56 protein-coding genes, 2 pseudogenes and 2 riboswitches (2 of these 60 running past the window's edge) are annotated in these 56,232 nt (G+C 65.7%); of the genes and pseudogenes, 25 read left to right on the top strand and 33 right to left on the bottom strand.

The window, feature by feature from the left end:
- The 6 genes from F462_RS10125 to F462_RS10100 form a co-directional block, all read left to right on the top strand.
- Positions 1–1,729, top strand: the 3' portion of a protein-coding gene (locus tag F462_RS10125) for a TRAP transporter permease (RefSeq protein ID WP_038053853.1). Its footprint begins 1,055 nt before the window's first position; the window shows 1,729 of its 2,784 coding nt (coding positions 1,056–2,784); its start codon lies off the left edge, out of view; its stop codon occupies positions 1,727–1,729.
- A gap of 22 nt (positions 1,730–1,751) precedes the next feature.
- Positions 1,752–2,156, top strand: a complete 405-nt coding sequence (locus F462_RS10120) for a DUF302 domain-containing protein (RefSeq protein ID WP_038053851.1) — start codon at positions 1,752–1,754, stop codon at positions 2,154–2,156.
- A gap of 21 nt (positions 2,157–2,177) precedes the next feature.
- Complete coding sequence (glcE, locus tag F462_RS10115) at positions 2,178–3,287, top strand: glycolate oxidase subunit GlcE (RefSeq protein WP_038053848.1); 1,110 nt, start codon at positions 2,178–2,180, stop codon at positions 3,285–3,287.
- A 4-nt stretch (positions 3,288–3,291) separates the two neighbouring features.
- Entirely contained in the window at positions 3,292–4,557 is a 1,266-nt protein-coding gene (glcF, locus tag F462_RS10110; protein WP_038053845.1) for a glycolate oxidase subunit GlcF, read from the top strand.
- Between the two features lie 64 nt (positions 4,558–4,621).
- Positions 4,622–5,806 (top strand): pyridoxal-phosphate-dependent aminotransferase family protein, encoded by a 1,185-nt coding sequence (locus F462_RS10105; protein ID WP_038053842.1) that lies wholly within the window; start codon positions 4,622–4,624, stop codon positions 5,804–5,806.
- Positions 5,807–5,878: 72 nt separating this feature from the next.
- Positions 5,879–6,208, top strand: coding sequence for a hypothetical protein (locus F462_RS10100; protein WP_018140699.1), 330 nt, complete (start codon positions 5,879–5,881; stop codon positions 6,206–6,208).
- 178 nt (positions 6,209–6,386) lie between these two features.
- Here the strand turns inward: F462_RS10100 and F462_RS10095 are convergent, their stop codons facing one another.
- The 6 genes from F462_RS10095 to F462_RS10070 all read right to left on the bottom strand — a co-directional run bounded on the left by F462_RS10095 (position 6,387) and on the right by F462_RS10070 (position 12,485).
- Positions 6,387–6,917, bottom strand: a complete 531-nt coding sequence (locus F462_RS10095) for a phosphatase PAP2 family protein (RefSeq protein ID WP_208854136.1) — start codon at positions 6,915–6,917, stop codon at positions 6,387–6,389.
- On the bottom strand, positions 6,892–8,133 hold the full coding sequence (locus tag F462_RS10090; protein ID WP_038053839.1) for a glycosyltransferase family 4 protein: 1,242 nt from the start codon (positions 8,131–8,133) through the stop codon (positions 6,892–6,894). Before F462_RS10090 ends, F462_RS10095 begins: the two co-directional genes overlap by 26 nt.
- 23 nt (positions 8,134–8,156) lie before the next feature.
- Positions 8,157–8,897, bottom strand: coding sequence for a lysophospholipid acyltransferase family protein (locus F462_RS10085; protein ID WP_018140696.1), 741 nt, complete (start codon positions 8,895–8,897; stop codon positions 8,157–8,159).
- A 4-nt stretch (positions 8,898–8,901) separates the two neighbouring features.
- Positions 8,902–9,717 carry a GNAT family N-acetyltransferase gene (locus F462_RS10080; protein ID WP_018140695.1) on the bottom strand — a complete coding sequence of 272 codons (816 nt, stop codon included), beginning with the start codon at positions 9,715–9,717 and terminating at the stop codon, positions 8,902–8,904.
- 164 nt (positions 9,718–9,881) lie between these two features.
- Positions 9,882–10,295: a rhodanese-like domain-containing protein gene (locus F462_RS10075; protein WP_018140694.1), complete on the bottom strand. Its 414-nt coding sequence runs from the start codon at positions 10,293–10,295 to the stop codon at positions 9,882–9,884.
- A gap of 153 nt (positions 10,296–10,448) precedes the next feature.
- The gene (locus tag F462_RS10070; RefSeq protein ID WP_038053835.1) at positions 10,449–12,485 is read right to left on the bottom strand and encodes a thioredoxin domain-containing protein; all 2,037 of its coding nucleotides are present in this window, start codon (positions 12,483–12,485) and stop codon (positions 10,449–10,451) included.
- 101 nt (positions 12,486–12,586) lie between these two features.
- On the opposite strand from F462_RS10070, the gene lgt reads away from it, so the two are divergent.
- The 3 genes from lgt to F462_RS10055 are packed head-to-tail and all read left to right on the top strand — an operon-like array spanning position 12,587 to position 14,728.
- Positions 12,587–13,402 (top strand): prolipoprotein diacylglyceryl transferase, encoded by an 816-nt coding sequence (gene lgt, locus F462_RS10065; protein ID WP_018874884.1) that lies wholly within the window; start codon positions 12,587–12,589, stop codon positions 13,400–13,402.
- A 1-nt stretch (position 13,403) separates the two neighbouring features.
- On the top strand, positions 13,404–14,222 hold the full coding sequence (locus tag F462_RS10060) for a thymidylate synthase (RefSeq protein ID WP_038053831.1): 819 nt from the start codon (positions 13,404–13,406) through the stop codon (positions 14,220–14,222).
- An 11-nt stretch (positions 14,223–14,233) separates the two neighbouring features.
- Complete coding sequence (locus tag F462_RS10055; protein WP_038053828.1) at positions 14,234–14,728, top strand: dihydrofolate reductase; 495 nt, start codon at positions 14,234–14,236, stop codon at positions 14,726–14,728.
- A gap of 282 nt (positions 14,729–15,010) precedes the next feature.
- Here F462_RS10055 and znuB read toward each other — a convergent pair whose 3' ends face one another.
- On the bottom strand, positions 15,011–15,832 hold the full coding sequence (gene znuB, locus F462_RS10050; RefSeq protein ID WP_018140689.1) for a zinc ABC transporter permease subunit ZnuB: 822 nt from the start codon (positions 15,830–15,832) through the stop codon (positions 15,011–15,013).
- Positions 15,829–16,638 (bottom strand): zinc ABC transporter ATP-binding protein ZnuC, encoded by an 810-nt coding sequence (znuC, locus tag F462_RS10045; protein ID WP_038053825.1) that lies wholly within the window; start codon positions 16,636–16,638, stop codon positions 15,829–15,831. The genes znuB and znuC overlap by 4 nt, the downstream gene beginning before the upstream one ends.
- Before the next feature lie 79 nt (positions 16,639–16,717).
- Between znuC and F462_RS10040 the strand changes: the two genes are divergently transcribed.
- Complete coding sequence (locus F462_RS10040; protein WP_038053810.1) at positions 16,718–17,806, top strand: zinc ABC transporter substrate-binding protein; 1,089 nt, start codon at positions 16,718–16,720, stop codon at positions 17,804–17,806.
- A gap of 41 nt (positions 17,807–17,847) precedes the next feature.
- Here F462_RS10040 and F462_RS10035 read toward each other — a convergent pair whose 3' ends face one another.
- From F462_RS10035 to F462_RS10000, 8 genes and pseudogenes are all read right to left on the bottom strand, one after another.
- Positions 17,848–18,207, bottom strand: a complete 360-nt coding sequence (locus F462_RS10035; protein WP_018140686.1) for a diacylglycerol kinase — start codon at positions 18,205–18,207, stop codon at positions 17,848–17,850.
- Between the two features lie 24 nt (positions 18,208–18,231).
- Positions 18,232–18,987, bottom strand: a pseudogene (locus tag F462_RS10030) (GGDEF domain-containing protein); the annotation flags it as partial.
- 426 nt (positions 18,988–19,413) lie between these two features.
- Complete coding sequence (gene gcvPB / locus F462_RS10025) at positions 19,414–20,922, bottom strand: aminomethyl-transferring glycine dehydrogenase subunit GcvPB (protein WP_018140683.1); 1,509 nt, start codon at positions 20,920–20,922, stop codon at positions 19,414–19,416.
- A gap of 81 nt (positions 20,923–21,003) precedes the next feature.
- The gene (gene tpx / locus F462_RS10020) at positions 21,004–21,531 is read right to left on the bottom strand and encodes a thiol peroxidase (protein WP_018140682.1); all 528 of its coding nucleotides are present in this window, start codon (positions 21,529–21,531) and stop codon (positions 21,004–21,006) included.
- 64 nt (positions 21,532–21,595) lie between these two features.
- A complete protein-coding gene (gene gcvPA, locus F462_RS10015; protein WP_038053801.1) occupies positions 21,596–22,954 on the bottom strand; it encodes an aminomethyl-transferring glycine dehydrogenase subunit GcvPA in 1,359 nt (452 codons plus the stop codon).
- Between the two features lie 84 nt (positions 22,955–23,038).
- Positions 23,039–23,431, bottom strand: coding sequence for a glycine cleavage system protein GcvH (gcvH, locus tag F462_RS10010; RefSeq protein ID WP_018140680.1), 393 nt, complete (start codon positions 23,429–23,431; stop codon positions 23,039–23,041).
- Positions 23,432–23,504: 73 nt separating this feature from the next.
- Entirely contained in the window at positions 23,505–24,605 is a 1,101-nt protein-coding gene (gcvT, locus tag F462_RS10005; RefSeq protein ID WP_026181518.1) for a glycine cleavage system aminomethyltransferase GcvT, read from the bottom strand.
- Between the two features lie 120 nt (positions 24,606–24,725).
- Positions 24,726–24,836: riboswitch (glycine riboswitch) on the bottom strand.
- Position 24,837: 1 nt separating this feature from the next.
- Positions 24,838–24,939: riboswitch (glycine riboswitch) on the bottom strand.
- A 286-nt stretch (positions 24,940–25,225) separates the two neighbouring features.
- A complete protein-coding gene (locus tag F462_RS10000; protein ID WP_038053796.1) occupies positions 25,226–26,146 on the bottom strand; it encodes a ZIP family metal transporter in 921 nt (306 codons plus the stop codon).
- Positions 26,147–26,337: 191 nt separating this feature from the next.
- On the opposite strand from F462_RS10000, the gene F462_RS09995 reads away from it, so the two are divergent.
- Both F462_RS09995 and nadC read left to right on the top strand, forming a co-directional pair.
- Complete coding sequence (locus tag F462_RS09995; protein WP_038053793.1) at positions 26,338–27,729, top strand: alanine/glycine:cation symporter family protein; 1,392 nt, start codon at positions 26,338–26,340, stop codon at positions 27,727–27,729.
- On the top strand, positions 27,719–28,627 hold the full coding sequence (gene nadC, locus F462_RS09990) for a carboxylating nicotinate-nucleotide diphosphorylase (protein ID WP_038053791.1): 909 nt from the start codon (positions 27,719–27,721) through the stop codon (positions 28,625–28,627). The genes F462_RS09995 and nadC overlap by 11 nt, the downstream gene beginning before the upstream one ends.
- Before the next feature lie 212 nt (positions 28,628–28,839).
- Here nadC and ruvA read toward each other — a convergent pair whose 3' ends face one another.
- The 7 genes from ruvA to F462_RS09955 form a co-directional block, all read right to left on the bottom strand.
- Positions 28,840–29,448 carry a Holliday junction branch migration protein RuvA gene (gene ruvA, locus F462_RS09985; protein WP_038053784.1) on the bottom strand — a complete coding sequence of 203 codons (609 nt, stop codon included), beginning with the start codon at positions 29,446–29,448 and terminating at the stop codon, positions 28,840–28,842.
- A complete protein-coding gene (gene ruvC / locus F462_RS09980) occupies positions 29,445–29,960 on the bottom strand; it encodes a crossover junction endodeoxyribonuclease RuvC (protein WP_018140674.1) in 516 nt (171 codons plus the stop codon). The genes ruvA and ruvC overlap by 4 nt, the downstream gene beginning before the upstream one ends.
- A 31-nt stretch (positions 29,961–29,991) precedes the next feature.
- A complete protein-coding gene (locus tag F462_RS09975; protein ID WP_018140673.1) occupies positions 29,992–30,732 on the bottom strand; it encodes a YebC/PmpR family DNA-binding transcriptional regulator in 741 nt (246 codons plus the stop codon).
- Positions 30,733–30,894: 162 nt separating this feature from the next.
- Positions 30,895–31,524 carry an esterase/lipase family protein gene (locus tag F462_RS09970; protein ID WP_038053781.1) on the bottom strand — a complete coding sequence of 210 codons (630 nt, stop codon included), beginning with the start codon at positions 31,522–31,524 and terminating at the stop codon, positions 30,895–30,897.
- Between the two features lie 21 nt (positions 31,525–31,545).
- Positions 31,546–33,330, bottom strand: a complete 1,785-nt coding sequence (aspS, locus tag F462_RS09965) for an aspartate--tRNA ligase (protein WP_038053778.1) — start codon at positions 33,328–33,330, stop codon at positions 31,546–31,548.
- Positions 33,331–33,433: 103 nt separating this feature from the next.
- Entirely contained in the window at positions 33,434–34,084 is a 651-nt protein-coding gene (locus tag F462_RS09960; RefSeq protein ID WP_038053776.1) for a DUF502 domain-containing protein, read from the bottom strand.
- Positions 34,085–34,087: 3 nt separating this feature from the next.
- Positions 34,088–34,408, bottom strand: coding sequence for an FmdB family zinc ribbon protein (locus tag F462_RS09955; protein ID WP_038053772.1), 321 nt, complete (start codon positions 34,406–34,408; stop codon positions 34,088–34,090).
- A 155-nt stretch (positions 34,409–34,563) separates the two neighbouring features.
- Between F462_RS09955 and F462_RS09950 the strand changes: the two genes are divergently transcribed.
- Genes F462_RS09950 through F462_RS09940 form a run of 3 tightly spaced genes read left to right on the top strand, consistent with a single transcriptional unit; the run spans position 34,564 to position 37,208 of the window.
- Positions 34,564–34,941, top strand: a complete 378-nt coding sequence (locus F462_RS09950) for a DsrE family protein (RefSeq protein ID WP_018140668.1) — start codon at positions 34,564–34,566, stop codon at positions 34,939–34,941.
- Between the two features lie 10 nt (positions 34,942–34,951).
- Positions 34,952–35,806: an SDR family oxidoreductase gene (locus F462_RS09945; RefSeq protein ID WP_038053769.1), complete on the top strand. Its 855-nt coding sequence runs from the start codon at positions 34,952–34,954 to the stop codon at positions 35,804–35,806.
- 19 nt (positions 35,807–35,825) lie between these two features.
- Positions 35,826–37,208, top strand: a complete 1,383-nt coding sequence (locus F462_RS09940; RefSeq protein WP_038053767.1) for a nucleoside recognition domain-containing protein — start codon at positions 35,826–35,828, stop codon at positions 37,206–37,208.
- 34 nt (positions 37,209–37,242) lie between these two features.
- Here the strand turns inward: F462_RS09940 and F462_RS09935 are convergent.
- The 5 genes and pseudogenes from F462_RS09935 to F462_RS09915 form a co-directional block, all read right to left on the bottom strand.
- A pseudogene (locus F462_RS09935) lies at positions 37,243–37,740 on the bottom strand (response regulator); the annotation flags it as partial.
- A 132-nt stretch (positions 37,741–37,872) separates the two neighbouring features.
- On the bottom strand, positions 37,873–38,079 hold the full coding sequence (locus F462_RS09930; protein WP_038053761.1) for a hypothetical protein: 207 nt from the start codon (positions 38,077–38,079) through the stop codon (positions 37,873–37,875).
- Positions 38,080–38,106: 27 nt separating this feature from the next.
- Positions 38,107–38,325, bottom strand: coding sequence for a hypothetical protein (locus F462_RS09925; protein ID WP_012981920.1), 219 nt, complete (start codon positions 38,323–38,325; stop codon positions 38,107–38,109).
- A gap of 582 nt (positions 38,326–38,907) precedes the next feature.
- Complete coding sequence (locus F462_RS09920) at positions 38,908–42,219, bottom strand: efflux RND transporter permease subunit (RefSeq protein WP_038053758.1); 3,312 nt, start codon at positions 42,217–42,219, stop codon at positions 38,908–38,910.
- A complete protein-coding gene (locus tag F462_RS09915) occupies positions 42,216–43,241 on the bottom strand; it encodes an efflux RND transporter periplasmic adaptor subunit (RefSeq protein WP_156100420.1) in 1,026 nt (341 codons plus the stop codon). The genes F462_RS09920 and F462_RS09915 overlap by 4 nt, the downstream gene beginning before the upstream one ends.
- Before the next feature lie 287 nt (positions 43,242–43,528).
- On the opposite strand from F462_RS09915, the gene F462_RS09910 reads away from it, so the two are divergent.
- The 4 genes from F462_RS09910 (at position 43,529) to F462_RS09895 (ending at position 48,200) form a co-directional block, all read left to right on the top strand.
- A complete protein-coding gene (locus F462_RS09910; RefSeq protein ID WP_018140661.1) occupies positions 43,529–43,870 on the top strand; it encodes a phenylpyruvate tautomerase MIF-related protein in 342 nt (113 codons plus the stop codon).
- Positions 43,871–43,925: 55 nt separating this feature from the next.
- A complete protein-coding gene (locus F462_RS09905; RefSeq protein ID WP_038053754.1) occupies positions 43,926–45,638 on the top strand; it encodes a proline--tRNA ligase in 1,713 nt (570 codons plus the stop codon).
- A 14-nt stretch (positions 45,639–45,652) separates the two neighbouring features.
- On the top strand, positions 45,653–47,515 hold the full coding sequence (locus F462_RS09900) for an SLC13 family permease (protein WP_038053752.1): 1,863 nt from the start codon (positions 45,653–45,655) through the stop codon (positions 47,513–47,515).
- A gap of 70 nt (positions 47,516–47,585) precedes the next feature.
- Positions 47,586–48,200, top strand: coding sequence for a hypothetical protein (locus F462_RS09895; RefSeq protein ID WP_038053749.1), 615 nt, complete (start codon positions 47,586–47,588; stop codon positions 48,198–48,200).
- A 302-nt stretch (positions 48,201–48,502) separates the two neighbouring features.
- Here the strand turns inward: F462_RS09895 and F462_RS09890 are convergent, their stop codons facing one another.
- Positions 48,503–48,793 (bottom strand): acylphosphatase, encoded by a 291-nt coding sequence (locus tag F462_RS09890; protein ID WP_018140657.1) that lies wholly within the window; start codon positions 48,791–48,793, stop codon positions 48,503–48,505.
- A 22-nt stretch (positions 48,794–48,815) separates the two neighbouring features.
- Here F462_RS09890 and arsC point away from each other — a divergent pair, with 22 nt between their 5' ends.
- From arsC to F462_RS09875, 3 genes are read left to right on the top strand one after another with little or no spacing between them, the layout of a single operon-like run.
- Positions 48,816–49,172 carry an arsenate reductase (glutaredoxin) gene (arsC, locus tag F462_RS09885; protein ID WP_018140656.1) on the top strand — a complete coding sequence of 119 codons (357 nt, stop codon included), beginning with the start codon at positions 48,816–48,818 and terminating at the stop codon, positions 49,170–49,172.
- Positions 49,169–49,780, top strand: a complete 612-nt coding sequence (gene wrbA / locus F462_RS09880) for an NAD(P)H:quinone oxidoreductase (protein ID WP_018140655.1) — start codon at positions 49,169–49,171, stop codon at positions 49,778–49,780. The genes arsC and wrbA overlap by 4 nt, the downstream gene beginning before the upstream one ends.
- The gene (locus F462_RS09875) at positions 49,777–50,133 is read left to right on the top strand and encodes a DUF2069 domain-containing protein (RefSeq protein WP_038053748.1); all 357 of its coding nucleotides are present in this window, start codon (positions 49,777–49,779) and stop codon (positions 50,131–50,133) included. The genes wrbA and F462_RS09875 overlap by 4 nt, the downstream gene beginning before the upstream one ends.
- 279 nt (positions 50,134–50,412) lie before the next feature.
- On the opposite strand, the gene hda is transcribed toward F462_RS09875, so the two are convergent.
- From hda to F462_RS09855, 4 genes are read right to left on the bottom strand one after another with little or no spacing between them, the layout of a single operon-like run.
- Positions 50,413–51,147: a DnaA regulatory inactivator Hda gene (hda, locus tag F462_RS09870; RefSeq protein ID WP_018140653.1), complete on the bottom strand. Its 735-nt coding sequence runs from the start codon at positions 51,145–51,147 to the stop codon at positions 50,413–50,415.
- Positions 51,144–52,256 (bottom strand): AI-2E family transporter, encoded by a 1,113-nt coding sequence (locus F462_RS09865; RefSeq protein ID WP_038053746.1) that lies wholly within the window; start codon positions 52,254–52,256, stop codon positions 51,144–51,146. Before F462_RS09865 ends, hda begins: the two co-directional genes overlap by 4 nt.
- On the bottom strand, positions 52,253–52,843 hold the full coding sequence (locus F462_RS09860) for a CDP-alcohol phosphatidyltransferase family protein (RefSeq protein WP_038053744.1): 591 nt from the start codon (positions 52,841–52,843) through the stop codon (positions 52,253–52,255). The genes F462_RS09865 and F462_RS09860 overlap by 4 nt, the downstream gene beginning before the upstream one ends.
- A 20-nt stretch (positions 52,844–52,863) precedes the next feature.
- A complete protein-coding gene (locus tag F462_RS09855; RefSeq protein ID WP_018874433.1) occupies positions 52,864–53,895 on the bottom strand; it encodes a DUF2066 domain-containing protein in 1,032 nt (343 codons plus the stop codon).
- A gap of 184 nt (positions 53,896–54,079) precedes the next feature.
- Here F462_RS09855 and purM point away from each other — a divergent pair, with 184 nt between their 5' ends.
- The 3 genes in view from purM to F462_RS09840 are tightly spaced (at most 7 nt apart) and all read left to right on the top strand, a layout consistent with a single transcriptional unit that may run on beyond the window.
- The gene (purM, locus tag F462_RS09850) at positions 54,080–55,138 is read left to right on the top strand and encodes a phosphoribosylformylglycinamidine cyclo-ligase (RefSeq protein ID WP_038053742.1); all 1,059 of its coding nucleotides are present in this window, start codon (positions 54,080–54,082) and stop codon (positions 55,136–55,138) included.
- Positions 55,135–55,845, top strand: coding sequence for a phosphoribosylglycinamide formyltransferase (gene purN / locus F462_RS09845; protein WP_038053739.1), 711 nt, complete (start codon positions 55,135–55,137; stop codon positions 55,843–55,845). Before purM ends, purN begins: the two co-directional genes overlap by 4 nt.
- Positions 55,846–55,852: 7 nt before the next feature.
- Positions 55,853–56,232: the 5' portion of a DUF3108 domain-containing protein gene (locus tag F462_RS09840; RefSeq protein WP_038053734.1), read on the top strand. The gene runs 379 nt beyond the window's last position; only the first 380 of its 759 coding nucleotides appear in the window; it begins with the start codon at positions 55,853–55,855; its stop codon lies off the right edge, out of view.

Raw genomic sequence — 56,232 nt, 5'->3', positions numbered from 1 at the left:
CGGCCAGCTGATGCCGCCGGTGATGGGCGCCGCCGCCTTCCTGATGGTCGAATACGTCGGCATCCCCTATGTCGAGGTGCTCAAGCACGCGATCCTGCCGGCACTGATCGCCTATATCGCACTGATCTACATCGTGCACCTGGAGGCCTGCAAGAACGGCATGGAAGGCCTGAAGCGCGCCACCGTCACCACCTGGCGCGGGCGCCTGATCAGCTTCGGTCTGACCGTCTCCAGCCTGATCATCCTGGCCGGAGCAGTGTACTGGGGACTGGGCTGGATCAAGACCGTCGCCGGAGATGCCGCCGCGTGGATCATCGCCGCGCTGCTGCTGTTCACCTACCTAGTCCTGGTCTGGATCGTGGCCCGGGAACCGGAACCCGAGGCGCTGGATACTGAGCAACCGTTGCCGCGTGTCGCTCCCACGGTTCTGAGCGGCCTGCACTACCTGCTGCCGCTGGTGGTGCTGGTCTGGGCGCTGGTCGTGGAACGCCTGTCGCCGGGGTTGGCGGCGTTCTGGGCGGTGGCCTTCATGATCTTCATCGTGCTGACCCAGCGCCCGCTGGTGGCACTGTTTCGGCGTCAGGGCCGTCTGCTCCAGGCGACCTGGGCCGGGGTCTGGGAGCTGTTCCAGGGGTTCGAGACCGGGGCACGCAACATGATCGGGATCGGCCTGGCCACCGCCGCGGCCGGGATCATCGTCGGGACGGTTGCGATGACCGGAGTCGGGCTGGTCCTGACCGATCTGGTGGACACCCTCTCCGGCGGCAACCTGCTGCTCGTGCTGGTGCTGACCGCGCTGATCAGCCTGGTGCTCGGGCTCGGTCTGCCAACCACCGCGAACTACATCATCGTGGCCACCCTGATGGCGCCGATCATCGTCGATCTGGGCGCCCAGCACGACATCCTGATCCCGCTGATCGCGGCCCACCTGTTCGTGTTCTATTTCGGGATCATGGCCGACGTCACGCCACCGGTGGGGCTGGCCTCATTCGCCGGCGCCGCGATCGCCAAGGCCGACCCAATCCGTACCGGGATCCAGGCCTTCGCCTACAGCCTGCGCACCATTGCGCTGCCGTTCTTCTTCATCTTCAACAGCCAGCTGCTGTTGATCGGCGTGGACAACGTATTCCAGCTGGCACTGGTGTTCTTCGCCTCGCTAGCCGGCATCCTCGCCTTTACCGCGGCCACCCAGGGCTGGTTCCTGACTCGCAGCCGCTACTGGGAGTCCGCCGCGCTACTGGTGGTCGCCTTCGTGCTACTAGTCCCCACGGTCCTGATGGACCGCATCGCCGCGCCCTATCAACACCAGCCGCCGGAGACCCTGCTGGAGGTTGTGGAGACCATCCCGGATCGTGACTCGCTGCGCGTGGAGGCCACCGGCATCGACCTGGAAGGGCGCGAGATTACCCGCACCGTTATGTTCCCGCTGGGCGATCCCGACCTCGCCCCACGCGAACGCCTGGCGGATGCCGGACTGGATGTGCGCTTCGACCCCGACGCACAGAAAGCGCAGATTCAGACGGTTGCTTTCGGCAGCCCGGCCGGCCGCGTAGGCTTGGAGGGTGGCTGGTCCATCACCGGCGTGCTGGTGCCGACCGACCGTCCGAGCCCCTACTGGTTCTATCTACCGGCTCTGGCCCTCGGACTGCTCGTGGCCTGGAACCAGCGGCGGCGGGCGCCGCCGTCGGGGCCGGGGCCCAGCGCGGATGCGCCCGCCCTGTCGGCATGACCGCAACGCGGAGGAGCAAGATATGGAACAACCCATCTACGGCTTCAATGTGATCGTGAAGGGCGATATCGACCGCGTGATCGAGCGCACCACGGCCGCCCTCGGCGAGGAAGGCTTCGGCATCCTCAGCGATATCGACGTAGCCGCGGCCTTCAAGAAGAAACTGGACCTCGATCATAGGGCCTACCGCATCCTCGGCGCCTGCAACCCGAATCTGGCCCGCCAGGCGATCGAGGCGGATCCGAACATCGGGCTGCTGCTGCCCTGCAACGTGCTGGTGCAGGACAACGAGAACGGCAGCTGCACGGTCGGGTTTATGGACCCCGTTGCGGTGATGGGCCTGGTCGACAAGCCCGGCGTCGAGGACCTGGCCAACGATGTGCGCCATCGCCTTGAGCGCGTCCGCCTGACCCTGGAGACCGGCTAACCCCGGCCACGATTCCACGCGATGCCATCCGATCACGACCAGTCCGCAACGCTGGCCGAGCGTATCCGCTCGGCCGCCATCGCCGGGCATCGACTCGCTCTCGTCGGGGGCGGCAGCCAGCGTGACCTGTCCTTCCCCGAAGGCTTCGAGGCGGATGTGCAACGTCTGGAGATCAGCGGCCACCATGGCATCGTCCATCTCGCCCCCAGCGAACTGGTCGTCACCGTTCGAGCGGGGACTCCCGTCAGCGAGTTACAGGCCGCACTCGACGCGGTCGACATGATGCTCCCCTTCGAGCCCGCCATGCCCACCCCCTCGAGCACCGTGGGGGGCATGGTAGCGCTTGGACTATCCGGCCCACGGCGGCCCTGGACGGCCTCATTGCGCGATGCTCTGCTCGGCATCCGCATCGTCAACGGACAGGGCGAGATCCTGCGCTTTGGTGGTGAGGTCATGAAGAACGTTGCCGGCTTCGATGTCTCGCGCCTGATGGCCGGCAGCCTGGGGGGACTGGGCCTGATCCTGGAGGCCAGCTTCAAGCTCCTCCCCGCCCCGCCCTATCAGGCATGGCTGCGTCAGACGACCCCCGCCGACGCATTCATTGAGCAGGCCCGCGACTGGGGCCGAACCGTCCTGCCATTCTCCGGGCTGGCCTGGGCCGAGGGGGTCACGCACATCCGGCTGGGCGGCGGTCAAGAGGCCGTGCAGGAGGCCGCCGAGCGCCTGGGCGCAGAACCGGATACGGAAGGCCCCGCGTTCTGGGCCGGGCTGCGCGACCGGCACCTGCCCTTTTTCACCAGCACCCTGGTTCCGGGAAAACGCCTGTGGCGGCTGAGCCTGCCACCGGCCACCCCACCCCTGGGCCTGCGCGGCGAGTGGCTGTTGAACTGGGGTGGCGGCGAACGCTGGCTGCGCTCCGACGCCACCCCGGAGGCCGTCCGTGCGGCCGTCGAGGCAGCGGGCGGGCACGCACGGCTATGGGCCGGCAATCCATCCGGCGCGGCCTGGCTACACCCCCGCCCCGCGGCCCATGCACGGCTGGAGGGCCAGGTCCGCGCGGCACTGGATCCGGACGGCGTGTTCTATGCCCCGCTGGTCACGCCGCCCACGCTCACCGACCGGGCAGGCTGATCGAATGGAAACCCGCCTCCACGAACGCTTCAAGGACGACCCCGCCGCCCGCATCGCGGAAGATGCCCTGCGTGCCTGCGTCCACTGCGGCTTCTGCAACGCGACCTGCCCCACTTACCAGGAACAGGGCGACGAGCTGGATGGCCCGCGCGGACGTATCTACCAGATCAAGCAGGTCCTGGAGAACGGCGAGGCGGATGTCACCACGCGTACCCATCTGGATCGCTGCCTGACCTGCCTTAACTGCATGACCACCTGCCCCTCTGGCGTGGACTACAACCACCTGGTCGCGTTTGGCCGCGAGGTCATCGAGGAAGACCTCCAGCGCCCCTGGCGCGAACGCCTGCTGCGCAGCCTGCTGGTGCGGACCCTGCCCGCACGCTGGCCGTTCCGTATGGCCCTCGGGCTGGGGCGTCTCGCGCGGCCGGCCCTCCCCCGAGCGCTGCGTCGCCGCGTACCCGAGCGACACCGGCCACGAGAGACCAATCCGGATGCCGGAGCACACAGACCCAAGGGCTTCCCCCACGGGCGCGTCCTGCTGCTGGGTGGCTGCGTGCACGATGTGATCGACGCCCGCATCAATGCCGCGCTCCGCCAGTTGCTGGGGCGCCTCGGCATCGAGGTAGTCGAGGCCGGCGCGGCCCGCTGCTGCGGCGCGGTGGAACACCACCTGGCGTTCGAGGAGCGCACCCGCCAACGGGTCCGAGCCAATCTGGATGCCTGGGAACCGCTGCTCGAGGATGGCGTGGACGCCGTCGTCAGCACCGCCAGCGGCTGCGGCGTGATGCTGCGCGACTATGGACATCTGCTGGCCGAAGACCCTGCGTATGCCGAACCCGCCACCCGCCTTGCGGCACTGGTGCGGGACCCGGTTGAACTGTTCGACACCGAGACCATCCGCCGCCTCGGCATCCAGGCGCCCGACGACCACCCATCCATCGTCTGGCACGCCCCTTGTACCCTGCAACATGGCCAGGGGCTTGCGGGTCGCGTGGAACCCCTGTTGCAGGCCGCCGGCTTCCATCTGCTTCCGGTCTCCGAACCGCACCTTTGTTGCGGCTCGGCCGGCACCTATTCGATCCTCCAGCCGGAAATGGCGGGCCGGCTGCGCCAGCGCAAACTGGACCACCTCGAGTCCGCGCGCCCTGCACGCATCGTCACCGCGAACATCGGCTGCCAGACGCATCTGCAGTCCGGGACCGAGACGCCGGTCGAGCACTGGCTCACACTGTTCGAACGTCACTGCCCCGCAACTCCCGCCAGTGCGTAGGGGCGCTTGCCCGCGCCCGGACGGCGATCTAGATTCCCTCTTTTCCAATCCGGTAGACGCATCCATGCAGGCAAAATCCTTTCTCCCCCCGCAGCGCACCCTGATGGGCCCTGGCCCCTCCGATGTGAACCCGCGTGTTCTGAGCGCGATGAGCCGCCCGATCATCGGCCACCTGGACCCGGTGTTTGTCGGCATGATGGAGGAGATGAAGGGCCTGCTGCAGTACGCCTTTCAGACCAACAACGCGCTGACCCTGCCGGTCTCCGCCCCCGGCTCCGCCGGCATGGAAACCTGTTTCGTCAACCTGGTCGAACCGGGTGACAAGGTCATCGTCTGCATCAACGGCGTGTTCGGCACGCGCATGAAGGAGAACGTCGAGCGCTGTGGCGCCACTGCCGTGGTCGTGGAGGACGACTGGGGCGCGCCGGTCTCCCCGCAAAAGGTCGAGGACGCGCTGAAGGGCAACCCGGATGCGAAGGTCCTGGCCTTCGTCCACGCCGAGACCTCCACCGGCGCACGCTCGGATGTCGAGACCCTCTGCAAGCTCGCACAGGACCACGACTGCCTGACCATCGTCGACTCCGTGACCGGCCTCGCCGGTAGCCCGCTGTACGTGGATAACTGGGGCGTGGACGCGATCTACTCCGGCTCGCAGAAGTGCCTCTCCTGCACCCCGGGCCTGTCCCCGGTCAGCTTTAGCGACCGAGCGGTGGAGCGCATCCAGGCCCGCAGCCATAAGGTGCAGAGCTGGTTCCTCGACCTGAACCTGGTCATGGGCTACTGGGGCGGCGGCGGCAAGCGCGCCTACCACCACACCGCGCCGATCAATGCCCTGTATGCCCTGCACGAATCGCTGGTGATCCTGGCCGAGGAAGGCCTGGAGAACAGCTGGTCACGCCACAACCAGCACCACGACGCACTGCGTGCCGGCCTCGAGGCGATGGGCCTCAGTTTCCTGGTGGATGCCGAGCATCGTCTGCCACAGCTGAACGCGGTGCACGTGCCGGAAGGCGTGGACGAGGCCGCAGTGCGCGGCGAACTCCTGCAGCGCTACGGCCTGGAGATCGGCGCGGGTCTTGGCCCGTACGCCGGCAAGGTCTGGCGCATCGGCCTGATGGGCTATGGCGCGAACGAGAAAAACGTACTGCTGTGTCTGTCCGCACTGGAGGCCGTGCTGGCCGACATGGGGGCCGTCACCCCCGGCCGCGCGATGCCCGCCGCCCGGGCCGCCTACGCGCAGCAGGGCTGAATCCACCGATCACCGGTAGTCGCCACGCCTGTGGGCGCTGGCGGCTCCTCGAGACCCAACGAGAGGCGCACCATGACGCTAAGTGAACTGCTGCAGTACCTGGACGAACACATGGACGGCGTGTTCCTGGACGGCGACCCCGCCGCGTCACTGGAAAAGGCGCGCAGCGGCGAACACCGCAACCCCATTGCGGCCGAGGTCCTGGTCGCCCTGATGGACGGCGCAGGTTCCGACAGCCCAGACGCCACCATGGAACGAGCCGAAGCGGTGAAGTCCATCGGCCCAACCCGACTGAAGTACATGGGCGACGACGCCCCGGTCGAGGGCTTCCGCCTGGTGGAAAAAACCATTGTCACCATCGACGCCGCCTACAACGAAGAGGCCCTCGCCTCGCGCGGCTAACCCCCGCATCTTCAATGAATGTCCTCCCGGAAACCGCGTAGCGGTCGTCCGGGATCGGGTCGCTTGTATCCCGGGTGTTCACGGAGATCCCGGCTCTTCGCTGCGCGGCGGCCGGGATGGCTGCATGAAGGCGGTTGCGCTCCGGCCGAGCTGACGTCGAGACCGATGGCGGTTTGGCTCAGAGCAGGCTGACCACTCCCAGGACAGTGGCGGCCATCGAGGCCCCGATCAGGGCACCCATTGCAACGTCGCTCGGATAATGCAGCGCCAGGACCAGCCGCGAGGCGGCGACCAGTAGCGCGAACGGCACGACCAGCCAGCCCCAGACTGGCAACCAGGCCACCAGGATCACGCTAAAGCCCACCGCATGCATGGTGTGTCCGGAGGGGAAGCTGAACTCGTCCAGGGGCGCAACTGTACGCGCGAAGGGCCGATCACGGTGGCAGGGGCGGCGGCGGCTGGTGCGCCGCTTGAGCCATTTGTACACCGGCAGCGAGGCCAGCCCCACTACCGCCATCTGCAGGCTCACCCAGGCCGCCTCCGGTCCGTGGATCATGGGCAGCGCGAGCATCAACGCGTACCACAATACCCCGTCGCCCAGGCGACTGACCGCACCGAAGAACCGGCTGATGGCCCGGCGGCGGTTGTAATGATTGAACTGCTGGCAGACCGCCAGCTCCAGCTCATCCATCCATTGCAGGACTCGCATCGGGCGCCTCCTTGAGGATGTCCATACAAACCGTTTCGAACTGCGCGACCACCTCGACCCAGTCGAGACCCCGGGCACGGGTCCGGGCATACCGCCCCATCTCGTCCCAAGCCTCCGGGGCCTGGGCGAGTTCCGCCGCGGCGGTCACGAACGCGGCCGCGTCGGTATTGGGATCTCCGGTGTAGGGGACGCGCGCGCCACTGACACCACTGAGGACATGCTCATGCGCCGCCGCAGTGTCAAAGGCCAGCACCGGGAGCCCGCTGGCCATGGCTTCAATCACCACGTTGCCAAAGGTCTCCGAGGTAGACGGAAACAGGAACAGATCCGCGCTGGCGTAATGTTGGGCCAGGGCCTGCCCAACCTGTTGCCCGGTAAAGATCAGGTCCGGATGGGCGCGCTGCAGTGCCACCCGCGACGGACCGTCGCCCACGAGCACCAGGCGGGCATCCGGCAGGCGGTCCTGCAACGAACGGAAGGCCTCCACCACCAAATCCAGATTCTTCTCCGGCGCGAGGCGGCCCACGTACAGCACGATCGGCCCCGCACCCCCTGCACGCCATTGCTTGTGCAGACGCGAGGAACGTCGTGCCGGGCTGAAGCGCCGGGTATCCACACCCCTTGCCATCACCCGAACCCGTTCGAACCCGTGCTCCGCAAGATGGGTCGCCAGCGCCTGCGTGGGCGCCAGGGTGACATCACAGCGATTATGGAAGCGCCGCAGAACGGCCCGCACCAGAGGCGTCAGCCAACCCACGCCGTAGTAGCGGGCATACCCGTCAAAATGGGTGTGAAATCCCGAGGCGACCGGAATCCCGAGTCGGCGCGCGACCCGCAAGGCCGAATGGCCAAGAGGGCCTTCGGTTGCGATATACACCGCATCGGGCCGGTCCTCGGTCCACCACGCCTTCAGGCGCCGCCCGGCCGGAAGCCCCAGACGCAACCCGCTGTAGCCCGGAAGCGGCAGACCCGGGAGGGCCCGCTCATCCATGGGCGCGTCCAGCTCCGCTGGATCCACGACAATGACTTGCGGGTTGCCCGGCTGGTGCGGCCGCAGCACCTGCACATGGTGACCGCGGCCGCGCATACCCTCGACGAGACGTGCGAGGGTATGCGCAACACCGTTCACCTCCGGCGGCCAGGTTTCGGTCACCAGAGCGACTTTGAGGTAAATGCGGGAGGGGCGGCGGGATTCCGTGTTCGGCTGTGACGACATGATGATCCCCGCCCCGGTCGCCGCTACGAGGCGCGGCGCGTTTGGCGTCCTGAAGGCGGGTCGACCGGAAGGCCCAACGTACCGACGATGGCATTGCGGGCCCCTTCAGCAAGGTCGCGCCGCTCCTGATCAGCGGTTTCCATCGGCGCCAGGAAGTGCAGTGTCACCGGCGTCTCACGGCGGCACAGCAGCTTCCAGACGCTCACCACCAGACGATCATCATCGGCATAGGATGCAGGCACCTGACCGCTGGGCGCGCGCTCGTAGTCCAGCGCCACCGGCTGCACTGGATGTCCACTTCCCGTGACCGCTGCAAACAGACGGGGGTGAAAGCGGCGCACGAACTCCCCACGACTGGTCGTCCCTTCGGGAAACACGACGAAATGGCGCCCATCATCGAGCCCCTGGCGCATGGCCTCGACATGGGCTGAGGCCTGATGAGCGCCACGCTCGATGAAACGGGTATCGTGCTGACGCGCCAACCAGCCGATGATCGGCCAGCGCGCGATCTCGGCCTTCGACAGGAAGCACGGGTCGACGGTAGACCCGATCAGCGGGATATCCAGCCAAGAGACATGGTTGGCCACCACCAGCGATGGGCGGGGCGGCAATTCGCCCTCGACGCGCACGCGGACTCCGGCGATCCACAGGGCGCGGTCATACCAGGCCCGACGCACCCGGCTGCGCTGCTCGAAGTCGTCGCCCCGGCGCGCCATTCGCCAGGTCAACCAGATCGCACTCAGCATGTGCAACGCGATACGCATCAGCCTAGCCAGTGCCCGCAGTGTTCCGATCATGCTCCGTTCCTCGGCTTACCGGCGCCGTAGCGCCCATGAAGTGCCGATGGTAACGGTCCGGCATGGTGCGCACATCCAGCAGAATGAGCACGTCGGCCACATTAAAGTCAGGATCAAAGCACGCCTCCCCGCACACGCGGGCCCCGAGACGCAGATAGGCCTTCAGCAATGGCGGCATGCCGGTGCGGCTGGGTGTGCCATGGCAGATGGTCAGGGAATTGGGCAGCGGTCGACGCGGTGTTACCCGCAGGCGTGACGGGGCCCGGTGAAACAGGCGCAACCAAGCCAGCTGAGACGGCGTCTGCTCGCTCAGTGGCAGACTCGCGCACCCGATCAAGTAGTCGTAGCGATGAGCGTTCATGAAGCGCGCCAACCCGGCCCACAGGGCATTGATCGCGGCGCCCTGGCGATGGCTCGACGCCACGCAGGTACGACCGATCTCGAGTGTCCGCCCCGGCAGATTCATCAGCGGTCCCAACTCGAACTCGGAGAGCGAGTAGAAGCCGCCAGCGGTGCTGGCGCTCTCTTCGGTCAGCAGGCGCGTGCAGGCCACGACATCGCCGGAATGGCGGTCGCGCACCAGGAGGTGATGGCAAAACGGGTCCAGCGGATCGCGATCCAGCCCCGTTTCGCCATCCGGGAGATTCGCACCCATCTCACCGGCAAAGACCTCGTGGCGCAGACGCTGGGCGGCTTCCAGGTCTGCGGGGCTGGAGGCCAGGTGGACACGGTAGGCACTTTCGGTGCCCGCGTCCGGGATCGGCGGGGCGAGATGCGGTGCGGTCATGGGGCGACCTCCGATTGAACTGTCCCGGAGACTACGCCGCCCGTTTGACCACCCCATGTAGAAATGATGACGACCGGATGAATCCTTCGTCCGATCGATGCCTGATGATCTTCACAACCAACGGCGGCACGGGCGCACTCATCGTCCCCGTGCCGCCGACAACACTATGGCAGCGGACCCGTATAGGCGCCGGACTCGACCGGCAGGTCTTCGCCTTCCCAGCTCTTGATGCCGCCCGCGATGTTGAACACCTGGGTGAAACCCATATCCTGCAAGCGCTGCACCGACATTGCCGCACGGCCACCGGTGGCGCACATCACGGCGACCGGCTTTTCGCGCGCATTCACCAGCGCGTCGATGCGGTGCGGGGTATTCGGATCGGCCGCGCCCTCGAGCAGACCACGCGGGACTAGGATGGAGTTCGGCACATGCATCTTTTCGTACTCGTAGGGCTCGCGCACGTCGACTACCAGCCAGTCCTCGCCGTGCTCCATCTTCTCGGCGAGGTCGTCCGGGGCGATCTCCTTCACGTTCTTCCGCGCCTCGGCGACGAAATCCATCAACTTCTTCTCGCTCATTCGAACCTTCCCTTCTGCAATAATCTGGATGTTTTTGTGGGAGCCTGCTTGCAGGCGAAGCCCCTGCCAGAGCCGGACATGGGCAGGAGCATTCGCCTGCAAGCAGGCTCCTACCACCCGACTCATTCTACCGTGGGTATGCGACCAGGCGTTTCAACCCTGTAAGAGCGCGCTGTCCAGCGCCGAAGGGTCAGTCACGGGCGCCTCGCATTGCAGGCCGCGGCAGAGATAGGCACGCACACCCGTCTCCGGGGCGGCCTTCTCCGCCAGCGCGGCGGGCAGGTTGCCGGCATCGGTCGGGATCGCGAACGCCCAGACCGGGGCAGCCTGCGCCCGCAGGCGCTGCTGCCACCCGGGCAGGTCACCAGTCGCCCCGCGCAGCACGACCAGGGCCGGCGGCTGGTAGTGGATGTCCAGCGCCATCAGCAGGCTCATGTGACCCACCGGGGCCTGTTCGATCATCGGGCCGGCATTGGCCAGGGTGCGCTCGGCCGCCTCGAGGTACCGTGGCTCGGCCAGCAGGAACCCGAGCTTCTGCAAGGCCTGCGCCGCGATACCGTTGCCGTTGGCCATGGCATCGTCGGCATACACCTTCGGTCGCTGGATCAGGGCCTCGTGATCGCGGGCGGTAAAGAAGAAACCGCCGTGGTCGCGGTCCTCGAATTCCGCCAGCAGGGTATCGGCCAGGGTGACGGCCCAGCCCAGCAGGTCGCTGTCCCATTCGGTCTCCAGCAACGCCAGTGTGGCCTCCAGCAACAGGGCGTGATCGTCGAGATAGGCGCGCGGCATCGCGCCGGTCGCCCCCTCGCGCACACTGGCGTACAGCCGCCCCCCGTCGCGCCACAGCTGCTCGCGCACGGCGGACATCGCATCACGCGCCAGGTGCAGCCATTCCGGTCGCTCCAGGGCGCGCGCCGCGCGCGCCAGACCGGTGATCATCAGGGCGTTCCAGGCGCCCAGGATCTTCTCGTCACGGTGCGGCCGCACGCGGCTCTCGCGCGCCACCAGCAACCGCGCCCGCGCACGGTCCAGACGCCGATCCGCCTCCACCTCGTCGATCCCCAGGGCATCGGCGACCGTTGCCAATGGCACCACTTCGTGCAGGTGCCAGCGCCCTTCGAAATTGGCCGGGCCGTTCAGGCCCCAAACCCGGCTGGCGACCCCCCACTCGTCCGCCGGCAACAGGCCTTCGACGGTCTCCGGATCCCAGACGTAGAACCGCCCTTCCTCACCTTCGGAATCTGCATCCAGGCTCGAATAGAAGGCACCGGAGGCGTCGCGCATCTCGCGCCCCAGCCAGCCAACCGTCTGCTCGACCACCCGCCGCGAGCGATCGTCGCCCCCAGCCGCGCGTTCAGCGTAAAGCCCCAGCAGCGGGCCGTTGTCGTAGAGCATCTTCTCGAAGTGCGGGATCATCCAGCGGGCGTCCACTGAATAGCGGCAGAAACCACCACCCACCTGATCGAAGATGCCCCCGGCCGCCATCGCGTCCAGGGTTCGATGCAACATGCGTTGCGCTTCGGTGTCGCCATGGCGCGCGCCATGCCAGGCCAGCCATTCAAGCGAGGCCGGGTGCGGGAACTTTGGGGCATCGCCGAATCCGCCGAAAGACTCATCAAAGGTCTGCGCGAGTTCGGCTCGCCCCTTGTCAACGACACTGAGCGCCGGGATCTCGCCACCCGCAGGGCGATAAATTCGCCCCAGGGCTTGTTGCAGTGAGTCGTTCTGGCGCTGGATTTCCTCCGGATGCTCCGTCAGGAAGTCCGAGATCCGGGTCATCAGATCCACGAACGACGGCAGCCCGTGGCGCGGCGTGCTGGGGAAATAGGTGCCCGCAAAAAACGGCACCTGGTCCGGAGTAAGAAAGACCGTCAGCGGCCAGCCCCCAGGGCGCTGCGACAACAGCATGTGCGCGTTCTGGTAGATGCGGTCGAGATCCGGGCGCTCCTCGCGGTCCACCTTGATGTTGATGAAGCGCGCGTTCATCACCTCGGCGGTGGCCGGGTCCTCGAAGGACTCGTGCGCCATCACGTGGCACCAGTGGCAGGCGGAATAGCCGATCGACAGCAGGATCGGCTTGTCCTCGCGGCGGGCACGCTCCAATGCCGCCTCGCCCCAGGGATACCAGTCCACGGGGTTGTCGGCGTGCTGCAGCAGATAGGGGCTGCTGGCCCCGGCCAGTCGGTTCATCGCGCGGCCTCCTTGCAAGTGAATCCGGCGAACAACATGCAGGTGCACAAGGTCGCCAGGCCGAGTAGCATGTGCAGCCGGTTTTTCATCCGCAAGCGCCCATGCCCACGCACCCGTTTATCGATCCGGTCGCCCTGTCCGTTGGCCCGCTGACGCTCTACTGGTATGGGCTGATGTACCTGGTCGGCTTCGCCGCGTTCTGGGGCCTCGGCGTATGGCGCACGCGCACCCGCAACTGGGACCCGCTACACCCCTGGCAGGTCGGCGATTTGCTCTTCTGGGGCGTGCTTGGGGTCATCATCGGCGGACGACTCGGCTACGCGCTGTTCTATAACCTGGATACCACCCTCGCCGACCCCTTGAGCCTGTTCCGCGTATGGGAAGGTGGCATGGCCTTCCACGGTGGACTCGCTGGGGTGCTGGTCACCTGTTGGCTGTATGCGCACAAGATCGGCCAGCCCTTCTTCCGGCTGACCGACTTCATCGCCCCACTAATCCCGATCGGCCTCGGGGCCGGACGCATCGGCAACTGGATCAACGGCGAACTTTGGGGCAAGCCCACCGAGTTGCCCTGGGCCATGGTCTTCCCGGCCGCGGACTACGTCCCGCGCCACCCCTCGCAGCTCTATCAGGCCTTCCTTGAGGGCCTGGTGCTGTTCGTGGTGCTGTGGTTGGTCTCGCGCCAGCCGCGCCGCACCGGCCTGATCTCGGGCCTGTTCCTGACGTTGTACGGCAGCTTCCGCTTCCTGGTCGAGTTCGTCCGAGTACCGGATGCGCATATCGGCTACCTCGCATTCGACTGGCTGACCATGGGGCAAGTCCTGAGCCTGCCAGTCATCCTGTTCGGCGTGATCCTGATCGTCTGGTCGCGGCGCAACCCGCTGCCGGCCGCGCGCCCTGCTCCGGAGACCCCCTGAGATGCAGCAATACCTGGACCTGGTGCGCCACATCCGCGACCACGGCTCGGATCGCCCGGACCGCACCGGAACCGGCACGCGCTCGGTGTTTGGCTACCAGATGCGCTTCGACCTGGCCGACGGCTTCCCGCTGGTCACCACCAAGCGCACTCACCTGCGCTCGGTAATCCATGAACTGCTGTGGTTCATCGCCGGCGACACCAACATCGACTACCTGCGCGAGCACAAGGTCCGCATCTGGGACGAGTGGGCCACCGACTCTGGGGACCTGGGTCCGATCTACGGCGCGCAATGGCGCAACTGGGCCGGCCATGACCAGCTGGTCGAACTGATCGACAATCTTAAAAACCGGCCGCATTCCCGGCGCCACATCATTAGTGCCTGGAACGTGGCGGACCTGCCCGACGAATCGGTTTCGCCCCAGGAAAACGCCCAGGCCGGGCGCATGGCGCTCGCGCCCTGCCACACCCTGTTCCAGTTCTACGTGGCGGACGACCGCCTGTCCTGCCAGCTCTACCAGCGCAGCGCGGATGTGTTCCTCGGGGTGCCGTTCAACATTGCCAGCTATGCCTTGCTGACCCACATGATTGCCCAGGTGGTCGGCCTGAAGCCTGGCGAGTTCGTGCACACCTTTGGCGATGCGCACCTCTACCGAAACCACCAGGAACAAGTGGAAGAGCTGCTCGGGCGCGAGCCCCTGCCCCTCCCCAGCCTGCACCTGAATCCGGACGTGACCGACCTGTTCGCCTTCACCTTCGACGACATCGAGGTCCGCGACTACCAGTCGCACCCCCCAATCAAGGCGCCCATCGCCATTTAAGGAGTCCCGCCTTGGCTCAACCCGAGATCCACCTGATGGTCGCGCTTGATCCGGATCATGTGATCGGGCGCGACAACGACCTGCCCTGGCATCTGCCGAAGGACCTGCAGCACTTCAAGCGCGTGACCGACGGCCACCCGATGATCATGGGACGGCGCACCTTCGAGTCCATCGGGCGGCCGCTACCGAAGCGGCGCAACCTGGTCCTGACCCGCCAGGCCGGCTGGCAGGCCGACGGGGTCGAGGTCTACAACGACCTGGACGCCGCCCTGGCCACCATCGAGACAGGCCCGGCCTTCGTGATCGGCGGCGCGGGTCTGTTCGAGGAGGCCCTGTCCCGGGCCGACGTGCTGCACCTGACGCGCGTGCACGAGTGCCACGCCGGGGATACGTACTTCCCCGCGATAGACCCCGCGGAATGGGACGTCGTCTGGTCCGAACACCACGAAGCCGACGACCGCCATGCCTGCCCCTTCACCTTCGAACGCCTCGAACGCCGCCGCTGACACAGTGTCCCGGCACCCTTTTTGTTCACCACGAAGCGCACGCAGGCACGAAGAAAACCAAGGTCAAAAGCAAAAAGCTTGGACAGGAAGAAAGGAAGTCAGGAAGGATTCTGAAATGGGTCTGTGCCTCCGGCACAGATTTTTGCACGCCGGTTCGCCCAGATTCATATCATCCTTCAAATCTTCTCATCTTCCTGTTAAGGAGACGCTGATTGAATCGCACGTCCGCGTCTCCCTAGCTTTTCTTCGTGCCTTCGTGTGCTTCGTGGTGAATAAGGGGTTTCAGCGTCCGCCAAACGGGGCGAAGAGGCGGCCGGGCAACAGGTGGATCAGGATGAAGCCAAGCATGGCGGCCACCACGATGGACGGCCCCGTCGGCGTGTCGTAGACAAACGAACCCCATAGTCCGGCTCCCACGGCCAGCATCCCAAGGACCGCCGCGAGTACAGCCATCTGCTCGGGGGTGGCCGCGAAGCGACGCGCACTAGCCGCCGGGATGATCATCAGCGCGGTAATCAGCAGCACCCCCACCACCTGCATCGCTGCCGCAATCACCAATGCGATCAGGAGCATCAAACCCAGACGCACGGCCACTACGGGAACCCCTTCGACGCGCGCCAGTTCTTCATGAACCGTCAGCGCGAGCAAGGGACGCCACAACAGCATCAGCATCACCAGCGCAATGCCTCCACCGATTGCAATCGCCAACAGGTCGTTCGTACCCACCGCGAGGATATCCCCGAACAAATAGGCCATCAGATCGACCCGCAAACCCTCGATGAACGTGACCGCAACAATCCCTAGCGACAGAGCGCTATGCGCCAGGATGCCGAGCAGGGTGTCCGAGGCCAGCTCCTGGCGCCGCTGAAGGAACACCAGCAATACCGCGATCAAGACGCAGACCAGCGTGACCATCAGGTTCAGGTTCAACCCGAGCAGGAAGCCAAGCGCCACGCCCAGTAAGGCGGAATGCGAGATCGTGTCACCAAAGTAGGCCATGCGCCGCCAGACCACGAACGCACCCAGCGGCCCGGCCACAGCAGCCACCATCAGCCCCGCCAGCACGGCGCGCACCAGGAAGTCGTCCAGCCACCCCTCGATCATCGTTTGGTTGTTCCATGTTCGTGATGGCAATCGTCCGTGCCATGTCCATGCAGGTCATGCACCTCGCCATGGAGGTCGTGGACATGGTTGTGCTCGTGCCTGTAGATCCCAATGCCCTGCACATCGCCCGTCGGGAAAAGGCGCTGGTACTCGGGATGGCGCGAAACTTCCTCCGGTCGCCCGGTACAGCAGACATGCTGGTTCAAGCAGATCACGGCATCGGCGCCGGCCATTACCAGGTGCAGGTCGTGCGAGACCATCAGGACCCCGCAGCCGGTCTCTCTGCGGATGTCATCAATCAGGCGGAAGACCTCCCCCTGGCCAACAACATCGACCCCTTGAGCCGGCTCGTCCAGCACCAACAGATTCGGTCGATTCAGCAGGGCGCGCGCCAGCAGAACTCGCTGCATTTCGCCACCGGAGAGCGATTGCACCGCCTTGCCTAACAGATGCGGGACGCCCACCTGCTCCAGGCGTGCAAGCAGCTCCTCCTTCGCGGCCCGCTGGCGCAGGGTTAAAAAGCGATGCACGGACAGTGGCAATACCGGCTCGATCTGCAAGCGCTGGGGCATATAGCCAATACGCAAACCGGATCGTCGCTGGACGCGACCCCGCGTCGGCGACCAGAGCCCCAGCAAGACGCGCAACAGCGAAGTCTTGCCCGCGCCGTTGGGACCAATCACCACCGCGACTTCGGCAGGCTGAATCTGCACCGAAACCCGGTCAAGGATCAGCTTGCCACCGAATTCCAGGGAGATATCGCGGGCGTCCAGCAGCGGCTTTTGGTCGAGTCCGGGCTTGGGCATGGTGACGGGGCTTCCCTTCTGCAAATTGATATACTATAACGTTCGGAACGTTGCTTCAGACACCCTTGGAGACCACACCATGCCATCGCGCCACCGCCGCCCCTTTGGGCTCGCGTTCCTGACCAGTCTGGTTACCGTGCTCGCCCTTACGGTCCCGGCCAGTGCCCTTGCGGACAAGCCGCGCATCGTGGCGACCATTCTACCGATTCACAGTATCGTTGCCGCGCTGGCCGGGGATGCCTACGAGGTCGAGCTGCTGGTCCCGGCCAACGCATCCCCCCATGGCTATTCCATGCGCCCCTCGGAGGCGCGCCGCCTGCAAAACGCGGACATGGTGGTCTGGGTTGGGCCGGACATGGAAACCTTCCTCGAACGCCCGTTACGTCGATCCGGGAACCGCGAGATCGTCAGCCTGATGGACGACCTCGATCTAGAACTCAAGCCCACCCGCGAAGGCGGTGTCTGGGAACATGATCACCATGATCACGGCCATGATGACGATCATGGGCACGAGGATGGCCATGGGCATGACCACAACGACCATGGATACGAGCACGACCACGGGCATGACCACAGCGACCATGGACACGAGCACGACCACGGGCATGACCACAGCGACCATGGACACGAGCACGACCATCATCACGGTCATTACGATGCTCACATTTGGCTGTCACCGGTGTTGGTGCGCTCGATTACGGAGCAACTCGCCGACCGCATGATGGGATGGGACCCGGAACGCGCAGACACTATCGCGTCCAACCGGGATGCCCTGCTTGAACGCATCAATGACCTGGATGATCAACTGGCTCAACAGCTCGAGCCGATACGCGATCGGGCCTTTATCGTCTTCCACGACGCCTACCAATACTTCGAACAACACTACGGGCTGACCGCCGCCGGCTCGATCAGTATCGACCCCTCGCGCAGCCCCGGCGCACGGCGCATTAGCGAGTTGCGCGAACGGGTCGCCGATGGCGACGTCGTTTGCCTGTTTACCGAACCTCAGTTCCGTCCGGCCCTGGCGGAGACCGTAGCCGAAGGCACCGATACGCGCCTGGGCATACTGGACCCCGTCGGCTCCGACCTGGAACCCGGCCCGGACGCCTGGTTCGAACTGATGCGTGGGATGGCCGATAGCCTTGAGGAATGCCTGACCGCCAACTGAGGTGTAAGTACGCCCCTGGTGGCCCGCCGGCCGCCGGGGGATCACCAAAGCACGAGCAACCAGACCACGCCGGCATTCACGAAACTGAGCAGCACCGCCGCCGAGGCCATGTCCTTGGCGCGGGCGGATAGCGGGTGGCGTTCGTCGCCGAAACGGTCAACCGCCGCCTCCACCGCAGAGTTCAGCAGCTCCACCACCAGAATCAACAACAGGCTCCCCACCAACAACGCCCGCTCCACCCCTGTCTCGCCCTGCCAAACGGCGACGGGCACCAGTACCGCCACCAACGCGAGCTCCTGACGGAACGCGGACTCATGACGGAAGGCCTCGCAAAGACCCCGCCAGGAATAGCCAAACGCATGCCACACGCGGCTGAACCCGCGCCGCCCGCTATCCGCCATACGGGTACTCCCGGGATCGCCGGCTCATGACGCGGGAGGCGCCGCCACCGCCACTCGGTTTCGGCCCTCGCGCTTGGCGCGGTACATGGCTTCGTCGAGCCTTCGGAGCAGTTCACTGCGCGGCTCTTCGGCATAAAACTCCGCCACGCCGAGACTGACGGTGACCTCACCCACACGAGGGAAGGCATGCCCGGCCACCCGCGCTCGGATTGCCTCGGCCACCCGAGCACCGGTCTCCGCCCCGTCACCTGGAAGCAGAACCATAAACTCCTCGCCGCCCCAGCGTCCGAGCACATCCGAGCTGCGCAGGCGCTCGCCTGCGACCCGCGTAACGTCCTGCAAAACGGCATCCCCTATGGCGTGTCCGTAGGTATCGTTCACGTCCTTGAAATGATCCAGATCGAACATTACCAGCGAAAAAACCTGGCCGTAGCGCTCGGCACGCTGGACCTCCCGATCCAGCAGGCTTTCGAAGTAGCGCCGGTTGGCGACCCCCGTCAGTCGGTCGTAGAAGGCCTGACGCTCGAGCTCGGCCTGGTTACGCTCCAGTGCCTGCTGGGTCGCCTTCAGTTCGGTGATATCGACCGCCGTCCCCGCCACACGCGTCACCTGCCCGTCGGCATCCGTGATCGGGTAGCGGCGGACCCGGACCCAGCGTTCTTCGCCGTCCGGCCGACGGATCCGGAAGGTCTCGTCGGCCGTGCCATCCCCGAAATCGGCAGACAGGAAAACCGCCTCCACCCGCGGTCGGTCGTCCGGGTGCACGGCCTCCAGCATCGCGGTCGTCCGGACAGACGTGCGCTTCCAGGGTGGCGCCGGCCAGATCCGCCGGATCACAGGCCAGCAGGGCCCCAAGGCAGGGATTAGCGCGCAGGATGCGCCCGTCGGTATCCATCTCGGCCAGCCCCACCGGCGCATGTTCGAACAGCGCCGCATAGCCGTGGATGGAACAAAGCTCACTCATTGTTTTCCTTGCCCGTCTTGCTGCCCCTCTATGTGGAGGCTTTGCCGGAAACGTAATGAGCGTTTCCCTTGCCCTCGGACCTGGCAATGGATTGGTAGAATGTATCCAGAAAATACCAGATAATCCGTTGGGTTGGGGCTTTTCCCTACAGAAACGCGCTTACTCCCCCTCAAAACGAAAACGCCCCCGATCTACGGGGGCGTTTTACCGGGCATATGCCCGGGATGTAGACAGACGTACCTCTAACCGTGGGTACCGGTCCGCGGGGCGTTGTCGTCCCCCTCGTCTACCGGCTGGAAGACCACATCCAGCGCCTTGGCCGCGGCCACTTCGTTGAAGCGGCGGTTCGGCAGGTTATGCGGCGCACTCTTGATGGTTTCCATGTCGTTCTCCGACTCGGCCAGGATGCAGGCCATCGCCTCGACGAAGCCGTCCAGCGTCTCCTTCGACTCGGTCTCGGTCGGCTCCACCAACAGGCACTCCGGGACCAGCAGCGGGAAGTAGGTGGTCGGCGCGTGGTAGCCGTGGTCGAGTAGCCGCTTGGCCACGTCCCCGGCCGTCAGGCCGCGCTCCTTGGCCTGTTTTTTCATCGTCACGATGAACTCGTGAGTGGCGCGGCGCTTGGGATAGGCCAGATCGAACCCGGCCGCCGCCAGTTCTCGCGCCAGGTAGTTGGCGTTCAGGGTCGAGAATTCAGAGACCCGCACCATGCCCTCGCGCCCCAGCATGCGCATGTAGACGTAGGCGCGCAGCAGCACGCCGGCGTTCCCGCCGAAGGCCGACAAGCGCCCGATGCTCTGCGGACGATCAGACTCCTCGGCGAGGCGATAACCACCCTGCTCCGCCTCGATCACGTGCGGGATCGGCATGAACGGCAGCAGACGCTCGGAGACGCCCACGGCACCAGAACCCGGCCCACCGCCGCCGTGCGGCGTGGAGAAGGTCTTGTGCAGGTTCATATGGATCACGTCGAAGCCCATGTCGCCCGGGCGCACCTTGCCGAGGATCGCGTTCAGGTTCGCGCCGTCGTAGTACAGCAGGCCGCCGGCGTCATGGACGATCTTCGCGATCTCGGAGATCCGCCGCTCGAACACGCCCACGGTTGACGGATTGGTCAGCATGATCCCAGCCGTCTGCGGGCCCACCGCGGCCTTCAGGGCCTCGATATCCACGTCGCCGGTCTCGTCGGTGGGGATCTCGCGCACCTCGTAGCCGCACATGATCGCGGTCGCCGGATTGGTGCCATGTGCGGCATCCGGGACGATGATCTCGCGGCGCTCGGTATCGCCGCGGGCGTCGTGGTAAGCCCGGATCATGGCCACGCCGGTGTACTCGCCCTGCGCACCTGCCATCGGCGCCAGCGACACGGCCTTCATGCCCGTCACTTCCTTCAGCATCTCCTGCAGCTCGAACATGGTCTGTAGGAAGCCCTGGCTGTGGCTGGCCGGGGCGTGTGGATGCCGGTTCAGGAATCCGGGCAGCATCGCCAGGCTGTTACAGGCGCGCGGGTTGTACTTCATCGTGCACGAGCCCAGCGGGTAGAACTCGGTGTCGATGGAGAAGTTCTTCTGCGACAACCGCGTGTAATGCCGCACCACGTCCAGTTCCGAGGCAGCCGGAAGACCCGGGGCTGACTTGCGCTGCAGGTTCGCGGGGATGCGGGTCGCCGCGTGGTCGCGCGGGGCCTGGGCCACGGCCGAGCGGCCGGCGCGGGAACGTTCGAAGATCAGATTGGCATCAGTGGTGCTCATAGCGGTTTCTCGCTTGCGTATTCGGGTAACGGTGACCGGGCACAAACCCGGGCACCGGCGGCGCGGATCCGGTCCGGCCGATTACTGGGTCGGACTCAGGTTGGCCCGGTCATCCAGGGCCGCGAACGCGGCGTCGTAGTCCGGCTCGTCGCCGATCTCGGAGACCAGCTCGGCGTGCATCACCAGGTTGTCTGTGTCCAGCACGACGACGCCACGCGCGGTGATCCCGGCCAGCGGGCCGTCCTGGATCAGCACGCCGTAGTCCTTGGCGAAATTGCGATCGCGCATCATCGACAGCACGGTCACGCGCTCCAGGCTCTCGGCGGCGCAGAAGCGGCTCATCGCGAACGGCAGGTCGGCGGAGACGATCAGGATCTCCAGGTCCGGACGGCTGGCCACCATCTCGTTGAACTTCTTGGTCGAGTCGGCACAGACCGGGGTGTCCAGGCTGGGTACGATGGAGATCAGCTTGCGCTTGTCACCAAAATCGCCCAGCGAGACGTCCTGCAGATCCTTGTTGGTCAGCTTGAAGTCCGGGGCCGGCGAGCCCACATGCGGCAGGTCGCCGTTGGTGTTGATCGGATTACCTTGCAGCTTGATTTCGGCCATGATTGCCTCCTAGGCGTTGTGTATATGGCACGTCAGGTCGGTGACCCTGGGGTTATGTATAGACTCAGGCGGCCTTCGCCTGCTCCCAGGTCGTCACGTACTGCTCCAGGTCGGATTCGGTCTTGGTCTCGGTGGCACAGGCCAGCACGCAGCCTTCCAGCTGGGCGTAGTCGCGACCCAGCTCGAAGCCCGGCAGTACGCCGGCGTCGGCCATGGCCTGCACCCGGGTTGCGGCATCGCCGCCGAAGTCCAGCGCAACCTCGTGGAAGTACTCGCCGGTAAAGCGCGGCTTGATCCCCTTCGCGGCCAGCTTCTCCACCAGGGCGTGAGTGTTCGCATAGCAGGCCTCGGCGACGCGGGTCAGGCCCTCGTCACCCAGCAACGACATGTGAATCGTCGCGGCCGTGACCACCAGGCCCTGGTTGGTGCAGATGTTCGAAGTCGCCTTGGAACGGCGGATATGCTGCTCACGCGCCTGCAAGGTCAGCACGAAGCCGGGCTTGCCGTCGGCATCCTCGGCACGACCAACGATACGCCCCGGCATCTGCCGGATGTGCTTCTTCAACGTGGTCATGAAGCCGAAGTACGGCCCGCCGGAGGACAGTGGTGCGCCCAGCGGCTGGCCCTCGCCGACCACGATATCCACGCCGTTGGTGCCCCACTCGCCCGGCGGCTTCAGCAGCGCCAGCGAGACCGGGTTCACCACGGCGATCACAGGGATGCCGCGTTCCTCGGCCCAGCCGGTGAGGGCATCCACGTCTTCCAGGATGCCGAAGAAGTTCGGCTGACTGATGACCATGGCGGTGACGTCCTCGTCCGCATGTGGCGCCAGAGCGTCCACCGGGGTCTGGCCAGTGGTCTCGTCGAACGGCAGTTCCACCAGATCGATGCCCTGGTTGCCGATCAGTGTCTTCACCACCTTGCGGTAATCCGGGTGCAGCGCCCCTGGCAGCAACACGCGCTTGGCCTTGGAACGGCGATTCACGCGCACCGCCATCAGCACGGCCTCGGCCAAAGCGGAGGCACCGTCATACAGCGAGGCATTGGAGACCTCCATCCCGGTCAGGCGGCTAATCATCGTCTGGTATTCGTAGATCAGCTGCAGCGTGCCCTGGCTGGCCTCCGCCTGGTACGGCGTGTAGGCGCTGTAGAACTCGCCGCGGGTGGCGATCTGCCACACGGCGGCCGGGATGTGGTGCTCGTATGCACCGGCCCCGATGAAATTCGATGGCATGCCGTCCAGCGCGGCCCGCTCCTGCATCAGGCGAGCAATGCCCATCTCGTTCTCGCCCTCGGGAATCCCGGTGAGCGGTGGCGAGCTCAGATCGGCCGGGATCTCGTCGAACAGGTCTTCGACGGAATCGGCACCGATGCGATCGAGCATGGCGCGGATGTCTTCTTCGGTATGCGGGATAAACGGCATGTCAGGTCTCGCTTTTGCCGGTTACGGCAACGTTCGGTTGGGTCCCGGCCGGACGCGGCCGGGACCGGTGATACGCGGCTACGCTCAGGATTCCGCCTCGACGTGCGCGGCATACGCATCCGCGTCCATCAGGGCATCCAGCTCGCCGGCATCGGACGGCTGCACCTTGAACAGCCAGCCGTCCTCGAAGGGCGACTCATTGACCTTCTCGGGGCTGTCGGCCAGCTCCTCGTTGATCTCGGTCACCTCGCCAGAGATCGGCGCATAGATATCGGAGGCGGCCTTGACCGATTCCACGGTCGCACAGGCGCTGCCGGCCTCGATGCTGCTGCCAGCCTCCGGGGCTTCGACAAACACCAGATCACCCAGCAGTTCCTGCGCGTGATCGGTAATCCCCACGGTCACGCTGCCATCCGCCTCGCTGCGCACCCACTCGTGGCTTTTGGTGTACTTCAGGTCCTTCGGTGCTTCGCTCATGACGTCTTCCTTTTGCTTGTTGGATCCCGCCTGCGCAGTGTAGTCCGGCGCAGGCGGGATGAGGCAATTCTAGTTAGCTCTTGAGTTCGATCTGCGGCTCGCCATTTCGGACAAACACCGGCTTCACCACCCGCACCGGCAGCTTGCGTCCGCGGATGTCCGCGTGCAGCTCCTCGGCCTCGACCCCGGCCGGGATTCGCGCAAAGGCGACCGACACACCGAGACTGGGGGAGAAACTACCGGAGGTCACCACGCCATCGCCGGCCTCGGTCTCGATGCGGGTGCCACCACGCAGCACCCCGCGACCGTCCAGCACCAGCCCAACCATGTGTTCCTTCACACCCTCGGCCTTTGACTGCTCGATCGGCTTGCGACCAATGAAATCGCGATCGGCATCCTTCAGGGCGATGGTCCAGCCAAGGTTGGCCGTCAGCGGATTGGTCTGGTCGTCCATATCCGTGCCGTAGAGATTCATGCCGGCCTCCAGGCGCAGGGTGTCGCGGGCGCCGAGGCCGATGGGGTGCACGCCAGCGTCCTTGAGCTTCTCCCAGAGACCGTCGGCCTCCTCCGCCGGCAGCATCACCTCGAAGCCATCTTCGCCGGTGTACCCGGTGCGGGCGACGAACCACTTGTCATTCCAGACCGCGGAAAAGGGCTTGAGATCCCCGGCCGAGCGCAGATCGGGTGGCAACAACGGCAGGGTCTTCTCCACTGCCTGCGGGCCCTGGATCGCGATCAACGCAAACTCCGGACGCGGCGCGACCGTGGCGTCGAAGTCCTGCGCCACCTTCTGCATGTGCGCGATATCACCCTCGGCGGTCGCCGCATTCACCACGGCGCGGTAGCTGGCGCCACCGGTCCAATAGATGATCAGGTCATCAATCACGCCGCCGGACTCATTCAGCATGCAGCTGTACAGGGCGCGGCCTTCGGTCTTCAACTTGGCCACGTCGTTCGCCAGCAGGTAACGCAGAAACGCCTGAGCCTGCGGGCCGTGGATATCCACGACCTGCATGTGCGAGACATCGAACATGCCAGCGGATTCGCGTACGCGCTTGTGCTCTTCCATCTGGGAGCCGTAGTGCAGAGGCATCTCCCAGCCGGCGAAATCGACCAGCTTGGCCCCCGCGCGCTGATGCGCGGCATGGAGCGGAGTTGTCTTCAACGTCGTCATCACATTCTCGCCTTGCGTCCGTATGGTGGTCAGTTCGCCGGCATCCGCCAGTGGAACCACGAGGCCCGGCCGCCGTGCTCCGGGCATAAAAAAAGGGGCGGCCGGCAGAGTGAATCTGCCAGCCGCCCCTCTGTCCTGAAACCTGAGAGTTTGCGCCGTGTCAGCTGCATCTGCGCTGCACGGCCGCCCCCTTCGGTGGACCGTTTCCGGCCGCTCTCCAGAGTGTGTCTCCTGCACCGTTCCGGTCCTGTAGCCTGAGCGATTCCGGGCGGATGTTGCGCCTTCGGCGTCTGCCAATCGACTCGCGATCGCAGATCTCTTCCAGAACGGTGTGCGGGCATTGTCGAGCACCCGCAGACGAAACTAATTGTAGACCAAAATACCCTCGCTGCGAAAGCCCGGACGGGCCGCGCCACTATTCCGCCGCCGCGGCCTGCCCCGTTACCTACCCCCTCATGCATCCAAAAAGCACCGTCATTGCGAGGAGCCGAAGGCGACGCGGCAACCTCCGTCCGAAACCACCGGATGCTGATCGTGACGCTCCGCCAGCTTTCGGAGGTTGCTTCGTCGCCTTCGGCTCCTCGCAATGACGGTGCCAGTGGCGACACTCTGCGCGCGCCCTACAACGCCATGTCGATCGCAAGCAGGACGACGAAGCCGACCAGGACCCCCACCGTGGCCTGGGCCTCATGCCCTTTCCGGTGCGACTCGGGAATGATTTCGTGGCTGATCACGAACAGCATCGCGCCGGCCGCAAACGCCAGTCCCCAGGGCAACAGGAACTCCATCAGCGTAACGGCACCCGCCCCGATCAGCCCCCCAATCGGCTGAACCAGTCCTGTCAGCAGCGTCACGCCGAAGGCCGCCCACTTGCTGTAGCCCAGCGACAAGAGGGCGATTGCCACCACCAGACCTTCGGGCATGTTCTGCAGACCAATCGCGATCGCCAGGGTGATCCCATCGCTGACATCATCCCCGCCGAAGCCCACACCCACGGCCAGACCCTCTGGCAGGTTGTGCAGGGCAATGGCAAAGATGAACAGCCAGACCCGGCGAATCTTCGCGGGGTCCGCCCCACTTTGCGGGCCAATGTGAAAATGCTCGTGCGGGACGCACTTGTGCAACGCGAGCAACGCACCACCGCCAAGGGCCATGCCCACTGACAGTACAACGATCGCCATGCCCACCCCACCGTACTGAAGCTCCGCCTGCTCCACCGATGGCAGGACCAGCTCGAAGGCCGTGGCGGAGAGCATTACACCCGCGCCAAAGCCCATCATTGCGTCCTCCACCGACTGACTGATGCGGCGCAGGAAGAAGATCGGGATGGCGCCCACCGCCGTCATCAGGCCGGCGACAAAACTCGCCAGAAGCCCAATTTGCAGCGTACTCATGTCCGCGGCCCGGTCTTCCAGCGTGGGCCAGACCAGGCTGATCAGCCAGATAAAGGCCGCCAGCGCGACCAGCGAGCCGACCAGGAAGATCCGGGGCACCGGCTTGGTGTGATCGTCCTCAGGCAAAGAATGGGGGGCGTCGCTCATGCTCGATCCTTGAACGTTGGCGTGGTGGGAGAGTACCCATCGACTTACTTCATGGAGCCCCGCCAGCCCATGGTGTTCCACAGCAAATTACTATCACTGAGGTACGCATAACCTATCGTAAACACGGGCGACGCGCGGTAGAGTTTTCAGACCATGCTGCAGCGGCACCAACGGACCACAAGGACCTCGTGATGCTCGACACCATCGACCAGTTCCTCGGCGACACCGCCGGCCTGCTCTGGGGCAACCCGATCACCCTGATCCTGCTTCTGGGCACCGGGCTCTATCTCACCATTCGCCTGGGTCTGGTCCAGGTGGTGGCATTCCGCGAAGGCTGGCGCGCCCTGCGCGGCACCGACGGGCGTGCCGGTGGCACCGGCCAGATATCGCCCTTCCAGGCGCTGTCGACCGCGCTGTCTGGCACTATCGGCACCGGGAACATCGCGGGCGTGGCCACAGCGATCGCCCTCGGCGGCCCCGGGGCCCTATTCTGGATGTGGGTGACCGCATTCTTCGGCATGGCAACCAAGTTCGCCGAAACCACCCTGGCGGTGCGCTACCGCGAGATTGCCCCGGACGGGAGCATCGCCGGCGGGCCGATGTTCACCCTGCTCCACGGACTCAAGATGAAGAAGCTGGCGATCCTGTTCGCCGCCTTCACCCTGATCGCCTCCTTCGGCATCGGCAACATGGTGCAGGCCAACTCGGTCGTCGACGGCCTGACCTTCATCGTGCCGGACCTGCGCGCCGACGACGACATCATGGGCTGGATGGCCCTGATCATCGGCCTCACCATGGCGGTGCTGGTGGCGTTGGTCATCATTGGTGGCGTCAAGCGCATCGCGATGATCGCCTCCACCATCGTCCCGTTCATGGCCGTGATCTACATGCTGGGCGCCTTCGTGGTGATCGTCGCCAACATCGAGGCCGTCCCGGCCGCGATTGGTACCATCTTGAACCTCGCGCTCAACCCCTGGGCTGCAGGCGGTGGCGCGATTGGTCTCGCCATCCAGTATGGGGTCGCGCGCGGCATGTTCTCCAACGAGGCGGGTCTGGGTTCGTCGGCCATGGCGCACGCCGCGGCCAAGAACGGTGATCCGCCGCGCGAGGGTTCGGTGGCCATGCTCGAGCCGTTCATCGACACCATCGTGGTCTGCACCCTGACCGGTCTGGCCATCGTCGTCACCGGCGCCTATATCGACCGTGCCGACGACGTCGTCGGGGCCTCGCTGACCGCGACCGCCTTTAGCTCCACGTTGGGTCCGTTTGGCGCCATGGTGGTCGGGATCAGTCTGATGCTATTCGCCTTTTCCACCATGATCGCCTGGTCCTACTATGGCGACCGCTCGGCCTACTTCCTGTTCGGCGAGAACGCGGTGATGCCATATCGCATCGTATTCGTCATCCTGATCGTGATCGGCGCGACCATCCCGCTGGGCGTAGTCTGGAACTTCTCCGACATCGCCAACATCGCGATGGCCGCCCCCAACCTGATTGCGCTCATCCTGTTGGCCGGCCTCGTCAAGAAACTGCGTGACGACTACGTGGCGCATCGCCCGATGCCGGATCGCCATGACGGATAGGGGGAACGGCACGGCCGCTGCCACCGATCCGTTCGCGCAAGGCCCTGCACGCCCGGATGCGGCAACGCTGGTGCGCGAGGTTGAGGCCGCCCTGAGCGAGGACCTGGGCCCTAATGGAATGGAGGGCGACCTCACCGCCGCTCTGGTCCCGGCCGACCACATGGCCCGTGCGACCCTGCTGCTCAAGGAGCCCACCATCGTCTGCGGCCAGGCCTGGTTCGAGCGCGCGTTCACCAGTCTCGCCCCGGAAACCCGGATCGCCTGGCTGGTCGCCGAGGGCAGCCACGTGGACATCCCCCATGGCCCGCAGACTATCGCGACTTTGGAAGGCCCGGCCCGCGCGGTGCTCGCTGCGGAACGCGCCGCACTGAACCTACTACAGACCTTGTCCGGAACGGCCACCGAGACCGCTCGCTGGGTCGCGCGCCTGGACGGCACGGGAAGTCGCATCCTCGATACCCGCAAGACCCTGCCCGGGCTGCGGCACGGACAGAAATACGCGGTGCGCTGCGGCGGCGGCTACAACCACCGCCTCGCCCTGTGGGATGCCGTCTTGATCAAGGAAAACCACATCGCCGCCTGCGGCTCCATCGCCGCAGCGGTCGAACGGGCACGCACACGGGGTGCCGGGCGCTGGGTGGAGGTGGAGACGGAGAATCTCGACGAGGTCGAGCAGGCCCTGGCGGCCGGGGCCGACGTGATCATGCTTGACGAGCTGTCCCCGGAAGACCTGGCCACCGCCGTGCAACACATCCGCGGCCGTGCGATCTCCGAGGCCTCCGGTGGGGTCACACCGGACACCCTGACGGCGATCGCGGCCACCGGCGTGGACTACATCTCGGTCGGCGCCCTGACCAAGCATCTCCACGCCATCGACTACTCCCTCCGCCTCGACTAACCCGCCCCTGCCCCCTCTCAGCGCCAGACGCCCCGGTGAGAAGGCCGCCGCGGCGCATCCAGTACTTGCGTGGCCTCGTCTAACGGCCTACCACTGGTGGCCAGGTTGGGTCCGATGTCCGTGTTTACGGTGTCTCCTCCGGTCCAGCTTACCGGTGGTCGTGGCTGGCACCCAGGACCAACGACCTCCAGATGTCCGCGTGGAAACGCGTGTTAGCGCTTGACGGTAGCTCGCAGGGCGAGACGGACCAGCGTCTCAACGGAGTCGGCCTCGCCGCGCACGGCGGCCACCATCTTCTCAGCGCTGGCGCGCGCGTAGCCAAGCGTTTCCAGGGCCGCCAGGGCCTCGCCCTCCATCGCGGCGGCGGGCGTCGGCTCGCTGCCGGGCACACCGCCGACGGGGCTACCGGTAAACCCCATCTCGGCGAGGCGTTCGCCGAGCTCCAGCACGATGCGTTCGGCGGTGCGCTTGCCGATGCCCGGCACCTTGGCCAGGCCGGTAACATCGCCCCCGCTAATGAGGCCCGCCAGCTCGTCGCCGGCGTAGGTGGACAGCATGGCCAGCGCCAGCTTCGCACCGATCCCGTTCACGCGAATCAGACGTCGGAACAGATCGCGGTCGCGCTTGTTCATGAACCCGAACAGCTGATGAGCGTCCTCACGCACAACCAGATGAGTGGCCAGCACCACGGTCTCGCCCGGCTCTGGCAGGGCCGCCAGCGTGGACAGTGAGACATCCACCTCGTAGCCCACACCACCAGCGTCAATCACGACGCCATTCACCTCACGGCTGATCAGCCGTCCCTCCAGCCGCGCGATCATGGGCGCCCTCCGATCATGGCAGAGGCCGCGCCCAGCAGGCGGGCCTCGTTTTGCTGGGTATGGGCGTGGCAAAGCGCGACCGCCAGGGCGTCGGCGGCATCGCTGCTGGCCGGTTCGGCCAGGCGTAACAGTTGCTGCATCATATGCTGGACCTGTTCCTTGTCCGCGCCACCGACACCAACCACGGCCAGCTTGATCGCGCGCGGGGCATATTCATGTACCGGGAGCCCGGCCTGAGTGGCCGCGCAGATGGCCGCTCCTCGGGCATGCCCCAGCTTGATCGCGGATTGGGCGTTGCGCGCCACGAACACCGATTCGATTGCCAGGACGTCGGGCTTCAACTCGTCGATCACCTCGACCACCCCGGCAAAGATCTCGCCCAGACGCTCGGGAAAGCCCTTGGCTTTGGGCCGGATGACGCCATGCCCGCAGGATCGGCCGCGGCTGCGATCGAACTCGATCACCGCAAAACCGGTGACCCGGGAGCCGGGATCAATCCCGAGGATTCGCATACTCGGCTACCGACCCGCGCGCAGAAGGCGATCAGTCACTACTGACCTCTTCGGGGAAATCGGCGTTGGTAAAGACGTTCTGCACGTCGTCGAGATCGTCCAGCATTTCCAGTAGCTTGAGGACCGACTCGGCGGTCTCCGCATCCAGCGGTGCCAGAGTGTCCGGTCGCCAGGTAACTTCGGCGTTCTCCGGTTCCATCCCGCGATCCAGCAGGGCCTGGCGCACGTCCTGATAGGTATCTGGTTCGGTGATCACCTCGATCGCGCCGTCATCCTCGACCTGCACATCCTCGGCACCACCCTCCAGGGCCGCCTCCATCACGGTCTCTTCGTCCAGCCCGGGGGCGAAACGAATCACGCCCTTGTTCTGGAACAGGTAGGCAACCGAGCCGTCGGTCCCCAGGTTGCCGCCCATCTTGGAGAAGGCATGACGCACCTCGGCAACCGTACGGTTGCGGTTGTCGGTCATGCAGTCGACCAGGACCGCTGCCCCGCCCGGACCATAGCCCTCGTAGCGGATCTCTTCGACGTTGTCGCCGTCGGATTCACCGGCGCCGCGCTTAGCCGCGCGTTCGATCGTGTCGCGGGTCATGTTGGCGCCCAGCGCCTTGTCGGTCGCCAGACGCAGGCGCGGGTTGGTCTCCGGGTCCGAGCCGCCCTGACGCGCCGCGACGGTGATCTCGCGGATCAACTTGGTAAAGAGTTTGCCGCGCTTGGCGTCCTGGGCGTTCTTGCGATGCTGGATGTTCGCCCACTTGCTGTGGCCTGCCATTCGGTCACGACTCCTTGGATTGGATTGAAGGCCCTGATGCACGCCAGGACCCATGAGATTCATACAGTCTAATCGCTGGGCCGGCGCTAATCACGGATGGGAGTGGCGCCGGCGTCGTTCGTCTCCACGCTCGGCGCGATAACGCGGCCACGCAGACCCCAATTACGGCAGGAACTCGCCTGTCTCCAGGAAATGCAGGGTCTCCTGCGCAACGGCGCGGTCGACCAGCATCCCCATGTGGGATTCCGGCAGGGTCAGATGGCGGAAGACATCCGGCCCCTGGGTCTCCTCCACCGCGACCATGCCGTCATGCGGATGCGGGAGGCGCGTGAACAGCGGACCCGGGCCCCGTGCGCGACTGCCGGCAATCATGCCGATATCGCGCCCACGCAGGATGGGGCTGCCACCCAGGAGACCGCGATCCAGGGCCGCGCCCAGCCACGAGCGACCAATCCGGTTCTGCGCCAGGCGCGCGGCCACCCGGCTGCCCTGAAGCGGCGACCCCAGCATTACGATACGGCCGGGGCGCTGCACTGGGGCGACCTCGAACAGGTGGCGGACGATCACTCCGCCCAGGCTGTGCGCGACCAGGTGCACCAGGTCCCCGGGGACGTCGTCAAGAAACGCGGCCAGGGCGCGGGCAGCCTGCTCCGGCGTCTGCCGGCGGGAGGCATAGCGAAACGGGTACACCTCGTGGCCACCTGCGCGCAGGCGGCGGCGCAGCAGGGCCATCTCCAGCCCCGTCATGTGCCAACCGTGGACGGTGACGACGCTGGTGCGCATACCGGCCATCGCGTGCGACCGGGCGCGGACTTACTCGGCCTGTTGCGTGGCGCTGGGGCGCAAGCGGATACCCAGCTCCCGCAACTGCTTCTCGCCCACCGGCGCCGGGGCGTCGGTCAGCAGGCAGGCTGCGGTCTGGGTCTTTGGGAAAGCCATGACGTCGCGGATGGAATGGGCGCCGCTCATCAGCATCACCAGGCGATCAAGACCAAAGGCCAGCCCGCCATGCGGCGGGGCGCCGAAGTTCAATGCATCCAACAGGAAGCCGAACTTCTCGCGCGCTTCCTCTTCACCGATGCCCAGGGCCTCGAACGCGGCCTGCTGCATCTCGGGGTTGTGGATACGGATGGAGCCGCCGCCCACCTCGGTGCCGTTGAGCACCATGTCGTAGGCACGCGAAAGCGCCTCGCGCGGATTGGCGCGCAGGGCCTCCGGGCTGTCCACCGCCGGGGCGGTGAACGGGTGATGCAGGGCGTACAGGCGCTTGTCGCCATCGTCGTACTCGAACATCGGGAAGTCGACCACCCACAGGGGCTGCCAGCCGGCTTCGACCAACTCCAGGTCATGCCCGATCTTCACGCGCAGCGCACCGATCGCCTCGTTGACCACCGAGGCCTTATCCGCGCCGAAGAAGATCAGGTCGCCGGCGGCGGCCGCGGTCTTCTCGAGGATCTGCCGGGTGACGTCCTCCGGCAGGAATTTCAGGATCGGCGACTGCAGGCCACCCTCGAGGTCGGTGGGGTCGTTGACCTTGATGTAGGCCAGGCCCTTCGCGCCGTAGCGGCCGACGTACTCGGTGTAGACGTCGATCTCCTTGCGCGTGAGCTTGGCCCCGCCCGGCACGCGCAACGCGGCCACGCGGCCCTCGGGGTCGTTCGCCGGGCCGTTGAACACCTTGAACTCCACCGCCTGCATCACCTCGGTCAACTCGGTGAACTCCAGCGGGATGCGCAGATCGGGCTTGTCCGACCCGAAGCGGGCCATCGCCTCGGCGTAGGCCATGCGCGGGAACGGATCGGGAAGCTCCACGCCCTGCACCTCGCGGAACAGGTGCCGGATCAGGCCCTCGGTCACATCCATCACGTCGGACTCGTCGACGAAGGCCATCTCCATGTCCAGCTGGGTGAACTCCGGCTGGCGATCGGCGCGCAGGTCCTCGTCGCGGAAGCAGCGGGTGATCTGGTAGTAGCGGTCCATGCCCGACATCATCAGCAGCTGCTTGAACAGCTGCGGGGACTGTGGCAGGGCAAAGAAGCTGCCCGGATGCGTGCGGCTGGGCACCAGGTAGTCGCGCGCGCCTTCTGGCGTCGCCTTGGTCAACATCGGGGTTTCCAGGTCGAGGAAGTCGCGCTCCTCGAGGAAACGACGCATGGCGGCGGTCACCTGCGCACGCAAACGCAGGCGTTGCTGCATCAGCGGACGGCGCAGGTCCATGTAGCGATACCGCAGGCGGGTGTCCTCGCCGACGTCTTCATCGTCCAGCGGGAACGGCGGAGTCTTCGCGACGTTCAGGACCTCCAGCTCCAGGCCCAGGATCTCGACGGCGCCGGTGGTCAGGTCCGGGTTCTCGGTGCCCTCGGGGCGTCGGCGCACGCGGCCCGTCATGCGGATCACATATTCGCTGCGCAACTGCTCGGCGCGGGCAAAGACCGCCTCGCGATCCGGGTCGAACACCACCTGCACCAAGCCCGCATGGTCACGCAGGTCGACGAAGATCACGCCACCATGATCCCGCCGGCGGTTCACCCAGCCGCACAGGGTCACCTCCGAGTCGAGTTCGTTCTCGGTGACACGTCCACACAGATGAGTTCGCATTGCGCTGTTCCAGCCGAAGGGCACGACCGCTTCCGGGTCGCACGCGGTTAGTCGGGAAAACGGGGCAAACGTCGCATCTGCGCCCGTGAAAAGGGCGGAAATCTTACGATTTGCCCTGCTCTTGCGCAACCGGAGCGGGCGCATCCTCGGGGCTTCGCAGAGGCGTGACCACGCCCATGGACATCACGAACTTGAGCCCGTCCTCCACCGTCATGTCGAGTTCTACGGCTTCGTCGCGTGGCACCATAATCACGAATCCGGAGGTCGGGTTCGGGGTCGTCGGGATAAAAACCGTGATGACTTCATGTTCGGTGCGGCGCTGCAGCTCCCCCATCCCGACGCCGGTCATAAAGCCCACCGACCACAGGCCACGGCGCGGGTACTCCACCATGACCACTTTGCGAAAAGCCTGCCCCCCGCCACTGAAGACCGTCTCGGTCACCTGCTTGACCGCCCCGTAGATCGAGCTGACCAACGGGATACGCCGCACGATGGACTCGCCCAGGTGCACCAGTCGTTTGCCCACGATGTTGGCGGCAATCACCCCGGTGACAAACACGACGATGACCGCCAGCACGATGCCGGCACCGGGAATGGAAAAACCCAGCAGTGCCTCCGGACGCCAGCCCGGCGGCAGGAGGAGGATCGTGAAGTCGAGCAGATCCACCAGCAGCTTGATAATGAAGCCGGTGACGATCAGCGGCAGCCAGACCAGCAGCCCTGCAATCAGATAGCGGCGCAGGGTGACCAGCATCGATCAGGTGCCGGTTGCGGCGGTACCGGTCTTGGCGCTGCCGGAAGACCCGGACTTCCCGGTGGATTCCGCTTTCGTCGAACTGCCACCACTGGAACGGGTCCCCGAACTGCTGCTGCCTTCTTTCAGATTGCGCTTGCCATCCTTCTTGAAGTCGGTCTCGTACCAGCCGCCGCCGGCCAAACGGAAGCCGGCCGCCGAGACCTGCTTGGTCAGGGCCTCGGCACCACAGGCCGGACAGGTGGTGGCCGGCGGATCGGAGACCTTTTGCAGGATCTCGCTCACCTCGCCGCACTGCTTGCACTGATATTCGTAAATGGGCATCCGTCGTCTCCAGGAACACACGCTTTGGCGGCTATTATGCGGCCGTTTCCAGGGAATAAAAGAGCGCTCGGCAGAATGTTCACGGTTTGCGCAAATCGTCCTCACCGTCGATCATTCGCGCGATACTCGACAGAACGAAGCACAAGGACCGAACCATGGCCGAAAAGATCGTGATCATGCTGCTGAACCTGGACCTGGATCGACCCGGCACCCTGGGGGCCCCGTTCTTCCAGGCCACCGTGGCCGCCGCCATGGATCTCGAGGTGGAGATCTACTTCGCCGCCGGGACCACTCGCCTGCTGCGGCAGGGCGTGGCGGATCAGATCTACCCCGGTGAGGCCAAAGAGAAATCCGTCTACAGTTTCATGCAGGACGCCCACGAGGCCGGCTGCGCCTTCTACGCCTGCGCCGGCGCCATGGACGAGAACGGCCTCACCCTGGACAACGCAGTGCCCGAGTTGGACGGCATGCGCGGCGGCGGTGCCTTCATTGGCGAGGTCGTCGAAGACGGCGTTGCCACGCTCACCTACTGACACCGACGCGATGAGCGAACCGTCCCAGCGCGCGGTCCTGATCACCGGCTGCTCCAGCGGCATCGGGGCCTGCACCGCGCAGATGCTGCGCGATCGCGGCTACCGCGTGTTTGCCACCGCGCGGCGCAGTGAAGATGTTGCGCGGCTGAAGAAAGACGGCTTCGAGGCCCTGCAGCTGGACCTGGACGATTCCGCCAGCATCCACAGCGCGGTCAACGAGATCCTGCACCGCACCGATGGCCATCTGTACGCGCTATTCAACAACGGCGCCTACGGCCAGCCCGGGGCGGTGGAGGACCTCAACCGCGCGACGCTGCGCGCACAGCTGGAGACCAACGTCCTCGGCTGGCTGGAGCTGACCAACGCCGTGCTGCCCGCGATGCGTCGCGCCGGCGAGGGTCGGATCATCCAGAACAGCTCGGTACTCGGCCTGGTGGCGCTGCGTCTGCGTGGCGCCTACGTGACCTCCAAGTTCGCCATCGAGGGCATGAGCGATACCCTCCGACAGGAGCTGCATGGGACCGGCATCCATGTCTCGCTGATCGAGCCGGGCCCCATCCGCAGCGAATTCCGCGCCAATGCGCTGAAGGCCTTTCGTTACCATATTCAGCGCCAGCACAGCCCCTGGGAAGAGACCTACCGGGCCGCCGAGGCGCGCATGGCGAACGCCGAGGCCGATGCCCCATTCACACTGGGCCCCGAGGCCGTGGCACGCTGTGTGATTCACGCCCTGGAGGCGCGCCGGCCCCGCGTGCGCTACCACGTGACCTTCCCCACCCGCCTGTTCGCCTTCCTCAAGTGGCTGCTGCCGGCCCGTGGCATGGATGCGGTCCTGCGCGGCGTGTCACGCGGCGAGAACCGTTGACCATGGCACACTCGCCCGCATGAATCTGATCTTTCTCGCGTTGATCGTGATCGCCGTGGCCACGGCCGCGATCCGCGAGATCCGTTCCACCGATCCCGACGAACAACCGATGCAGGCCCTGTCCGAGGGCGCGATCGACGCCGCCGGCTCGGCCGTGGAGCTGGCCCTGGGCCTGGTCGGGGTCATGGCCCTGTTTCTGGGGCTGATGAAGATCGCCGAAGCCGGCGGGTTGCTGACCGTGCTGGCCCGCCTGCTGCGCCCGCTGATGGTGCGTCTGTTCCCGTCGGTCCCGCCGGAACACCCGGCGATGGGCGCGATGATCCTGAACTTCTCCGCCAACATCCTGGGGCTGGGCAACGCGGCCACGCCGTTCGGCATCCGCGCGATGCAGGAGCTGGAGAAGCTGAACCCACATCCGGGCACGGCCACCAACGCGATGGCCCTGTTCCTGGCGATCAACACCTCCAGCATCACCCTGCTTCCGACCGGCGTCATTGCCCTGCGGGCTTCGCTGGGCTCCGAGGTACCCGCCGCGATCCTGCCGACCACGTTGTTCGCCACCCTGTTCGCGACCATCGCCGGCATCGCCAGCGCCTTGATCCTGCAGCGTTATTTCCTGCCGCCACCCGCGACTCGTTCGATCGACCCCAATGCAACGGGTCGGGCGGAGACCGACGCAGCAACGGACGCCCCATTGGGCGAAACGCAAGCGCAAGATCGCTCGACGGGCGAAATCCGCGACAGGGGAGCCGATGAAAAAGACGGCGAGCAGCAACCGATGAACATCGAGGTGCCCACCGAAGGGTACCCGACCTGGGTCTCGATCCTGGTCCTGCTGGGTGTGCTGGCGATCATCCCGCTAACGATCGTGTACGGCCAGGCGATTGCGCCCTGGATCATTCCCGGGCTGGTCGTCGGCTTCCTGTCCTACGGCGTGATCCGCGGCGTACCGGTATACGAGGTGTTTGTCGAGGGGGCCAAGGAGGGGTTTAACGTCGCGCTGCGCATCATCCCGTACCTGGTGGCCATCCTGGTAGCGGTAGGCATGCTGCGGGAAAGCGGGGCGCTGGGGATGTTCGTGGGCCTGGTCGGTCCGCTGACCACGCCGTTCGGGCTACCGGCCGAGGCCCTGCCCATGGCCCTGTTGCGACCGCTGTCCGGCTCGGGGGCCTACGGCATCATGGCCGGGATCATGCAGAACCCGGCCACCGGGCCGGACACCCACGTCGGCCTGCTGGTCTCCACCCTGCAAGGCTCCACCGAGACCACCTTCTACGTACTGGCGGTGTATTTCGGCGCCATTGGCATCAAGCGCGTGCGCCATACCCTGGCCGCCGCCCTGACCGCAGATGCCGTGGCCGTCATCGCCGCCGTCGCCATCGTCGGCTTCCTGTTCCTGTAACCACCTTGGCGGGTGGCGCCAGCGGAGCCAAACGCTATTCGGTGTCTCCTGCGGGTGTCGAACCCCGACACCTCGCTAGCACCCCGGCCAGCTCCGCCGCACCAATAGGCTTGAGCAGGAGTGCGCTGAAGCCAGCCTGCTCGACCCGTTCCCGGGTGGCATCGGTGGCGTCGGCCGTCACCGCAACCACCGGGATCGAGGCCAGAGCAGGTTCCGCCTGTAGTGCACTCATCACCTGGAAGCCATTCTTGATGGGCAGATTCAGGTCCAGCAGGATCAGATCGGGTGGGTCGCGCAGGGCCTGATCCAGTCCCTGTTCAGCCGACTCGGCCAGGCGGCATTCGGCTACCCCCTGTTGGCGCAGCATCTCGTCGACCAAATGGCGATTTGCGGCGTGGTCATCAATACACAGCACCCGACACCCCGGGGCCAAGGTCCGGGCCGGGGTGTCAAATGCATCCATGCATGCCGTCGATTCCTCAGCGGTACTCGGTCGTGCGGCGCCGACCGAGGTCGGCAACTCGAAGCAGAACCTCTACCCAGCCGCGTCAGACCGACGGCGCGCTTGCCGAGGGCCTCGACAAATTCGCTGCGCAGGCGCGACAGCGTCAGGGAACGCGGGTCATTCTGGCCGGGGGTACCCCGTGCGACTTGTGTCACGTGATCAGTTCGGCGGGCCGCCCGGATTGATGTCCTTGTCCTTCACAATGAAGTAGACCCCAACGGCCGCCAACCCCATCCACATGAGCAGGGCGAACACGCCAAGCACCTCCCAGAGGGTGACGAAAAAGAACAACATGACGGCGGCGGCGCCCAGAAAGATATTGCCGATCAGAAAATTGGACGGGCGACGGGATTCGTTGTCGGGCATGGAGGGCTCCGGTGCGAGCGCGCGGCGCTATTGCTTTTTGTAGGGGGCAAAATCGAACTGTCCGGCGGTCATGTCGTCCCACAGGTCACTCTGCAGGACGGCCAGCAGTTTGAACAGTTTGCGCAGCTCGGGATCGTCCATGAAGCGCTGATCTTCGCTGGCCTTCAACACCTCCACCAGGGTCGCACACTGTTCACGGCTGATCCCGAGGACATTCAGGCCCTCTTCTCCCATCTCGACATCCATCGAGCGTCTCCGGTTCGTTTGAGTGCCGCCGATTGTAGCCGCATGCCGGCGTACAGCGAAAACACCGGAACGGAACCCCGTCATTGCCAGGCCCCACGTGTTGGAATGAGGCAGCGCCCGCCCCCCACAACGTCATTGCGAGGAGCGCAGCGACGAAGCAATCCCCGCCCGGAACCACCGGATCGCTGACACTGGCACTCTGCCAGCTTCGGAAGGTTGCCGCGTCGCCTTCGGCTCCTCGCAATGACGGTGCCCGGCACGGCGCTCGTGCCACGGCCCCTTGCAGGGCCTCGCTAGGGAAACACTGATCAATGTACACGCTCGCGTTGGTACCCCAGGTTTTTCGAGACAAGGCGCGGTGCGCAGCCGGTAGTGGTTCTACCGGCAAGGGCCGCAACGCAAGATTGGGGAACCTGGGATGCCAACCCCGAAGGGGCTTGGCCGCTTTTGCCTGCGCACGACGTTGCGGTTCCCTTGTGCAGAATGACTGCACGGCAGTCACCACGCCTTGTTCGCACGTAAAAGCGACTCGAGCGCGAGCGTGTACATTGATCAGTGTTTCCCTAGGACGGGGTCGTGGCGTTACGCCGCCTGGGCGCGGATCAGTTCGGTGCGGTTGCGGACATACAGGTAGTACAGCACCGGAATGATCACCAGCGTCAGCAGCGTAGAGACGAATACGCCAAAGATCAGCGAGATTGCCAGGCCGGAGAAGATCGGGTCATCCAGGATGAATCCGGCACCCACCATCGCCGCCAGACCAGTCAGCACGATCGGCTTGGCGCGAACGGCTCCGGCGTGCACCACCGCCTCGATCACATCGACCCCGCGGCGGATCTCCTCGTTGATGAAATCCACCAGCAAGATGGAGTTACGCACAATGATCCCGGCCAAAGCGATCATCCCGATCATCGAGGTCGCGGTGAACTTGGCATCCATGAAGAAGGCGTCCATGAACGCATGCCCCGGCATCACCCCAATCACCGTCAGCGGGATGGGCGCCATGATGATCAACGGCACCATGTACGACCGGAACTGCGCGACCACCAGCAGGTAGATCAGGAGCAGACCCACGGAATAGGCAATGCCCATGTCACGGAAGGTCTCGTAGGTCACCTGCCATTCGCCGTCCCACTTCAACGAGAAGTTGTACGGGTTGTCCGGCTGACTGATGAACAGCTGCTCCAGCGGTTCGCCATAGGCCATCGGCTGGTCCCGCAGCCCGAAGAACATGTCGAACATGCCATACAGCGGGCTGTCCAGCCCACCGGCCAGGTCGCCCATTACGTAGACCACCGGCAGCAGGTTCTTGTGATGGATCGAGTGCTCAAGGGTCGAGTCCACCACATTGACCACCTCGGACAGCGGCACCAGGGTGCCGTCGCGCGAGCGCACCTTGAGCCCCAGCACCGGGTCCAGACTGCCCTTCTCGGCCTGCTCGAACTCGAGCCGCACGGGCACCGCGTACTTCACGTTGGAGCCGTAGAGGTAGGTCACGTCCTCGCCGGACAGCGCGGTCTCGATCGCCTGCACTACTGCCTGCTGCGACACGCCCAGACGCGCGGCCCGCTCGCGGTCCACCTGCAGGATCTTCTTCTGCCCCGGATATTCCACCGAGTCGTCAATATCGGTAATGCCGTCGGTGTTCTCGAAGCGCTCGCGCACCTGGCGAGCGATCTCGATCTGGCCGTCGTAGTCCGGACCGTAGATCTCGGCCACGATCGGCGACATCACCGGCGGGCCCGGCGGCACCTCGACCACCTTCACCGCGGCACCGTGACGATCCGCGATCTCGTTGATTGCCTCGCGCACACCGAGCGCCACCGCATGGCTCTGGCGCGAGCGCTCGGAGGCATCCACCAGATTCACCTGGATGTCGCCGACATGCGAACCCTCGCGCAGGTAGTACTGCCGCACCAGCCCGTTGAAATTAATGGGGGCCGCGGTGCCCGCGTAGGTCTGCACGTTATGCACCTCGGGCACCGTCTTCAGATAGTCGCCCATCTCCGCCAGCACCCGCGAGGTGCGCTCCAGGCTGGAGCCTTCTGGCATATCCAGCACCACCTGGAACTCCGACTTGTCGTCGAACGGCAACATCTTCATGACCACGAGCTGGAAGTAGGCCAGCGACACCGACGCCAGGATCAGCACCAGCGTTCCCGCCCACAGCGCCAGGCGGTTCATCTTCTTGCCACGACCATCACCGAGGAACGGGAGCAACAGGCGATTGAACAGCTTCATCAGCCCCTCGGAGGCCGCTTCGGAGTCGTGGCCATGATTTCCACCGACCGCCCCAGGGGCGGCGTGCTCGTGCTGCTCGGCCTGGCGTCGCAGGACCTTGTAGGTCAGCCATGGTGTAACGACATAGGCAACTGCCAGGGAGATGATCATCCCCATACTGGCGTTGATCGGGATTGGGCTCATGTACGGGCCCATCAGGCCGGTTACGAAGGCCATCGGCAACAACGCCGCGATGACCGCAAACGTCGCCAGAATCGTGGGCCCGCCCACCTCGTCCACCGCCAGCGGGATGGATTCCAGAAATTTCTTGCCGCCCTTGACCATATGTCGGTGGATGTTTTCCACCACCACGATGGCGTCATCCACCAGGATCCCGATGGAGAAAATCAGCGCGAACAGCGACACCCGGTTAAGCGTGAAACCGTAGGCCCATGAGGCGAACAACGTGATCGCCAACGTGATCACCACGGCCACACCGACGATGAAGGCTTCGCGCCAGCCGAGCGCGATCCAGACCAGGATCACCACCGAGGCGGATGCCAGAATCAGCTTCTGGATCAGCGTGTTGGCCTTGTCGTCAGCGGTCTCGCCGTAGTTGCGCGTAATGGTGGTCTCAATGCCGTCGGGGATGTAGGTTCCGCGCAGCTGATCCAGACGCTCGATCAGGGCGTCTGCGATATCCGGTGCGTTGGTGCCCGGTTGCTTGGCAATGGCCACGGTAACCGCCGGATGACTTTCGCCTGTCCGGGCGAGATCGCCGGCGGCAGCGCCATGGGCAAATCGCACATGCTCGGTCGCGTAGGCCGGCCCTTGCACGACCTCGGCGACATCCGAGAGGTAGACCGGTCGATCGTTGTGCAGCCCGACGACCAGGGCTGCGAAGGCCTCTGGCTCGGTGATGAAGTCACCGGCCTGGACCAGGATCTCTTCGTCGTCCTGGTACAAACGTCCGGCGTCTCGAGAGAAGTTGGAGGCCTGCAGGCTGTCACGCAGATCGTCCACCGAAAGATTGAAGGCGGCCAGCGTCTCCGGCTTGAAACGCACATGGACCACATGGTCCGGCCCGCCGACGGTGTAGATGTCCCGGGTGCCCGGCACACGCTTGAGCTCCGACTCGATCCCGTGGGCGACGCGCAGCAGGTCATGTCCGCCCCGCTCAGGGTCATCGGTCCACAGGGTCACGTTCACGATGGGGACGTCATCAATCCCCATCGGCTTGATGATCGGCTCACCCACCCCGAGGCCCTCGGGTAACCAGTCCTGGTTGGAGAACACCTGGTTGTACAGACGCACTAGTGCCGCGGTGCGGTCCTCGCCGACCTCGAACTGAATGGTGATCTGCGCCATGTTCGGGCGCGAAGTGGAGTAGATGTCGTCGATGCCCTCGATCTCGGAGAGCACCTGCTCGGCCGGGGTGGCGACCAGTTGTGCCACCTCCTGCGCGCTCGCCCCAGGGAACGGGATGAACACGTCGGCCATGGTCACATTGATCTGCGGCTCTTCCTCGCGCGGGGTCACCAGGATAGCGAACAGGCCCAGCAGCAGGCCCAACAAGGCCAGCAAGGGAGTGATCTGTGTGGTCAGGAAGGCCTTGGCAATGCGTCCCGAGATTCCCATGCGACCGGACGCCTCGTCCGAGCTGGCATCGCTCATCGGTTCACCTGCTGATGTTCTTTCAACCAGATCTGCGCGTGGATCGGATCCATCGCCACTCGCTCACCCTCGGTCAGGCCACCGTGGATCTCGATCATGCCGTCATGCTGACGCCCGACCCGAACCTGGCGGAAAGCGACCCGGTCATCCTCGTCCACCACATACACGGCCACCACTTCGCTGCGGTAGACAACCGCATCCACGGGGACCAGCAGGCGTTCGACGTCGTCGATCACAAAGGCGGTCTTCACGAACATGCCGGGGAACAGCCCCAGATCCTGTTGTTCCGGCAGGTTCACGCGGATGCGGAAAGTAGAGCTGGCGGGATCGGCGTAGGGGAAGATGGTCAAGCTTTCGGCGGCCACTCGGTCACCGTTCAGCAGCACCTCGGCCGTGCGCTTCTCGCGCACGCCCTGAATCAATCGCTGCGGAACATCCACAGCGACCCGAAGCTGATCAAGGCTGATACCGGAGAGCAGCGGCGAACCTGGACTTACGGACTCGCCCACCTCAACGTGACGCTCGGTCACGATGCCGGAGTACGGCGCGTACACCTCGGTGTAGCCCAGTTGTTCGCGGGCCTCTTCTACCCGGCCTTCCGCCGAACGCAAGCGCGCGCGGGCCGATTGCAGCTCGGCCTCGGCGCGTTCGAACTCGGACCGCGAGACCACTCCGCGCTCGAACACATCCTCGATCCGGTTGAATTCCGAACGGGCCTCGTTGAAGCGGGCGCGAGCCTCGGCCAAGTCGCCCTCGGCCTGGCTCACACGGGCCTGCTGCTCGGAATCGCTGACCCGCACGAGCAATTCGTCGGCCTCGACGAAATCATCCACGTCCACGTAGATCTCCCGGACGCGACCCGAAGTCTGCGCGGAGATAGTCGACCGCTGCACGGCCTCGACGCGGCCGTCCAGAATGCGCTCTTGAGTGATGGTCTGACGTTCGGCAGTGGCCGTCTCGAACGGCAGTTCGGCCTGGGCCGAGAACGGCACCAGTAGCAGGGCCCACAGGGTGTGGCGCATCCGGATTCGTGTCATGAGGCGTCTGTCCTTGCTTGGGGTCGGTCACGCGGGGCCCGTGCGGTCCAGCGCCTACCGATCTCATATATTAGCTTTTGCTAATTTATTACTTCCTGATAATGAACGCAATGCGGAATCCTTCCGCGGATCCAGAATAGCGCCCTCGCAGCGAGTATAGCGATGCGCGCTCGAGTTTCACGCGCGCCACCGGAAGCCGCAGCGCTGCACGCCTCCCGCGCTCCCCGTATCATACCCACCGTTCCCAAGCCATGAACGCCCCGGAGGACCCCATGCCGCTGCTGCGAGTCGAGACCAACACCGACCTGCCCGACGACACCGCAGGACTGTGCACCCGCCTCTCCGCTCAAGTTGCGGACTGGCTGGGCAAGCCGGAGGGCTACGTGATGGTGGCCTGCACGCACAACCCCGCGATGTGCTTCGGCGGCAGCACTGACCCCCTCGCCTACTGCGAGCTGAAGAGCATCGGCCTACCCGAGGGCCTGACTCGCGAGCTGTCGCGCAAGCTGTGTGACAGCCTGCAGACGGAGCTGGGCCTGGACCCGGCCCGTGTGTACATCGAGTTCGCCGACGCCCCGCGCCATTTCTGGGGCACCAACAGCACCACCTTCTGAACGTTCCAAGTACGACTGCCCGCCCTTTCACGCACTCAACAACGGACTGCCCCCGATGCGCGTCTCGCAATTCCCACTGAACACCCTGAAGGAAACCCCGGCCGACGCCGAAATCATCTCCCACCAGCTGATGCTGCGCGCCGGCTATATCCGGCGGCTGGCCTCCGGCCTGTACACCTGGCTGCCGCTGGGCCTGCGCGTGCTGCGCCGGGTGGAGGGCATCGTGCGGGAGGAAATGAACCGGGCGGGCGCACTGGAGGTGCTGATGCCGGCGGTGCAACCGGCCGAGCTGTGGCAGGAATCCGGGCGCTGGGACTTCTACGGCGCTGAGTTGCTGCGCATCAAGGACCGTCACGAGCGTGACTTCTGCTTTGGCCCGACCCACGAGGAGGTCATCACCGATCTGGTGCGCCGCGAGGTCCGCAGCTACCGCCAGCTACCGGTGAACTACTACCAGATCCAGACCAAGTTTCGTGACGAGCGCCGCCCGCGCTTCGGCGTCATGCGCGCCCGCGAATTCCTGATGAAGGACGCCTACTCCTTCCATATCGACGGCGACTCGCTGACCGACACCTACCAGCAGATGCACACGGCCTATACCCGCATCTTCGAACGCTGCGGCCTGGACTTCCGTGCGGTGGAGGCCGATACCGGCGCCATCGGAGGCAATGCCTCGCACGAATTCCACGTGCTGGCCAGCTCCGGCGAGGACGCCATCGCCTTCTCCCCAGCGGGTTTTGCCGCCAACGTGGAGCTCGCCCCCTGCCCGCAGCCCGCTCCGGCCCCGACCCCCGACGCGGCGATGGAAAAGATCGCGACGCCCAACGTGCATACCATCGACGAGCTGGCGGACTTCCTGGGCATCCCCACCGACCGGACCGTGAAGACCCTGGTGGTTGCCGCCTCGGAAGAGATCGACGCCGACCTGGTGGCCATTGTGCTGCGCGGCGACCACGAGCTGAACGCGGTCAAGGCCGAGAAGCACCCCTGGATCGCGGAGCCCCTGCGCATGGCCGAGGCGGCCGAGATCCGCACCGCATTCGGCGCCGAGCCGGGCTCGCTGGGCCCGGTGAACAGCCCGATCCCGGTGCTGGCCGATCACGCCATGCTCGGCATGGCCGACTTCGTGGTCGGTGCCAACGAGGACGGTCATCACCTGACCGGCGTCAACTGGGGCCGCGACCTGCCGCAGCCGAAGCACGCCGACCTGCGCAACATCACCGAGGGCGAACCCGCCCCGGACGGCTCCGGGCCAATCGAAATCCGCCGCGGCATCGAGGTCGGACACATCTTCCAGCTGGGCGACAAGTACTCCCAGGCCCTGGGCGCGCGCGTGCTGGACGAAGACGGCCGCGAACAGATCGTGACCATGGGCTGCTACGGCATCGGCGTGTCGCGCGTCGTGGCCGCGGCCATCGAACAGAATTTTGACGAGCGCGGCATCTGCTGGCCCACCGCCATCGCGCCCTTCGACATCGCCTTGTGCCCGATCGGCGCGAAGAAATCACAGCGCGTGCGCGAAGCGGCCGAGCAATTGCACGACGAGCTGCAGGCCGCCGGCTTCGAGGTCCTGCTGGACGACCGCGAACAGCGCCCCGGCGTAATGTTCGCGGACATGGAACTGATCGGCATCCCGCACCGCGTCGTAATCGGCGAACGCGGCCTCGACGCCGGCGAACTCGAATACCAGGCACGCACCGCGACCGAGGCCGAACACCTGTCCCTGGACAACCTGGTCGACACCCTCCGCGAACGCCTGCGCGGCTGACGAGAACGTCCACGATGGACGAGATCCATTTCACCCTGGAGATGGGGATCGTGTTTGGCCTGCTGGGGCTGACGATCCTGCTGTTCGTGACGGAGGTGATCCGGATCGACCTGGCCGCGCTGAGTGTGCTGTTCCTGTTGGGGATGGTGGCGCTGGTGCCCGGGGTTGCACCGATCGTGGAGGGCGAGGCGCTGTTCTCCGGCTTCGCATCGAACGCGGTGATCGCGATCATCGCGGTGATGATCATCGGCACGGGGTTGGACCGTTCCGGGGTCATGAACCGCCTGGCGGACCTGATCCTGCGCTTTGGCGGGCAAACCGAACGCCGGGTGATGGCCACCACCTCCGGCGCTGTGGGCATCATCACCAGTTTCATGCAGAACATCGGCGCCGCCGCGCTTTTCATGCCGGTCATCAACCGCATCGGGGCAGCCGCCCATATCCCCCGCTCACGGCTGCTGATGCCAATGGGTTTCGCGGCGATTGTCGGGGGCACCCTGACCCTGGTCGCCTCCAGCCCGCTGATCCTGCTAAACGACCTGCTACCCAGCGATGTCGAGGGCTTCGGCCTGTTCGACGTGACCCCGATCGGACTGGCCCTGCTGGCGATGGTCATCCTCTACTTCGCCCTATTCGGGAGATGGGTACTCCCCGCCAGGGACCCACTGGCCGAAGATCCCGACGAGAGCCGGGTGCAAACCACCTCGGCCTGGTTCCGCGATGTCTATGGCATGGATTTCGGGGTGCGCGAGGCACGCCTGGGCGAAGACAGCTCGCTGGCCGGGCGCAGCGTCGGCGACTTCGAGGCGGCCTTCGGCGTGCATGTGGTCGGGGTGACCACGGACGACGAGACCCGTATCGAACCCAACCGGGACATCGAGCTGGAACGCGGGGCCCACCTCGCCATCCTCGGCCCGGTCACCACCATCGAGAAGACCTGCGACACCACCGGCACGGTCCTGAAAGACGAACTGGACGTATTCGCTCGCGCCTTGTCCGCCCGCTACGGAGGGATCGCCGAGATCATCGTCCCGCCCGGCTCCGAGCTCATCGGCCAGACAGTGCGCGACAAGGGCATGCGCCGCACCTATGGGATCTCGGTGCTACGCATCCAGCGCGGGGATGATCTACTCATCGACGAGGTCCCGGACACCCTCCTCAAGGCGGGCGACACCCTGGTCGTGCACACCCCATGGGAGAACCTGCAGAGGCTGGAGGATGACCGTGACTTCGTGGTCATCACGAGCCGCTATCCGCGCCGCAAGCAGGAGACCTCGAAGACCCACCGACCACTGGCGGCGCTGGGCTCACTGGTACTGGGGCTGGGGCTCGTGCTGTTCACCGATCTGCCGCTCGCCCTGGCGCTGCTGGGCGGTGCACTAGGGATGATCCTGACCGGCGTGATCAACATGGACGAGGCCTATCGCGGCATCAGCTGGAAGACCGTGTTCCTGCTGGCCTCTCTGATCCCGCTGGGGCTGGCCGTGGAGAACTCGGGTGCTGGCGAGTGGATCGCCACCAACGGCATGCAACAGCTGCAAGGCATGCCGGTCTGGGTGCTGCAGGTCGCAGTATTCCTGTTGACCACCTTCTTCACCCTGGTCATGTCCAACGTCGGGGCGACTGTACTGCTGGTGCCACTGGCAGTCAGTTTCGCCAGCGTCGCCCAGGGCATGGGTATCGATGCCGACCCGCGAGTCTTCGCCCTGATCGTTGCGATCGCCGCATCGAATTCCTTCATCCTGCCCACCCACCAGGTCAACGCCCTAATCATGGATCCGGGCGGCTATCGCGTAGCCGATTACCTGCGCGCCGGTGCCGGCGTAACCCTTCTCTTCATGGTCGTCGCCCTTCTCGTCATCAATCTGATCTTCTGACGATTCAGGCCCGGTACAGCCTCGGCGGACAAACTGGCGCCCTACCGATTCCCGCCCCCCGGAGCCCGAGATGTTCCTAACGCTTCCCCGAGGTCTTGTCCCGCTGGTCATGATGTTCGCGCTGCTCCTAGCCGCCTGCAGCTCGCGGATCTACGGGGTAAGCGAAGAGCAATGGGATGCGATGGGCGAGGCCGAACGCATGGAGGCCATCCGGGCCTGGGAATCGGTCCAGAAGGCGCGCGAGGCGCGGCTACAGGCCGAGGCCGAACGGGAGGCAGCCCTGGCGGCCGAACAGGCCGAGCGAGTAGCGGCCATCCGCAGCGGCGCGGCGGGCCTCCCTGGTGATCTGATCCGCGTCAGTCTGCGCGCCGGCACCGTGCGAATTGGCGGTCGCGACCGAGACCTGGAGAGTACTTCGTTCACTCTGGCGAACGGCGAGACCCGCACGATCGAGATCCACGCCGATCGCTATCGAAGCGAGCTGGACGTCGCCTTCGATGACGGGCTGCTGCTAATCGACCTGCCGCGCCATTCCCGCGCCGGGGCCGCGCGCGTGCCCTGGGACGGGGCCTGGATGCAGGGCGCAGAGACCCGCATCCGCTCGGACGGACCCCACCGCCTGCGCGACGTCATAGCCTTCGTCCAGGTGATCCCGCCACCCGGGCGCCCGATTCGGCGGCACTAAGCCGCCCAAACCCTAAGGAGACGCTGATTTAATCGCGCGTCCGCGCTCGAGTCGCTTTTGCGTGGGAACAAGGCGCGGTGACTGCCGTGCAGTCACTCTGCACAAGGGAACCGCAACGCCGTTCCCGAGCAAAAGCGGCCGAGCCCCTGCCTTCAATAGCTTGTGGGGTTGGTGTCCCCTGTTCCCCGATCCTGCGTTGCGCCGCTTGCGGGTAGAACCACTACCCGCTACACGACGCGCCTTGTCTCGGAAAACAGGGGGCACCAACGCGGACGCGCGATTAAATCAGCGTCTCCCTAAGTTCAAGCCGTCGCGAAACCGACTGGACGCTGCGCGGGCACCGGGAGCTCTTCGGCCTCGACGGCGTCCACCCGTGCCATGCGCGGGCCATCGGCCAGCCATTCCTCCAGTGTGTCCAGGGCGGCCCTGGGCCCCACGGCCATGACCTCGACGCTGCCGTCTGACTCGTTGCGGGCATACCCGGCCAGGCCCAGACGTTGCGCCTCGTCGCGGGCGGATGCACGAAAGAACACACCCTGCACCCGTCCCCTGACACGCCAGCGGCGGGCATGGTTATCATTGGCCTCCGTCATTGCTGTCCTCCGGAGTGGATTCATGTCCGATACCCCTACGCTGTACCACAACCCGCGCTGCAGCAAGTCGCGCGCGACCCTGGAGCTGCTGCGTGCACAGGGTGTGGAGCCAGAGATCGTCGAGTATCTGAAGACGCCGCCGGATGCGGCCACCCTGCGCGCAATAGTCGACAAACTCGGCATCTCGCCGCGCGACCTGCTGCGAACCGGCGAGGCGGAGTACCGCGAACTGGGCCTGAAGGATGCGGAACTGGACGACGAGGCATTGATCCAGACCATGGTCCAGCACCCGAAACTGATCGAACGGCCGATCCTGGTCCGCGGTGACCGTGCCCGCATCGGGCGTCCTCCGGAACAGGTGCTGGAGATCCTGTCGTGAGCGCCGCCCCCGAGGTCCTGGTGTTGTATTACAGCCGCTACGGCGCCACAGCCGAGCTGGCACGCCACGTGGCCAGTGGCGTCGAGCGCGCCGGCGCGGTCGCCCGTGTCCGCACCGTGCCGCCCGTCAGTACCAACATCACGAGCGATGCCCCGGCGATCCCGGACGCTGGGGCACCCTATGCGGAGACCCGCGACCTGGAGGAATGCGCCGGACTGGTGATGGGTTCGCCCACCCGCTTCGGCAACATGGCCGCGCCCCTGAAGCACTTCCTCGATGGCACCAGTGGGCTGTGGGCCAGCGGTGGACTGGTGGATCGCCCGTTCGGGCTGTTCACCAGCACGGCGACCCAGCACGGCGGCCAGGAGACCACCCTGCTGACCATGGCCCTGCCGCTGATCCATCAGGGCATGCTGTGGGTGGGCGTGCCCTACACCGTGCCTGAACTGAGCACCACCACCTCGGGCGGGTCGCCCTATGGCGCCAGCCACGTGGCCGGCGGCCAGGGCGAACATCCAGTCACCCGCGAAGAGCAGCGCATCGCCGACGCACTGGGCGAGCGCGTCGGCCGCATCACGCGGCAATTGCAGGCCGGGAGTCCCGCATGATCTTCGCGGCTCGCGGCCTGGCACTGCTCGCCTACCTCGGCCTGATGGGTCTGATCCTGATCTGGACGACCTGGATCGCTCCGCCGGAGATCGTGCCCATCTCGGTGGCGCTGGTGATCCTGGTACTGCCCCTGCTCTTCCCACTGCGCGGCATGCTGCACGGTCGGCGCTACACCCACGCCTGGTCCAGCCTGCTGGCACTGGCCTACCTCACCCTCGGCATCACGCTGGCCGCCGCAGCCGATGCCCGCCTCTACGGCGTGCTGATGACCGCGGCCGCCTTCGCCTGGTTCGCCGGCTGCCTGCTCTACGTCAAACTCGACGCCCGCCACGCCCGCCAGATGACATCCTGATCGTTTCGTTCACCACGAAGCACACGAAGGCACAAAGAAGGGCCAGGTCAAGGGCGCTTAACAGGAAGACGGGAAGTACAGAAGAATATTGGATGGTGTGTCCGGGATATGTTCAGGCCTCGGAGGTACAGGCACAGCATCTCACTCCGACCGCGGAACGCCAGCGCATTGCGAAACGGGAGGGACTTCCCCGCAACACCGATAACCAATATCCCCCTTCCAGCCTTCCCATCTTCCTGTGAACGGTTTTTGACCTTATTCGTGCCTTCGTGGTGAAAATCAGGAGCGGGTGAGCTGATCGCGGACGAAGGGGATGGTCAGGCGGCGCTGTTCGGCCAGGGCGGCCAGGTCCAGGCGGTCCAGGAGCTCCAGTAGCGCCACCAGGTCGCGGCGGTAGTGGCGCAGCAGGTACTCGGCCACCGCCTCCGGCAGTTCCAGGCCGCGCAGTACTGCACGCTGAGCGAGGATGCGCTTGAGGTCGCCGTCCTCCGGGGTCTGCAGGCGAAACACCGGCCCCCAGGACAGGCGCGAGGTCAGATCCGGCAATCGACTGCCCAGGCCATCCGGCGCATGGGCCGACGCCATCAGCACTCGACATGCACCATCGCGCAGGCGGTTCAGCAGCCCGAACAGTGCTTCGTCCCAGTCGCCCTGTCCGACGACGGCATCGAGGTCGTCCAGCGCGACCAGACGCGAGCACTCCAGTCCATCCAGCACCGCCAGTGGCGGCGCGGACGCAACCTCGGCCAACGGCAGATAGGCCACCGGCTCGCCGCGTTCGTGGCCCTGATGACAGGCGGCCTGCAACAGGTGCGTCTTGCCCACGCCTGCCGGGCCATGCAGCAGGATCTGCGGCTCGGTCATCCCGACCCCGACCGCCAGGGCCTCCACCGCATCGCGCGCCAGATGGTTGCCCCCGGGGTAAAAGCCCGCAAAGCGCGAGGCGTCACGCAGCCGCAGGTCCAGCGGAAGCTGCCGATGGGGCACAGCGCTACCCGATTGCCCGGTGCTCACGATCGCTCCTCGTCGTCACCCGCGACTGCCGCGTCCGCATTCAAGCGCCGGTAATGGGCCAGCGCATGACGCACGGCCACGGCCAGCACCGCGGCGACCGGCAACGCCAACAGCACACCGAAGAACCCGAACAACTGACCACCCGCCAGCACGGCGAAGATCACTGCGACCGGATGCAATCCGGTACGGTCCCCTACCAACCACGGCGTCAGGATCATGGATTCAAGCACCTGGGCGACGGCGAAGATCGCCAGCACGATCAGCAGCAGGCTCCAGCCATCGCCTTGCACCAGGGCCGCCACCCCCGCCAGCAGCACACCTACGATTACGCCGACGTAGGGGATAAAGCTGACCAGCCCTGCGATCAGGCCGATCGCCAGACCCATCTCCACCCCGGCCACGGTCAGGGTCACGGCATAGAACAGGCTCAGCGCCAGCATGACCAGCAACTGTCCGCGCAGGAAAGCCCCCAGGGTTTCGTCCGATTCCTTGGCAAAGGTCAGCCCCGGTGGGCGCCAGGCCCGGGGCAACAGATCGCGCAGGCCGTCCAGCAGCCGCGGCCAGTCGCGCAGCAGGTAGAAGCTCACGACCGGGATCAGCACCAGATTCAGGACCGCCAGCACCAGGGCCCCAGTCGAACTACTCACCCATTGCAGCGCGCCACCCGCCAGGCCGCCGGCTTCCCGCCAGTGTTCGGTTACCAGGGCCTGGATGGCCCCCGCATCCAGCGGCGGCAAGGCCTCCCCGGCTCGTTCCTCCAGCCAGGGGCGCACCCGCTGGTCAAACCATTCCAGCAGTTCCGGCAAGGCCAGTGTGAGACGTTCAAACTGCGCGAGCGCCAGAGGAATGAGGATCAGAACCAGCGCCGCCAGCCCCAGCATCACCAACAGGAAGATCACGACCGTGGCCAGGGTCCGCGAGCCCCCGGCCCGTGGCGCAAGGCGCGTAACCAGTGGGTTGAACAGGTAGCCAATGAGCAACGCGACCACGAAGGGCGTCAGGATAGGCGCCAGCAGGTACAGCGCACCGCCCAGCACCAGCAACCCGACCAGGGCGGCCAGGGTTGCGGCCGATAGCGGCCCGACCTGCGCGTGGGCACCCTGGTTCACGGAGTCCTCCGGTTCGAGTCGGCCGCATCCCCTGGTCCATGCAGGTGACGCCAGGCATACAGACCCCATTGGGCGGTATAGGCGAGACCGCTGGCGAGCGTGGTAAAGGCCACCACGATCGCCAGCAGCTGCACCCAGATGGGATCAAGATCCAGCAGGCCCACCTTCACGATGGCAACCAGCACGAGGGTGATTTGCAGGAAGGTATTCACCTTGCTGATGAACAGCGGTCGGATCGCCAGCGGCCCCACGAATGCGCGGTAGAGCGCGGAGCCCACGGTCAGCCAGACATCCCGCCCCACGACCAGAAACAACAACCACAGCGGCAACAGGCCGGACAGCGTGACCGCTACGTAGATCCCCAGCATCAGCAGCTTGTCCGCCGCCGGGTCCAGCCAGGCCCCCAGACGCGTATGCCAGCCATAGCGCCGCACCAGCCAGCCATCCAGGGCGTCACTCAGCCCTGCAATCGCCAGCAGCACCACCGCTATCCAATAGTGTTCTTGCACCAATAGCCAGACGATCGGCGGGATCAACAGGATCCGGCCGATCGTGACCGCATTCGGGATCTGGTGACGGGGAAGCATCCGTGCGTGGCAACCGTCGATCAGCGCCGATCGAGCCAGGCGTCCGCCTCGGGCGCATCCTCCGGCACCTCGGCCCGCGCGAAGCCGGAGCCACGCAGCAGATCGACCAGGTCGTCCTGGTCCAGCCCACTGCGCACCTGCAGTACCACGGTATTGCCCGCCAGCGCGTCCAGGCGTGCCACCTCCACTGCCTGCAGACGCGTCAACTCCGCGCGCAAGCGTTCGAAGGCCGCATAGCCCTGCACCCCGGAAAAGCCCAGACGCACCCAGTCGGGCTCGGCGGGCACCCGGGCCAAGCGCTCGGCCACCTGATCCAGAACCAGGGCGACCGCCTCGCGAGCGGACCCCTCGGGAGCATCCCCGCGGGCGGAACCGCGGAACTCACGATCATCATGCACGGCAATGGCCCGCGCCTCGGTCTCGCCCGCCGTCTCGCGCACGTGCAACAAAATGACGCCGTCCGCCTCATAGCGGCGGGCGGCATCGACCAGGGGCTCGGTTACGCCCCCAACGATGTCGGATGGCTGCGCCGCACGTCGGTCCTCCAGGTCCCCTAGCGGGAACAGCAGGGGCATGTCGCGCGACTCGGCCAGATCCTGCAGCTCCCGCAGGACACCCGGGCCATCCACAGCATCGCCCAGCAGGTCGCGCTGCCCGCCCTGGTCGTAAACCGCCCAGACCAGGAGCCCTGGGCGTTCACCCAGCACCGCGGGCACGCCGGCATCACGCAGCGCGGTGCGCAGACGGAAGGGGTCAAACTCCAGGCGCCAGCGGTCATCCTCCACCTGCTGGCGCCGCTCGAGCGCGGCAATCCAACCTTCGTCATCGCGCTCGGCCAGGAGCGCCTCGACCAGTTCGTGGACCGACTCCGAACGCAGCCCGGCCAGGCGAACAAGCGCCTGTTCCAGCCCCTGCTCCAGCGCAGAGGCATCGTCTTCGGCCGCGACCGTCACGACCAGTGACTCCTGAGCCTGCGCCAGGGGGGCCAGAAGCAACAAAGCCAGGCTAAACAGGAACGCCGAGAACGAGTGCAATTTGCGATGCGTTGGCATGATGGTGATCGGTTGTTCGAAAGGCGCCCAAAATACCACAGGCGCGGCGCAAAACCCTGTCACAACACGCATGGATGGGCTTGTCGCTTTGCACGCCCGCATCCGGCTCGCTACCATGCCGGGTTCTGCGAGACCGCCGCAGCGTGCGGCCGTCCAACCGCGCTCATCCAACATCGGGGAACCCATGTCCGAATCCCGTTCAGGCCTGACCTACCGCGAGGCCGGTGTCGATATTGAGGCCGGCGCCGAGCTGGTCGAACGCATCAAGCCGCATGCAGCGCGCACCCAGCGTCCCGGCGTGATGGCCGGGCTGGGTGGCTTCGGTGCCCTGTTCGAGCTGCCGATGGACCGCTACAAGCAGCCCGTTCTGGTCTCCGGGACCGACGGGGTGGGTACTAAGTTGCGCCTGGCGCAGGAGACCGGCCGCCACGACAGCATCGGCATCGACCTGGTCGCAATGTGCGTGAACGACATCGTAGTCCAGGGGGCAGAACCGTTGTTCTTCCTCGACTACTACGCCACCGGCCATCTGGATGTGGATATTGCCGCGGACGTGGTCACCGGCATCGCCGAGGGCTGCGAACAGGCGGGCTGCGCGCTGATCGGCGGCGAGACCGCCGAGATGCCCGGGATGTACCAGGGCGAGGACTACGACGTGGCCGGCTTCGCGGTCGGCATCGCAGAAAAAGACGCCCTGATCGACGGTAGCCAGGTCGCGGCCGGAGACGTGGTTCTGGGCCTGGAAGCCACCGGACCGCATTCCAATGGCTATTCGCTGATCCGGCGCGTGTTGGAGCATTCCGGTGCGAGCCTGGACGACGCCCTGCCGGATGGCGACGGCAAGACCCTGGGCGACGCGCTGATGGCCCCCACCCGGATCTACGTTCGCCCGTTGCTGGAGCTCTTGCAGCATTTCCCGGTGCATGCGATGGCCCATATCACTGGCGGCGGTCTGACCGAGAACCTCCCCCGTGTTCTGCCGGACACTCTCGGCGCGCGCATCGACCCGAACAGCTGGGCACGCCCCTCGGTCTTCAACTGGCTGCAGCAGGCCGGCGACATCGCCGACGAAGAGATGCTGCGCACCTTCAACTGTGGCATCGGCATGACCGTGATCCTCCCGGAGGATCGAGTCGAGGCCGCCAGCACAGAACTCGCGCGAGCCGGCATCCGTAGCTGGCCGATCGGTGTGATCCGCGAACGCGACGACTTCCAACCCAGCGTGACCTACGCCACCGCATGACCGAAGCCCCCGGGCAAATCACCGCTGAAACGCCGCCACGCCTGGTGGTCCTGATCTCCGGACGCGGCAGCAACCTGGGCGCGCTGATCGAAGCCTGCGAGCAGGGCCAGATCCCGGCCCGGATCGTGGGTGTGGTCAGCAACCGTCCGGATGCCGGCGGGCTTGGCTTCGCCGAGCAACACGGCATCCCGTCCCAAGTGCTGAACCACCGCGACTACCCGACGCGCGAGGCCTTCGACGCCGATCTCGCCACCGCCATTGAAGGCTACGCCCCGGATTGGGTCATTCTCGCCGGGTTCATGCGCATCCTGACCCCGGGCTTTGTGGACCGATTTACCGGCCGCATGCTGAACATTCATCCCTCGCTACTGCCCAAGTATCGTGGTCTGGATACCCATGCCCGTGCCCTGGCCGACGGCGAGACCGAACACGGCGCCAGTGTGCATTTTGTGACGCCAGAGTTGGATGGCGGCCCGGTCATCATGCAGGCTCGTGTGCCGATCGTATCCGACGATACCGCCGACACCCTGGCCGCCCGGGTGCAGCGGGCCGAGCACCGACTGTATCCCGAGGTGGTTCGCCGAGTGTGTTCAGGCGAAATTCAGTGGTCCGGGCGGATCCTGCAGGCCGATGGCACGCCGCTGGGCGCGCCGCTGCAACTCGACGAGGACACGCACAATGCTTCACCGCCACAACCGGCTGGCTAGATCCACCATGTTCCGGCTCGCACCCACTATGGTTATGGCCATTCTGCTGGCCCTCCTCGCAGCCCCGGCGGCGGCGGATCGTGACCTGCGTCCGATCCCGCCGTACACCGCGAGCTATGAGGCCAGTGCGATGGGCAACACGCTCAAGGCGCGCATCACCCTCAATCACGAAGACGTGCAGACACGCATGGCGATGGACGCCCATGTGTCCGGTTTTTTGCGGGTCCTCGGTCGGTTCGAGCTGAGCCGCGAGGCGCTGATGACCAACCCGAACGGCGAGCTGCAGCTCGTGCATTCGCGCAGCAAGCAGATCACCCCGCGCCGCGAGCACAAGGTCGAAACCCGGTTCGACTGGGACGACAACCGCGCGATTGGCACCATCAACGG

Origin of the sequence: Thioalkalivibrio sp. ALJ1 (assembly GCF_000745395.1) — a bacterium.
In the GTDB taxonomy this organism is placed as follows: domain Bacteria; phylum Pseudomonadota; class Gammaproteobacteria; order Ectothiorhodospirales; family Ectothiorhodospiraceae; genus Thioalkalivibrio.
Note: the sequence above shows the minus strand (reverse complement) of the source record. Positions and strands in the feature narration are given on the sequence as shown.

Coding starts and splice junctions, on each gene's coding strand:
- F462_RS09930 (WP_038053761.1), bottom strand. CDS start 38,079: ATGCCCGACAACGAATCCCGTCGCCCGTCCAATTTTCTGATCGGCAAT.
- F462_RS09955 (WP_038053772.1), bottom strand. CDS start 34,408: ATGCCCATTTACGAATATCAGTGCAAGCAGTGCGGCGAGGTGAGCGAG.
- ruvC (WP_018140674.1), bottom strand. CDS start 29,960: ATGCGAATCCTCGGGATTGATCCCGGCTCCCGGGTCACCGGTTTTGCG.
- F462_RS09910 (WP_018140661.1), top strand. CDS start 43,529: ATGCCGCTGCTGCGAGTCGAGACCAACACCGACCTGCCCGACGACACC.
- znuC (WP_038053825.1), bottom strand. CDS start 16,638: ATGCCCAAGCCCGGACTCGACCAAAAGCCGCTGCTGGACGCCCGCGAT.
- tpx (WP_018140682.1), bottom strand. CDS start 21,531: ATGGCCGAAATCAAGCTGCAAGGTAATCCGATCAACACCAACGGCGAC.
- glcE (WP_038053848.1), top strand. CDS start 2,178: ATGCCATCCGATCACGACCAGTCCGCAACGCTGGCCGAGCGTATCCGC.
- F462_RS10100 (WP_018140699.1), top strand. CDS start 5,879: ATGACGCTAAGTGAACTGCTGCAGTACCTGGACGAACACATGGACGGC.
- F462_RS10095 (WP_208854136.1), bottom strand. CDS start 6,917: ATGCGAGTCCTGCAATGGATGGATGAGCTGGAGCTGGCGGTCTGCCAG.
- F462_RS09895 (WP_038053749.1), top strand. CDS start 47,586: ATGTTCCTAACGCTTCCCCGAGGTCTTGTCCCGCTGGTCATGATGTTC.
- gcvPA (WP_038053801.1), bottom strand. CDS start 22,954: ATGCCGTTTATCCCGCATACCGAAGAAGACATCCGCGCCATGCTCGAT.
- F462_RS09975 (WP_018140673.1), bottom strand. CDS start 30,732: ATGGCAGGCCACAGCAAGTGGGCGAACATCCAGCATCGCAAGAACGCC.
- aspS (WP_038053778.1), bottom strand. CDS start 33,330: ATGCGAACTCATCTGTGTGGACGTGTCACCGAGAACGAACTCGACTCG.
- F462_RS09940 (WP_038053767.1), top strand. CDS start 35,826: ATGAATCTGATCTTTCTCGCGTTGATCGTGATCGCCGTGGCCACGGCC.
- F462_RS09945 (WP_038053769.1), top strand. CDS start 34,952: ATGAGCGAACCGTCCCAGCGCGCGGTCCTGATCACCGGCTGCTCCAGC.
- lgt (WP_018874884.1), top strand. CDS start 12,587: ATGCCCACGCACCCGTTTATCGATCCGGTCGCCCTGTCCGTTGGCCCG.
- F462_RS10080 (WP_018140695.1), bottom strand. CDS start 9,717: ATGACCGCACCGCATCTCGCCCCGCCGATCCCGGACGCGGGCACCGAA.
- F462_RS09995 (WP_038053793.1), top strand. CDS start 26,338: ATGCTCGACACCATCGACCAGTTCCTCGGCGACACCGCCGGCCTGCTC.
- F462_RS09925 (WP_012981920.1), bottom strand. CDS start 38,325: ATGGATGTCGAGATGGGAGAAGAGGGCCTGAATGTCCTCGGGATCAGC.
- F462_RS10105 (WP_038053842.1), top strand. CDS start 4,622: ATGCAGGCAAAATCCTTTCTCCCCCCGCAGCGCACCCTGATGGGCCCT.
- gcvT (WP_026181518.1), bottom strand. CDS start 24,605: ATGACGACGTTGAAGACAACTCCGCTCCATGCCGCGCATCAGCGCGCG.
- F462_RS09855 (WP_018874433.1), bottom strand. CDS start 53,895: ATGCCAACGCATCGCAAATTGCACTCGTTCTCGGCGTTCCTGTTTAGC.
- F462_RS10035 (WP_018140686.1), bottom strand. CDS start 18,207: ATGGCGGATAGCGGGCGGCGCGGGTTCAGCCGCGTGTGGCATGCGTTT.
- F462_RS09960 (WP_038053776.1), bottom strand. CDS start 34,084: ATGCTGGTCACCCTGCGCCGCTATCTGATTGCAGGGCTGCTGGTCTGG.
- F462_RS09860 (WP_038053744.1), bottom strand. CDS start 52,843: ATGCTTCCCCGTCACCAGATCCCGAATGCGGTCACGATCGGCCGGATC.
- arsC (WP_018140656.1), top strand. CDS start 48,816: ATGTCCGATACCCCTACGCTGTACCACAACCCGCGCTGCAGCAAGTCG.
- znuB (WP_018140689.1), bottom strand. CDS start 15,832: ATGATCGAGGGGTGGCTGGACGACTTCCTGGTGCGCGCCGTGCTGGCG.
- glcF (WP_038053845.1), top strand. CDS start 3,292: ATGGAAACCCGCCTCCACGAACGCTTCAAGGACGACCCCGCCGCCCGC.
- F462_RS09970 (WP_038053781.1), bottom strand. CDS start 31,524: ATGGCCGGTATGCGCACCAGCGTCGTCACCGTCCACGGTTGGCACATG.
- F462_RS09890 (WP_018140657.1), bottom strand. CDS start 48,793: ATGACGGAGGCCAATGATAACCATGCCCGCCGCTGGCGTGTCAGGGGA.
- F462_RS10075 (WP_018140694.1), bottom strand. CDS start 10,295: ATGAGCGAGAAGAAGTTGATGGATTTCGTCGCCGAGGCGCGGAAGAAC.
- F462_RS10000 (WP_038053796.1), bottom strand. CDS start 26,146: ATGAGCGACGCCCCCCATTCTTTGCCTGAGGACGATCACACCAAGCCG.
- gcvH (WP_018140680.1), bottom strand. CDS start 23,431: ATGAGCGAAGCACCGAAGGACCTGAAGTACACCAAAAGCCACGAGTGG.
- F462_RS09905 (WP_038053754.1), top strand. CDS start 43,926: ATGCGCGTCTCGCAATTCCCACTGAACACCCTGAAGGAAACCCCGGCC.
- F462_RS09915 (WP_156100420.1), bottom strand. CDS start 43,241: ATGCGCCACACCCTGTGGGCCCTGCTACTGGTGCCGTTCTCGGCCCAG.
- F462_RS10090 (WP_038053839.1), bottom strand. CDS start 8,133: ATGTCGTCACAGCCGAACACGGAATCCCGCCGCCCCTCCCGCATTTAC.
- ruvA (WP_038053784.1), bottom strand. CDS start 29,448: ATGATCGCGCGGCTGGAGGGACGGCTGATCAGCCGTGAGGTGAATGGC.
- F462_RS10060 (WP_038053831.1), top strand. CDS start 13,404: ATGCAGCAATACCTGGACCTGGTGCGCCACATCCGCGACCACGGCTCG.
- F462_RS09900 (WP_038053752.1), top strand. CDS start 45,653: ATGGACGAGATCCATTTCACCCTGGAGATGGGGATCGTGTTTGGCCTG.
- F462_RS10120 (WP_038053851.1), top strand. CDS start 1,752: ATGGAACAACCCATCTACGGCTTCAATGTGATCGTGAAGGGCGATATC.
- F462_RS10070 (WP_038053835.1), bottom strand. CDS start 12,485: ATGAACCGACTGGCCGGGGCCAGCAGCCCCTATCTGCTGCAGCACGCC.
- F462_RS09950 (WP_018140668.1), top strand. CDS start 34,564: ATGGCCGAAAAGATCGTGATCATGCTGCTGAACCTGGACCTGGATCGA.
- F462_RS10040 (WP_038053810.1), top strand. CDS start 16,718: ATGCCATCGCGCCACCGCCGCCCCTTTGGGCTCGCGTTCCTGACCAGT.
- nadC (WP_038053791.1), top strand. CDS start 27,719: ATGACGGATAGGGGGAACGGCACGGCCGCTGCCACCGATCCGTTCGCG.
- F462_RS09920 (WP_038053758.1), bottom strand. CDS start 42,219: ATGAGCGATGCCAGCTCGGACGAGGCGTCCGGTCGCATGGGAATCTCG.
- F462_RS09875 (WP_038053748.1), top strand. CDS start 49,777: ATGATCTTCGCGGCTCGCGGCCTGGCACTGCTCGCCTACCTCGGCCTG.
- purN (WP_038053739.1), top strand. CDS start 55,135: ATGACCGAAGCCCCCGGGCAAATCACCGCTGAAACGCCGCCACGCCTG.
- F462_RS10085 (WP_018140696.1), bottom strand. CDS start 8,897: ATGCGTATCGCGTTGCACATGCTGAGTGCGATCTGGTTGACCTGGCGA.
- purM (WP_038053742.1), top strand. CDS start 54,080: ATGTCCGAATCCCGTTCAGGCCTGACCTACCGCGAGGCCGGTGTCGAT.
- gcvPB (WP_018140683.1), bottom strand. CDS start 20,922: ATGAGCACCACTGATGCCAATCTGATCTTCGAACGTTCCCGCGCCGGC.